56 protein-coding genes and 5 tRNA genes (2 of these 61 cut by a window edge) are annotated in these 57382 nt (G+C 53.0%); 49 read left to right on the top strand and 12 right to left on the bottom strand.

Annotation, left to right across the window (positions count from 1 at the left end; all coding sequences use genetic code 11):
- From KE531_06785 to KE531_06695, 19 genes are all read left to right on the top strand, one after another.
- Window positions 1-1208, top strand: the 3' portion of a protein-coding gene (locus KE531_06785) for a hydantoinase/carbamoylase family amidase (protein MBR9953328.1). The gene continues 16 nt to the left of window position 1, outside the view; the window shows 1208 of its 1224 coding nt (coding positions 17-1224); its start codon lies off the left edge, out of view; it ends in the stop codon at window positions 1206-1208.
- On the top strand, window positions 1202-2485 hold the full coding sequence (locus tag KE531_06780; protein MBR9953327.1) for a dihydroorotase: 1284 nt from the start codon (window positions 1202-1204) through the stop codon (window positions 2483-2485). Before KE531_06785 ends, KE531_06780 begins: the two co-directional genes overlap by 7 nt.
- Window positions 2475-2690, top strand: a complete 216-nt coding sequence (locus KE531_06775; protein MBR9953326.1) for a hypothetical protein — start codon at window positions 2475-2477, stop codon at window positions 2688-2690. The genes KE531_06780 and KE531_06775 overlap by 11 nt, the downstream gene beginning before the upstream one ends.
- Complete coding sequence (locus KE531_06770; GenBank protein MBR9953325.1) at window positions 2690-4132, top strand: sodium:solute symporter family protein; 1443 nt, start codon at window positions 2690-2692, stop codon at window positions 4130-4132. Before KE531_06775 ends, KE531_06770 begins: the two co-directional genes overlap by 1 nt.
- Before the next feature lie 11 nt (window positions 4133-4143).
- A complete protein-coding gene (locus tag KE531_06765; GenBank protein ID MBR9953324.1) occupies window positions 4144-4857 on the top strand; it encodes a dihydroorotate dehydrogenase electron transfer subunit in 714 nt (237 codons plus the stop codon).
- On the top strand, window positions 4850-5755 hold the full coding sequence (locus KE531_06760; GenBank protein ID MBR9953323.1) for a dihydroorotate dehydrogenase: 906 nt from the start codon (window positions 4850-4852) through the stop codon (window positions 5753-5755). Before KE531_06765 ends, KE531_06760 begins: the two co-directional genes overlap by 8 nt.
- 356 nt (window positions 5756-6111) lie before the next feature.
- Window positions 6112-7746: an ABC transporter substrate-binding protein gene (locus tag KE531_06755; GenBank protein ID MBR9953322.1), complete on the top strand. Its 1635-nt coding sequence runs from the start codon at window positions 6112-6114 to the stop codon at window positions 7744-7746.
- A 136-nt stretch (window positions 7747-7882) separates the two neighbouring features.
- Window positions 7883-8833, top strand: coding sequence for an ABC transporter permease (locus tag KE531_06750; protein MBR9953321.1), 951 nt, complete (start codon window positions 7883-7885; stop codon window positions 8831-8833).
- A gap of 14 nt (window positions 8834-8847) precedes the next feature.
- Complete coding sequence (locus KE531_06745) at window positions 8848-9741, top strand: ABC transporter permease (GenBank protein MBR9953320.1); 894 nt, start codon at window positions 8848-8850, stop codon at window positions 9739-9741.
- On the top strand, window positions 9734-10738 hold the full coding sequence (locus KE531_06740; GenBank protein ID MBR9953319.1) for an ABC transporter ATP-binding protein: 1005 nt from the start codon (window positions 9734-9736) through the stop codon (window positions 10736-10738). The genes KE531_06745 and KE531_06740 overlap by 8 nt, the downstream gene beginning before the upstream one ends.
- Window positions 10739-11722 (top strand): ABC transporter ATP-binding protein, encoded by a 984-nt coding sequence (locus tag KE531_06735; protein ID MBR9953318.1) that lies wholly within the window; start codon window positions 10739-10741, stop codon window positions 11720-11722. It abuts the gene before it with no gap.
- Between the two features lie 316 nt (window positions 11723-12038).
- Window positions 12039-12251, top strand: a complete 213-nt coding sequence (locus KE531_06730) for a cold-shock protein (GenBank protein MBR9953317.1) — start codon at window positions 12039-12041, stop codon at window positions 12249-12251.
- Between the two features lie 105 nt (window positions 12252-12356).
- The gene (locus KE531_06725) at window positions 12357-13301 is read left to right on the top strand and encodes a transcriptional regulator (GenBank protein ID MBR9953316.1); all 945 of its coding nucleotides are present in this window, start codon (window positions 12357-12359) and stop codon (window positions 13299-13301) included.
- A gap of 210 nt (window positions 13302-13511) precedes the next feature.
- Window positions 13512-14135 carry a DAK2 domain-containing protein gene (locus KE531_06720; protein ID MBR9953315.1) on the top strand — a complete coding sequence of 208 codons (624 nt, stop codon included), beginning with the start codon at window positions 13512-13514 and terminating at the stop codon, window positions 14133-14135.
- A gap of 58 nt (window positions 14136-14193) precedes the next feature.
- Window positions 14194-15192 (top strand): dihydroxyacetone kinase subunit DhaK, encoded by a 999-nt coding sequence (locus KE531_06715; GenBank protein MBR9953314.1) that lies wholly within the window; start codon window positions 14194-14196, stop codon window positions 15190-15192.
- Between the two features lie 59 nt (window positions 15193-15251).
- A complete protein-coding gene (gene lsrF, locus KE531_06710; protein ID MBR9953313.1) occupies window positions 15252-16130 on the top strand; it encodes a 3-hydroxy-5-phosphonooxypentane-2,4-dione thiolase in 879 nt (292 codons plus the stop codon).
- 16 nt (window positions 16131-16146) lie between these two features.
- Window positions 16147-16467 carry a hypothetical protein gene (locus tag KE531_06705; protein ID MBR9953312.1) on the top strand — a complete coding sequence of 107 codons (321 nt, stop codon included), beginning with the start codon at window positions 16147-16149 and terminating at the stop codon, window positions 16465-16467.
- Between the two features lie 459 nt (window positions 16468-16926).
- On the top strand, window positions 16927-18564 hold the full coding sequence (locus KE531_06700; protein MBR9953311.1) for an ATP-binding cassette domain-containing protein: 1638 nt from the start codon (window positions 16927-16929) through the stop codon (window positions 18562-18564).
- 345 nt (window positions 18565-18909) lie between these two features.
- Complete coding sequence (locus KE531_06695) at window positions 18910-19533, top strand: Fic family protein (protein ID MBR9953310.1); 624 nt, start codon at window positions 18910-18912, stop codon at window positions 19531-19533.
- A 95-nt stretch (window positions 19534-19628) separates the two neighbouring features.
- Here KE531_06695 and KE531_06690 read toward each other — a convergent pair whose 3' ends face one another.
- The 4 genes from KE531_06690 to aroQ form a co-directional block, all read right to left on the bottom strand.
- On the bottom strand, window positions 19629-20996 hold the full coding sequence (locus KE531_06690) for an MATE family efflux transporter (protein ID MBR9953309.1): 1368 nt from the start codon (window positions 20994-20996) through the stop codon (window positions 19629-19631).
- A 108-nt stretch (window positions 20997-21104) separates the two neighbouring features.
- The gene (locus KE531_06685) at window positions 21105-22247 is read right to left on the bottom strand and encodes a DUF4317 domain-containing protein (protein ID MBR9953308.1); all 1143 of its coding nucleotides are present in this window, start codon (window positions 22245-22247) and stop codon (window positions 21105-21107) included.
- A gap of 42 nt (window positions 22248-22289) precedes the next feature.
- Window positions 22290-22838, bottom strand: coding sequence for an NUDIX hydrolase (locus KE531_06680; GenBank protein MBR9953307.1), 549 nt, complete (start codon window positions 22836-22838; stop codon window positions 22290-22292).
- Window positions 22839-22855: 17 nt separating this feature from the next.
- Window positions 22856-23296 carry a type II 3-dehydroquinate dehydratase gene (gene aroQ, locus KE531_06675; GenBank protein ID MBR9953306.1) on the bottom strand — a complete coding sequence of 147 codons (441 nt, stop codon included), beginning with the start codon at window positions 23294-23296 and terminating at the stop codon, window positions 22856-22858.
- Between the two features lie 156 nt (window positions 23297-23452).
- On the opposite strand from aroQ, the gene KE531_06670 reads away from it, so the two are divergent.
- Window positions 23453-23827 carry a desulfoferrodoxin gene (locus tag KE531_06670; GenBank protein ID MBR9953305.1) on the top strand — a complete coding sequence of 125 codons (375 nt, stop codon included), beginning with the start codon at window positions 23453-23455 and terminating at the stop codon, window positions 23825-23827.
- A gap of 114 nt (window positions 23828-23941) precedes the next feature.
- Complete coding sequence (locus KE531_06665; protein ID MBR9953304.1) at window positions 23942-24853, top strand: EamA family transporter; 912 nt, start codon at window positions 23942-23944, stop codon at window positions 24851-24853.
- Between the two features lie 22 nt (window positions 24854-24875).
- Here KE531_06665 and KE531_06660 read toward each other — a convergent pair whose 3' ends face one another.
- Entirely contained in the window at window positions 24876-25685 is an 810-nt protein-coding gene (locus KE531_06660; GenBank protein ID MBR9953303.1) for an MBL fold metallo-hydrolase, read from the bottom strand.
- 150 nt (window positions 25686-25835) lie between these two features.
- Here KE531_06660 and KE531_06655 point away from each other — a divergent pair, with 150 nt between their 5' ends.
- The 3 genes from KE531_06655 (at window position 25836) to KE531_06645 (ending at window position 29545) form a co-directional block, all read left to right on the top strand.
- Window positions 25836-27773: a fructose-1,6-bisphosphatase gene (locus KE531_06655; GenBank protein ID MBR9953302.1), complete on the top strand. Its 1938-nt coding sequence runs from the start codon at window positions 25836-25838 to the stop codon at window positions 27771-27773.
- 19 nt (window positions 27774-27792) lie between these two features.
- The gene (locus KE531_06650; GenBank protein MBR9953301.1) at window positions 27793-28263 is read left to right on the top strand and encodes a hypothetical protein; all 471 of its coding nucleotides are present in this window, start codon (window positions 27793-27795) and stop codon (window positions 28261-28263) included.
- 715 nt (window positions 28264-28978) lie between these two features.
- Window positions 28979-29545 carry a C40 family peptidase gene (locus KE531_06645; GenBank protein MBR9953300.1) on the top strand — a complete coding sequence of 189 codons (567 nt, stop codon included), beginning with the start codon at window positions 28979-28981 and terminating at the stop codon, window positions 29543-29545.
- 78 nt (window positions 29546-29623) lie between these two features.
- Here KE531_06645 and KE531_06640 read toward each other — a convergent pair whose 3' ends face one another.
- Window positions 29624-30175 carry a folate family ECF transporter S component gene (locus tag KE531_06640; GenBank protein MBR9953299.1) on the bottom strand — a complete coding sequence of 184 codons (552 nt, stop codon included), beginning with the start codon at window positions 30173-30175 and terminating at the stop codon, window positions 29624-29626.
- Window positions 30176-30519: 344 nt separating this feature from the next.
- Here KE531_06640 and KE531_06635 point away from each other — a divergent pair, with 344 nt between their 5' ends.
- The 12 genes from KE531_06635 (at window position 30520) to KE531_06580 (ending at window position 37138) form a co-directional block, all read left to right on the top strand.
- The gene (locus tag KE531_06635) at window positions 30520-31872 is read left to right on the top strand and encodes an MATE family efflux transporter (protein ID MBR9953298.1); all 1353 of its coding nucleotides are present in this window, start codon (window positions 30520-30522) and stop codon (window positions 31870-31872) included.
- An 86-nt stretch (window positions 31873-31958) separates the two neighbouring features.
- Complete coding sequence (locus tag KE531_06630; GenBank protein ID MBR9953297.1) at window positions 31959-32156, top strand: hypothetical protein; 198 nt, start codon at window positions 31959-31961, stop codon at window positions 32154-32156.
- Between the two features lie 114 nt (window positions 32157-32270).
- Window positions 32271-32576, top strand: a complete 306-nt coding sequence (locus KE531_06625) for a rhodanese-like domain-containing protein (GenBank protein ID MBR9953296.1) — start codon at window positions 32271-32273, stop codon at window positions 32574-32576.
- Between the two features lie 108 nt (window positions 32577-32684).
- The gene (locus KE531_06620; protein ID MBR9953295.1) at window positions 32685-33857 is read left to right on the top strand and encodes a class I SAM-dependent RNA methyltransferase; all 1173 of its coding nucleotides are present in this window, start codon (window positions 32685-32687) and stop codon (window positions 33855-33857) included.
- On the top strand, window positions 33826-35253 hold the full coding sequence (locus KE531_06615; GenBank protein MBR9953294.1) for a peptidase C1: 1428 nt from the start codon (window positions 33826-33828) through the stop codon (window positions 35251-35253). Before KE531_06620 ends, KE531_06615 begins: the two co-directional genes overlap by 32 nt.
- The gene (locus KE531_06610; protein MBR9953293.1) at window positions 35219-35827 is read left to right on the top strand and encodes an XTP/dITP diphosphatase; all 609 of its coding nucleotides are present in this window, start codon (window positions 35219-35221) and stop codon (window positions 35825-35827) included. The genes KE531_06615 and KE531_06610 overlap by 35 nt, the downstream gene beginning before the upstream one ends.
- Window positions 35824-36333: a metallophosphoesterase gene (locus KE531_06605; protein ID MBR9953292.1), complete on the top strand. Its 510-nt coding sequence runs from the start codon at window positions 35824-35826 to the stop codon at window positions 36331-36333. The genes KE531_06610 and KE531_06605 overlap by 4 nt, the downstream gene beginning before the upstream one ends.
- A 78-nt stretch (window positions 36334-36411) precedes the next feature.
- A tRNA-Pro gene (locus KE531_06600) sits at window positions 36412-36486 on the top strand.
- 34 nt (window positions 36487-36520) lie between these two features.
- Window positions 36521-36591, top strand: a tRNA-Gly gene (locus KE531_06595).
- 34 nt (window positions 36592-36625) lie between these two features.
- Window positions 36626-36699, top strand: a tRNA-Arg gene (locus tag KE531_06590).
- A 28-nt stretch (window positions 36700-36727) separates the two neighbouring features.
- Window positions 36728-36801: transfer RNA gene (locus KE531_06585), tRNA-His, on the top strand.
- A gap of 136 nt (window positions 36802-36937) precedes the next feature.
- Complete coding sequence (locus tag KE531_06580) at window positions 36938-37138, top strand: DUF378 domain-containing protein (GenBank protein MBR9953291.1); 201 nt, start codon at window positions 36938-36940, stop codon at window positions 37136-37138.
- A 120-nt stretch (window positions 37139-37258) separates the two neighbouring features.
- Here the strand turns inward: KE531_06580 and KE531_06575 are convergent, their stop codons facing one another.
- Both KE531_06575 and KE531_06570 read right to left on the bottom strand, forming a co-directional pair.
- Window positions 37259-38188, bottom strand: coding sequence for an IS3 family transposase (locus KE531_06575; GenBank protein ID MBR9953290.1), 930 nt, complete (start codon window positions 38186-38188; stop codon window positions 37259-37261).
- Window positions 38158-38829: a transposase gene (locus KE531_06570; protein MBR9953289.1), complete on the bottom strand. Its 672-nt coding sequence runs from the start codon at window positions 38827-38829 to the stop codon at window positions 38158-38160. Before KE531_06570 ends, KE531_06575 begins: the two co-directional genes overlap by 31 nt.
- Window positions 38830-38966: 137 nt before the next feature.
- Here KE531_06570 and KE531_06565 point away from each other — a divergent pair.
- Together KE531_06565 and KE531_06560 are read left to right on the top strand one after the other, a co-directional pair.
- Window positions 38967-39038 (top strand) — tRNA-Gln (locus KE531_06565).
- Window positions 39039-39299: 261 nt separating this feature from the next.
- Window positions 39300-41573, top strand: a complete 2274-nt coding sequence (locus tag KE531_06560) for a hypothetical protein (GenBank protein ID MBR9953288.1) — start codon at window positions 39300-39302, stop codon at window positions 41571-41573.
- 67 nt (window positions 41574-41640) lie between these two features.
- Here the strand turns inward: KE531_06560 and KE531_06555 are convergent, their stop codons facing one another.
- Both KE531_06555 and KE531_06550 read right to left on the bottom strand, forming a co-directional pair.
- Window positions 41641-41793, bottom strand: a complete 153-nt coding sequence (locus KE531_06555; protein ID MBR9953287.1) for a hypothetical protein — start codon at window positions 41791-41793, stop codon at window positions 41641-41643.
- Between the two features lie 170 nt (window positions 41794-41963).
- Window positions 41964-43502: an AbgT family transporter gene (locus tag KE531_06550; GenBank protein MBR9953286.1), complete on the bottom strand. Its 1539-nt coding sequence runs from the start codon at window positions 43500-43502 to the stop codon at window positions 41964-41966.
- Between the two features lie 680 nt (window positions 43503-44182).
- On the opposite strand from KE531_06550, the gene KE531_06545 reads away from it, so the two are divergent.
- The 8 genes from KE531_06545 (at window position 44183) to KE531_06510 (ending at window position 52260) form a co-directional block, all read left to right on the top strand.
- A complete protein-coding gene (locus KE531_06545; GenBank protein MBR9953285.1) occupies window positions 44183-44821 on the top strand; it encodes an NERD domain-containing protein in 639 nt (212 codons plus the stop codon).
- A 71-nt stretch (window positions 44822-44892) separates the two neighbouring features.
- Window positions 44893-45999, top strand: a complete 1107-nt coding sequence (locus KE531_06540; protein MBR9953284.1) for a M20/M25/M40 family metallo-hydrolase — start codon at window positions 44893-44895, stop codon at window positions 45997-45999.
- A 122-nt stretch (window positions 46000-46121) separates the two neighbouring features.
- Window positions 46122-47447 (top strand): Trk family potassium uptake protein, encoded by a 1326-nt coding sequence (locus KE531_06535; protein ID MBR9953283.1) that lies wholly within the window; start codon window positions 46122-46124, stop codon window positions 47445-47447.
- Between the two features lie 41 nt (window positions 47448-47488).
- Entirely contained in the window at window positions 47489-48136 is a 648-nt protein-coding gene (locus KE531_06530) for a TrkA family potassium uptake protein (protein MBR9953282.1), read from the top strand.
- Between the two features lie 163 nt (window positions 48137-48299).
- Window positions 48300-49748: an NAD(P)/FAD-dependent oxidoreductase gene (locus KE531_06525; GenBank protein MBR9953281.1), complete on the top strand. Its 1449-nt coding sequence runs from the start codon at window positions 48300-48302 to the stop codon at window positions 49746-49748.
- Window positions 49745-51073 carry an FAD-dependent oxidoreductase gene (locus KE531_06520; protein ID MBR9953280.1) on the top strand — a complete coding sequence of 443 codons (1329 nt, stop codon included), beginning with the start codon at window positions 49745-49747 and terminating at the stop codon, window positions 51071-51073. Before KE531_06525 ends, KE531_06520 begins: the two co-directional genes overlap by 4 nt.
- A 2-nt stretch (window positions 51074-51075) precedes the next feature.
- Window positions 51076-51444, top strand: a complete 369-nt coding sequence (locus KE531_06515) for a DUF1667 domain-containing protein (protein ID MBR9953279.1) — start codon at window positions 51076-51078, stop codon at window positions 51442-51444.
- Window positions 51445-52260, top strand: a complete 816-nt coding sequence (locus KE531_06510; GenBank protein MBR9953278.1) for an HAD-IIA family hydrolase — start codon at window positions 51445-51447, stop codon at window positions 52258-52260.
- Window positions 52261-52316: 56 nt separating this feature from the next.
- On the opposite strand, the gene KE531_06505 is transcribed toward KE531_06510, so the two are convergent.
- Window positions 52317-53240 carry a carbon-nitrogen hydrolase family protein gene (locus KE531_06505; GenBank protein ID MBR9953277.1) on the bottom strand — a complete coding sequence of 308 codons (924 nt, stop codon included), beginning with the start codon at window positions 53238-53240 and terminating at the stop codon, window positions 52317-52319.
- A gap of 111 nt (window positions 53241-53351) precedes the next feature.
- Between KE531_06505 and KE531_06500 the strand changes: the two genes are divergently transcribed.
- The 3 genes from KE531_06500 (at window position 53352) to KE531_06490 (ending at window position 57015) form a co-directional block, all read left to right on the top strand.
- The gene (locus KE531_06500) at window positions 53352-54242 is read left to right on the top strand and encodes a LysR family transcriptional regulator (protein ID MBR9953276.1); all 891 of its coding nucleotides are present in this window, start codon (window positions 53352-53354) and stop codon (window positions 54240-54242) included.
- Window positions 54243-54380: 138 nt separating this feature from the next.
- Complete coding sequence (locus KE531_06495) at window positions 54381-55916, top strand: IS1182 family transposase (protein MBR9953275.1); 1536 nt, start codon at window positions 54381-54383, stop codon at window positions 55914-55916.
- Window positions 55917-56409: 493 nt separating this feature from the next.
- A complete protein-coding gene (locus KE531_06490) occupies window positions 56410-57015 on the top strand; it encodes a hypothetical protein (GenBank protein MBR9953274.1) in 606 nt (201 codons plus the stop codon).
- 42 nt (window positions 57016-57057) lie between these two features.
- On the opposite strand, the gene KE531_06485 is transcribed toward KE531_06490, so the two are convergent.
- Window positions 57058-57382, bottom strand: the 3' portion of a protein-coding gene (locus KE531_06485) for a LysR family transcriptional regulator (GenBank protein MBR9953273.1). It continues 656 nt past the right edge of the window; only the last 325 of its 981 coding nucleotides appear in the window; the start codon falls outside the window, past its right edge; its stop codon occupies window positions 57058-57060.

Below are 57382 nucleotides of genomic sequence, written 5' to 3'. Positions count from 1 at the left end.
AAGATATCCAGTATTGTGAAAAGCTCTTCGACGCTTTTTACGATATCGGAAGCACGGCCGAAGGCGGCGTTACGAGACTTGGCTACACAGAAGAGGAAGACCGGATGCATGAGGTTTTTGCGGCTCTCGGGGAAGAACTCGGGTGCACAGTAAAGACGGACGAGGCCGGGAACACCTACGTGATGAACAGCCGGACGGAAAACGGATACTATCTGATCGGATCTCACCTGGATTCCGTAATCGAAGGCGGGAGATATGACGGCGCTGCCGGGATCATTGCAGGGTTAATGGCTGTCCGGTGGGCAGCAGAGGAAGGCCTTTCCATTCCGATCCGTGTCGGCGCATTCCGCTGTGAGGAATCCAGCAATTTCGGCTGCTGCACCATCGGCAGCGGGCTGATTACGAACGAAATCTACAAACAGAATATCGGAGGCCTCATGTCCAAGAACGGGGACCGCCTGGAAGACATCTTTAAAAAACGCGGGTACAATCTGCGCCCTGATAAAATCCGCGGGGTGCAGAAATACCTGGAGGTACATATCGAGCAGGGCAAAATCCTCGAGGAAACCGGCACATCGGTGGGCATCGTCCAGACCATTGCCGGCCCGAGGCGGTTCAAGGTCTACCTGCGCGGCATGGCCGAGCATTCCGGCGCGACACCCATGTACATGCGAAGCGACGCCCTCTGCGCGGCGGCCGAGCTGATTCTGGAAATCGAGCGGATCGGGAAAAAGGAAGCCCTTTATCAGTCAGTGGCGACGGTGGGCGTTGTCACCAACCGTCCCAATGCCTTAAACGTCATTCCCGGCGAGGTAGAGCTGGGAATCGACATCCGCGGCATCGAGGCGGCAAGCCTTGACCGGATGGAACGGGAAATCCGGGAGACGGCCGGCCGGATCTGCGGAAAGCGCGGCATCGAGTACCTGGAGGAAAAAATCAGCGAAATCCCGCCCATCGATATGAGCGCCAATGTGCAGAACGGGCTGGAGGAAGCCGCCAGACGCGCCGGGATCAGCAGCAGGCGGATGATGAGCGGCGCCGGCCATGACGCCATGTCCTTTGCCTCCCTCTGTGAGACGGGAATGGTGTTCATCCCCTGCCTAAAGGGGCTTTCCCATAACCGCAAGGAGTTCACCTCCATTTCCCAGATATGCGACGGTGCGCGTGTGATCTATGAATATCTGAGAGAGGAGGGAGCAAAATGCTGATTAAAAACGGACATGTGATGGATCCGAAATCCGGGCTGGACGAGACGCTTGATATTCTGATCCGTGACGGAAAAATTGAGGGCATCGGAAAGTACCCGGAAAGCGGGGAATACGGCGAGGTCATCGACGCCAGGGGAAAAATCGTGGCTCCCGGCCTTGTGGATGTGCATGTACACTTCCGGGATCCAGGTTTCACGTATAAAGAGGACATGGAGACAGGCGCGGCCAGCGCGGCGGCCGGAGGATACACGACGGTGATCTGCATGGCGAACACAAACCCGGCCGTGGACAATGAGGAGACGCTTTCGGATCTCAGAAAACGCGCCGAGCGGCTGCCGATCCATGTTTTAAACACGGCAGCGGTGACGAAAGGCTTGCAGGGAAAAGAGCTGACAGACATGGAAGGCCTGAAAGCCCTGGGCGCCGTGGGCTTTACCGACGACGGGATTCCGATTAAGGACGTGCGCCTTGTGACGGAGGCCATGCGGCGGGCCGCGGCACTGCGTGTGCCCATCAGCTTCCATGAGGAAGACCCGGATCTCATCGGAAGCTCCGGCGTCAACCAGGGGGCTGTCTCAAAAGAGACCGGTGTTGCCGGGGCCCCGACCGTCTCGGAAGAAGTGCTGATTGCAAGGGACTGCCTGCTGGCGCTCCATGAAAAGGCCAGAATCAACATCCAGCATGTGAGCTCCGGTGTTTCCGTGGACATTTTAAGAACCATGAAAAAGCTTGGCGCCGATATCTACGCCGAGGTGACGCCGCAGCATTTCTCGTTAAATGAGACGGCTGTCCTTAAAAAAGGCGCACTGGCGAAGGTAAACCCGCCGCTTCGCACCGAGGAAGACCGCTACCGCCTGATTGAGGGGCTAAAGGACGATGTGATCGACATCATCGCCACCGACCATGCGCCCCACAGTGCGGAAGAAAAGGCGCGTCCCCTTGCGGAAGCGCCGAGCGGGATGATCGGGCTGGAAACGGCCCTGGCCCTGGGGATTACAAATCTTGTCCGCAGGGGCCATATGACGATGATGCATCTTCTTAAGAAAATGACGGAAAAGCCGGCGGAGCTTTACGGCCTGCCCTGCGGCACGCTGGCAGTTGGGAATGATGCGGATCTTGTGATTTTTGATGAACGGGAAAAATGGACGGTGGAAAATTTCCGCTCCAAATCGGCCAACTCCCCGTTTATCGGAATGGAACTTTATGGAAAAGTAAAATATACCGTCTGCCGCGGGCAGATCGTATATCGGGATGAGGAGGAAAAGCATGAAACATAAACTGATCGGTACGATTTTTGCCGTTCTGTTCCTTTTGGCGTTTCTGCCGCTTCCGTTTACGGAGGGGGAACAGACGATGCTGTTCGGGTGGCTTCCGGCCACGCTGGCATACTGGTGGGTCCTGATGGTGGTGAACCTGGTGTTCGTCTTATGGGTCTGCAAGAGCTTTGTCAAACATGCAAATGAGGAGGAGGAAAAAGAATGATAAACACAGGCGCATTAAGTCTCGGAATCATTTTGCTCTATCTTTTTGCGATGCTGGCCCTGACGCTCTGGAACGGCAAGAAAAAACAGCAGAAAACGGCGGAGGGATTTTTCCTGGCAAACCGCGGCGTCAGCTCGGTGCTTCTTCCGCTTACGATGATCGCAGCCATGCAGAGCACCTTCGCGTTTTTAGGCGCGCCGGGCATGTACTATACCCACGGAATTTCCTATATCTGCATCGTTTTAAGCCAGGTATGGGTGGCTCTGATGGTCATTTATTTCGGAAATAAGATCCGTCTTCTCGCAAAGAAGAAAGGCTATATGTCTCTGGGCGACTATCTGGAGGACAGGTACCAGAGCAAATACATGAAGATTTTCTCTTCCTGCGTTTCGGTTCTTATGACGATGGTATTCCTTTCCATGCAGTACGTGGGGAATGCCCGTGCCATGAACATTGTCGGCGGGGATGCCATCGGATATGAGGCCGCAATCCTCGTGTCCATCGTGTTCTCCCTGCTTTACGTCCTGATCGGCGGCGCCGGCGGCGTTGTCCTTCTGGATGCGGTGCAGGCCATTATCCTGCTGGTTGGTATCGTCGTGGCGGCGTGGATCGCCCTGGTTCCCTCCGGCGGCATTGTGGCCCTGTTTACACAGATCGCCGATACGGCGCCGGAGCTTCTTTCCAGGCCTGGCCCCCAGGGACTTTACACGGGGAAATACTGGATCATGCAGTTCATTGTGCTGCCCTTTGGCATCTGGCTCTGCCCCCATGTATGGATGAAGTCTCTGATGGCAAAAGATGAAAACGCCCTGGCGAAATCGGCTATCAGTATCCCGGTTTCCCAGATTCTGATTTACGGCTTTGCCACCCTGTTCATCGGCCTCGCAGGTCATCTTCTGGTGAGCCCGGATCAGGTGGGCGCGGCAGACAATGTCCTGCCGGTTTTAATGACGACGCGCTCCAAGTGGTACATTGCCGCCCTGGTTATGGCAGCCGCCATCGCCGCGGGAATTTCCACCATCAACGCGATGCTTCTGGTAACGTCCCAGATCGTGTCCCAGGATCTGATCCTGATTAACAGGAAAGGGAAGATTTCCGAAAAGCAGAACATGCTGTTATCGAGATTCATCGTACTTGTGATTGCGGCCGTCTGCGGCGTAATCGCCTTAAATCCGCCGGAAACCCTGGTTCAGATCGTACAGGATGTGGCTTACACGGGGCTTGCACAGCTTGCGCCGCCGTTCCTTCTCGGCCTGTACTGGAAGCGCTGCAATAAGTGGGGCGCAGCAGCCGGCATGACGGCCGGCATTATCATCCTGTTCGGAACGCGGATTCTCAATGTGCAGCCGCTTGGCTGGCCTGGCTTCATGTGGGGCTTCTTTACGAATATCATTCTGACCGTTGTGATTTCCCTGGCCTGCGGGAAGCGGGAACAGGCTTAAAGGAGGGCAATATGGCTAAAATTTTGAAAAATGAGCGGCTGTCCGAGGACTTTTACCTGATGGTCGCCGAGGAAGAAAATCAGGCTGAAATGGGTCAGTTTTATATGCTGAGGGCATGGGATGAGTTCCCGGTGCTCTCGCGCCCCATCAGCGTCTTTGATGCTGATGGAAAGACCGTAAGCTTCCTTTATAAGGCAGTCGGAAAGGGCACGGAAATTTTCTCCCGTCTTGAGGCAGGGGATGAGATTACCCTGGACGGCCCCCACGGAAACGGGTATCCCGACGAGGGGAAAAAGATCGCCCTGGTGGGCGGCGGCGTCGGCATTGCGCCCCTGTACCTGACGGCAAAGAAGCTTAAGGAAAGCGATCCGGAGAGAACCGTGGACATCTACTTAGGTTTCAGCGGCGAGCCGGTGATGATCGAACAGTATGAGGCCGTGGCTGACCGGGTGGTTGTTAATGTGGGCGGCTTCATCACCGATGAGATTGACCCGAGGGAGTATGACTGCATCATGACCTGCGGGCCGGAAATCATGATGAAGGTGCTGTGTGCAAAATGTAAAAAGCTTGCGGTATCGGCGCCGGTTTATGTATCCATGGAAAACCGGATGGCCTGCGGCATCGGCGCATGTCTCGTCTGTACCTGCCGCACATCCGGCGGCAATAAGCGTACCTGCAAGGACGGGCCGGTATTTTTAGGAAGCGAGGTGTTTGGGAATGAGTAAGCGTCTGGAGACAGTATTCGCAGGGGTAACATTTAAAAATCCGGTTGTGCTTGCTTCCGGAACCTGCGGCTTTGGAAAAGAAATGAACGAATATTTCGATATTGAAAAGCTTGGCGGTTTAAGCTCCAAGGGCCTGACACTTAACGCCAGAGGCGGAAACGACGGGATCCGTATCTGGGAGACGCCCAGCGGGATCATGAACAGCGTAGGCCTTGAGAACCCGGGCGTCCGTCATTTCGTGGAACATGAATCCCAGTGGCTGAACGAGAAAAATCTGGTTCACCTGGTAAACCTGGGCGGTCATTCCATGGAGGATTACATCGAGGGCGCCGAGCTCTTAAATGACTGTGACGTCGACATGGTGGAGCTCAACATTTCCTGCCCCAACGTGAAGGCCGGCGGCATGAACTTCGGCGTTAAGGCGGAGACGGCCGCAGAGGTGGTGCGGAAGGTACGTGAAGTGTGCCGTCACAAGATGGTGGTAAAGCTTTCGCCCAACGCCGAGAACATCACGGAGCTGGCGCTGGCCTGCGAGGCGGAAGGCGCCGACGGCCTCTCCCTTACGAATACATATCTTGCGATGGCCATTGACATCAATAAGAGAAAGCCGGTGTTTGACAACGTCTACGCAGGGCTTTCCGGCCCGGCCATCAAGCCGATCTCCCTGCGGATGGTGCACCAGGTTGCCCACGCAGTGAAGATCCCGGTCATGGGCCTCGGCGGCATCACCACATGGCAGGACGCCCTGGAATTTATCATGGCAGGCGCGGCGGTGATCCAGGTTGGAACGGCCTCCTTCATGAAACCGTCCATCGCCATGGACATTATCGACGGACTGGAAAAATATCTGGAAGAACAGAATATCGGCAATATCTCGGAGCTCAGAGGGATTGTATAATGAAGGCAGGCGGGGACGTGTTCCCCGCCTGTTTTTGGCTGTTTGTGGGAAATTCCATGCGGAAAAAGAAAAATAATTCTTATAGCGAAATAAATTTCGTCAAGATGAATACGGATTTTATATAGATTATTGTTTCTCTATCGAAAAAAACAGTGAATAAAATTTCGTAAGTCGGTTGACAGGAAAATCACTGTGTGATATTTTTGTCAGGGCATCGCCGGGGACAGAATTTCGATGGCCTTTCTCAGCCGGCGATACCCGTCAGACCCATATTTTATCCTTTATGGGAAACCATAAAGGATCCCCCTTTTTGGGGAAAATTTTTACATTATTTATACACAAGGAGAGGAACAGTTATGAGAAAACACGCATGGAAAGCCCTGGCGGCCATGTGCCTGGCTGCTTCGCTTCTCGGCGGCTGCGGCGGCGCCGTGGTAGAGGAAGCACCGGCCACGACAGCGGCAGCAGAGAGCACAGAAACCACGGCAGCCGGAACCACGGATACTGCTGCGTCCACAGAAGCTGCCGGAACATCCGCTTCCGCAGGCGGAACCTTCACCTACGCCATCGGCGGCGACACCGGAAACACCTTAAATCCGCTTACGGCAGACGACCGCTACGGCCTGATGGCAAGCAAAATGCTGTATGCACCGTTATATTTTATCAACTTGGACGGTTCCGTTGACTATATTCTTGCAGAGAGCATGGAATCCAACGAGGACGGCACCGTCTGGACCTGCAAGCTGAAACCCGACTTAAAATGGTCGGACGGCGAGCCGCTGACGGCAGACGACGTGGTCTTCACCATCAATGCACACCATGAGAACAGCCCGTCCCTCTATGTAAACGGAGAGCCGATTGTGGCTGAAGCGACGGATGAGACAACCGTTACCTTTACGCTTCCGGCGCCGTCTGCATCTGCCTTCGAGCTTCTTTCCGCGGAGTTATTCATTCTTCCGCAGCATTTCTTTGAGCCGAAGGGGACTTTTGACGTGAACATGCTGGAGGAGACCCCGGTGGGCGCCGGCCCGTATGTCCTGGACGAATACATGACAGGCCAGTACCTGTCCTTCTCCAAAAACCCCAACTACGTTCTTGGAGAAGCCAACATCGATAACATCGTTTACCGGGTCATCGAGAAGGACGACACGGCAACCCTGGCTCTTCAGAGCGGTGAAGTCGATGCATGGGTTGCATCCGCGGCAGAGCAGATGCTTCCGTACCAGAATAATGAAAACTTCAACATTTACAACTATTCCGAGGGCCGTGTGGCTTACATGATGCTGAATTCCGTATCCGAGAACATGAAGGATATGGATTACAGAAAGGGAATCATGCATGCCCTTGACAGAAACGAAATCATGATGGCTGCCTACTCCGATCCGGAGCTTTACCAGCTGGATTACACCTTCCTTCCGCCGATCAACGAATACTACACCGAAGACGTGGAAAAGTATGAGCAGGATCTGGAGCTGGCAAAAGAGCTGACGGCAGGCGGCCCGACCGAGCTGACGCTTCTTTACAACGTGGCTGACGGCGTTCAGGAGAGAATGGCCCTTGCCATCCAGGCTTCCTTAAAGGAAATCGGCATCAACGTGACCTTAAACGGCATGGAGTTTGCCGCATACTTCAATTCCTACATGGATACTACGGACGGAAGCTTTGACCTGTTCTTAAACGGATATGTCATGGGTATCGACCCCAATGCATACTCCTCCCTGTTCTCCACGGAGAAGGAAAACTACACGAGATGCAGCAATACGGAAATCGACGCACTCTGGACAGAGGCAGACATGGTTACGGACACCGAGGCAAGAAAGCCGCTGTACGCAGAGATCCAGAAAAAGATCCAGGACGAGGCGATTTTCTACCCCATCGGTTCCAACTATAAGACGCTGATCGTCAATTCCAGAATCGGAAACGTGGAAGAGGCCGGACTTGTTCCGATCTATTCCATCAAGGACGCTTCCAAGCTTACCATTAACGAGTAGGCAATCCATTCGGCACAAAAACAATGCGCCGCTCCCCGTTCTCATTCGGCGGAGCGGCGCCTTCAGAGAAAATACGGACGAATTACCATGGGCGCCAACCGGTGCGGCATGGTAATTCTGTTTGATAGGAGAAAGTATGCTGAAATATATCATCAAGCGTATTGCTCAGGCCATTCCGCTTCTGATCCTAATTACCGTGATCTGCTTTACGATGATAAATCTGGCGCCCTATGATGCCGTCGACGCGATCACGACGCCGGACATGAGTGCAGCGGAAATCGAGGCGAGAAGAGAGGCCTACGGCCTGAACGATCCGGTTTATGTCCAGTATCTTCGCTGGTTCAACAACATTCTGCACGGCAATTTCGGATATTCCCTGCTTTCCCATACCAGCATCAAATACGATCTGCTGATCCGGATCCCCAACACGATTAAGCTGGTTCTCCCGTCCTATGCGACGGCTTACCTGCTTTCCATCGTCCTGGGACTCCTTTCCGGAAGCAGCAAAAACAAATGGGCGGACAAGATCATTGACGGTCTCTGTTCCATCGGGATTTCCATGCCGACCTTCTGGTTTTCCATGATTTTAATCTATACCTTCGGCTTTGTCTTAAACTGGCTGCCGATCATGGGAATGCACACGGTCGGAGACAATTCCCTCGGGGATTTCTTACGCCACCTGGTTCTTCCGTATGTGACCCTGACGGTCGGCTTCCTTCCGGATCTGACTCGTTTCGTTCGCGGTTCGGCCATTGGGCAGCTCAAAGAGGACTATGTCATTGTCCAGAAGGCCTTCGGTGCGAAAAAGGCGGAAATCCTGTTCCACCATGTCGCCAGGAATGTCATGATCCCGCTGATTACCAAGCTTGGCATGGCACTTCCGCAGCTTGTGACAGGCGCCGTCATCACAGAGACGGTCTTTTCCTGGCCGGGAATCGGAAACTACTTTGTAAAGGCTGTGCAGGGAATGGATTACCCGATTGTCATGGCAATCCTGGTGCTCTCCAGCAGCCTTGTGATTCTCGGAAACCTTCTCTCGGATATCCTTTACTGCATTGTGGATCCGAGAATTAAATCCATGCAGTAGGGAGGTCTGGGAATATGAGCAGTCAAACAGAAAAGAACAAAAAGAAAAAAAGAAACCGAAGAGTTGAGAACGTCATTTACGAGTTTCAGCACAACAGGCAGGCCATGTTTGCCGCTGTTTACCTGATCGCGGTGATTCTCATAAGTATTTTTGTCGTCTTTGTTCCCGGGCTGGATCCGGACGGCATCGACGTTGCAAATAAGCTTCAGGGGCCGAGCATGGCTCACTGGTTCGGCACGGACAACATGGGCCGCGACTACTTTGCCCGCGTCCTCTACGGCGGCCGCGTCTCCCTCGTGGTAGGCGTCCTCGCCATGCTGACCTGCATTGTCCTGGGGGTCTTTGTGGGAACGGTGGCCGGATATTTCGGCGGGGTCGTGGACAGCCTTCTGATGCGTATCGTGGACGTGTTCCAGTCAATCCCGTGGATCGTTATGGTGACGGTTGTCAGCATTTTCTTTAAGAAAGGCCTTTTTTCCATCATCTTCGTCATCGGTATTTTTTCCTGGATGCCTATTGCGCGTCTGGTGCGGTCGGAGGTGTTAAGCTCGAAGGAGCGGGAGTATGTACAGTATGCAAAATTCATTGGCGTCAGCTCCATGACGGTCATGTTAAAGCATGTGCTGCCGTCCGTGTTCCCGACGATCATCACGGCGGCGACGGCGGCCATTGCCAGTGCCATCATGACGGAGTCGTCCCTTTCCTTCCTGGGACTTGGAATCCAGCAGCCCATGTCTTCCTGGGGCTCTCTTCTCCAGCAGGCACAGCAGTATCTCCAGATGGCGCCTTACATGGCGGTTCTTCCCGGTGTGCTGATTATTTTAACCGTATATTCCTTTAATAAACTTGGAGACGTTCTGCGTGTATTCGTAGAACCAAGAGTACAGGCAGGTGAGAAAGATGGCTGATAGCAGAGAAAAGGTACTGGAGGTCCGGGATTTAAACGTGACCTTCCATGCAAGAGGACAGGAAATCCGGGCCGTGCGCGGTGTGAACCTTGATGTTTACCCGGGAGAGATCCTCGGGATTGTAGGCGAATCCGGCTCCGGAAAATCCGTTACCATGAAGGCGGTTCTCGGCATCCTGCCGGAAAACGCTTCCATAAAGGCCGGCAGCCTGAAGCTCCTCAGTACGGAAATGACGTCTCTTTCCGAAGATGAATACCGCAGGCTGCGGGGGAAAGACATGACGATGATTTTCCAGGATCCGATGACGGCACTTGATCCCGTGATGACCGTCGGAAAGCACATGGAAGAGGTGCTGAAACGGAACCTGGGACTGAAAAACAAAGAAGAAATCCGTCAGAAATCCATAGAAATGCTGGACAAGGTGGGGATTCCCGACCCGCCCTCCAGATTAAAACAGTATCCGCACGAATTTTCCGGCGGTATGCGCCAGAGGGTTCTGATTGCCATGGCCCTCGCGTGCGGCCCAAAACTTCTGATCGCCGACGAGCCGACGACGGCTCTGGACGTGACGATCCAGGCCCAGATCCTTGATCTCCTTCAGGAGCTGGAAGAACAGTACCACACGTCCATCGTGCTGATTACTCATGACATGGGCGTTGTGGCGACGGTCTGCCAGAGGATTGCCATCATGTACGGCGGCCTGATTATGGAAACAGGAACGGCAGACGAAATCTTTTATGATCCGAAGCACCCCTATACGAGGGCGCTTTTAAGGGCAATCCCGTCCACGGAATTAAAGGAAGGGGAGAGGCTCCAGGCTATCGAAGGCCTCCCGCCTTCTCTCATAAACCCGCCGGCCGGCTGCCCGTTTGCGGAACGCTGCGAGTATGCCGAAGAGAAGTGCCGCAGAGAGCTTCCGGCTTACCATACGTTTTCGCAGACCCATCAGGCCATGTGCCATATGTGCGCGCCGGAAAAAACGGAAGGAGGAAACTAAATGGATACGGAAAAACTCTTTGAAGTCAGGGACTTGAAAAAATATTTTCCCGTGAAGCGTTTCCTCGGAGGAAAGCCCCAGTATGTCAAGGCGGTTGACGGGATCACCATGGATATCATGAAGGGCGAGACCTTCGGCCTTGTGGGGGAATCCGGCTGTGGAAAGTCCACCCTCGGCCGCACTATGATCCGCATGTACGACGTGACCGGCGGCACGGTTTCCTATAAAGGAACTGATATCACGAAGGCCACGCCGAAGGACATGAGAAAATTCCAGAATAAGATCCAGATCATTTTCCAGGATCCCTATTCTTCTCTGAATCCATTCTGGAACGTGGAAGAGATTTTGCAGGAACCCTTAAAACAGATCGGGATGCCGGAGGGCGAGCGCCGCGACCGCATCGAGTACCTGCTAAACAAGGTGGGGATGAAAAAGGACGACATGGCGAAGTTCCCATACGAATTTTCCGGCGGCCAGCGCCAGAGAATCGGAATTGCAAGAGCCCTGACCGTGAACCCGGAATTCATCATGTGCGACGAGCCAATCGCGGCTCTGGACTGTTCGATCCAGGCCCAGGTTGTCAATATGCTGGAAGATCTCCAGCATGAGATGGGGCTCACGTATTTGTTTGTCTCCCACGATCTCAGCATGATGCGCTACATCAGCACGCGCATCGGCGTTATGTATCTTGGAAATCTGGTGGAGCTGACAGAGAGCGACACTCTTTATGAGCACCCGATCCACCCGTACACGAAGGCACTTCTTTCGGCCCGTCCCGTTGCCGATCCGAAACGGGCGAGAGCCAACCGCAGGATCCGTCTGGTCGGGGAGCTTCCGAGCCCTTTAAAAGTACCGGCCGGCTGCCCGTTTGCGCCGAGATGTCCCTATGCGTCGGATGTCTGCCGAGAGACGCGCCCGGCTTTCCGCGAGGTGGCGCCAGGACATTTTGCTGCCTGCCACCGGGCGGAAGAAATCGGAGACTAAAGCAGGAACAAAAAAGCGTGCCGGTATATTTCTGCATGGATGCGGGACTTTACCGGCCGCCCTTTTCCGGCTTCATACCCGTGTGCGGCAGGCCCGGAAAAACACCGCAGAAAGCCGCCAAATGGGGATTGACACCTGCCGGAAAGTGTGATACATTAAGCTTAATTCCGATGCACTATTGAACTCACATGTTTTTGTAAGTCATTAGCTTGTTATGATGAATTGCAAAAGCATGTGAGTTTCTTAATAAACGCCCAAAATGCAGTTTTATTAGAAAGTAGTCCGGAAAATAAATTTTTATTATGGAGGTACCAAAATGAACAACGGTACAGTTAAGTGGTTCAATCCTGAGAAGGGCTACGGCTTTATTTCCAACGACAACGGCGGAGATGACGTATTCGTACATTTCTCTGCAATCGTAGGCGAGGGCTTCAAGACTCTGGAAGAGGGTCAGAAGGTTACGTTCGATACCGAGCAGGATCCGAAGAACAGCCAGAAGCTCCGTGCAGTAAACGTCTGCAAGCTCTAATCTGACAGAAAACAAATAGGCAATGAGGCCGCCAGTTCCGGGGAAACCTGAGACTGGCGGCATATTTTTAATGTCGTTACAGAAAATTTTACAGGAAAACTCCGCATGAACACAGACAAAAACAAATTACAGAAACTGACCGACATTGCCCGTATGTACTACGAGCAGGACATGACACAAAATGAAATAGCGAAGAAATATAAGGTTTCCCGCCCGCTCATCAGCCGGATGTTAAAGGAGGCCAAGACGGCCGGGATCGTGAAAATAGAAATTTTTCCGCCGTTTCCGGAGGAAAGCCTGATTATGGAACAGGCATGCAGCGTGTTTGGAATTCAGGGCGGGGCTGCCGTGGCCGGCCGCGGCAACGACAACGAAACCAACGATGCCGTATCGGAAGCGGCCGTCGGGTACCTGAAAGGGCTCAGCATGTCCAATTACGGAATCGGATGGGGCCACATTATCGGAAATCTCGTATCCTACATGGAAAAGCAGGAGCCTGTTTCGAGCCTTGCAAAAAAGGTGTGTCCCCTCATCGGAAACAGCGGCGTCGGGAACAGGAACTACCATTCCAATGAGCTGGTGCGGGTCTTCGCGCTCCAGTGCGGCGGTGCGCCGGAGTATTTTTATGCGCCCTTTGTCGTTACCTCAGAGCAGGAACGGGAGATTTTTGAGGAGCTGGAAAGCTACCAGATGATGAAGCGCACCTGGGAGAATCTGGAGGTGGCCCTCGTCAACATCGGAAACTACCCGTCGGTGCCGGATTTTGCTACGGAGGCCAGGTACGGAAGTATTCTCCGGGAACAGAAGGCTGTGGGAAAGATTTTAAACTATTACATGGATATCCAGGGCCGGATTTTCCACTCCGATACGGATTACGCGCTCCAGATTCCGCTGGAGCTTCTGCGGCAGGTGCCCCATGTGGTCGGGATCTGTTCTGCCAACACGAGCCCCAAGGCCCTGACCGGCGCCCTGCGGACGGGGCTGATCCGCCATCTGATTGCACCGGCGGACATTTTAAAGGCGGCGGCCGAAATGGCGGAGAACGGATGATATGCCCGATAGAAAAGAAAATAGAAGTTACAAATGTAACACTCGAAAATGCTAAAATATTTTTGAGTGTTATTTTTTTGTGCATTAAGCACAAATATTGTGGAGGAATATACGGAGATATTACAAAAATAGCCTTCGGACATTGACATGTGTGATAGAGAATGATACGATAGGGTTACTAATGAAACATGCTCGGAAGGGGTGACGAAAATGACAATCACAAAGGAAGGGCTCAAGGGAATGCTTTCCCGCGCAGCCGAGCTGTGGATAGAGAACCGCGACTATTTAAGTGAGATAGATTCCCGGTTCGGGGACGGCGACCACGGCGTTACCATCGGAAAAATTGCCGGTATCATAAAAAAGGATCTGGAGGAATGGGACGACGCCTCCATGTACGATTTTCTCGATGATCTGGGAATGGATATCATGGCAGTGAGCGGCGGAAGCGCAGGCCCGCTTTACGGAACCATGATCGGCGGCCTGGCAGGCCCGTTGGAGGATGCGGACGAAATTGACGGGGAACTGTTAAAGGCCATGTTTGCGGCGTCTTTGGAGTCTATGGAGGACATCACGAAGGCCAAGGTCGGGGACAAGACCATGATGGACGCCCTGATTCCGGCTGTCGAGGCGGCAAAGGCTGTGGGAGACGATGTCCATGAAATCCTTGAGGCGGCCAAGGAAGCGGCGAAAAAGGGCGCAAAGGAAAGCGAGCAGTACGTCTCAAAATTCGGGCGAGCCAGAAGCTATAAAGAGGAGACTATTGGGACTCCCGACGCCGGCGCCGTCAGCACCTCGCTGTTTTTTGAGGGGATTTGCGGCGGGCTCTCGGCTTAATCGGAGCGGAAACGAAACGGCCGCAAGGCCGGGAACATAAATGAAGGAGGAAACGACCATGAAAATGAAGAAATTCATCAATTCCCAGGATAACCTGACCCCGGAGCTTTTAGAGGGCTTTGCGGCAGCCAATAAGGATCTTGTGACCCTTGGGGATGAGCGGATGATTATCAACAATCAGTTAAAGGACGCAGACCGCGTCACCATCGTGACCCAGGGAGGTTCCGGCCATGAACCGGCCATCAGCGGCTTTGTCGGCGAGGGCATGGTAGACATTTCCGTTGTCGGCGACGTGTTTGCGGCTCCCGGCCCGCAGGCCTGCTTTGACGCCATCAAGATGGCTGACAAGGGAAAAGGCGTGCTTTACATCGTTTTGAACCATGCAGGCGACATGCTGACGGGAAACCTCACCATGAAGATGTGCAAGAAGGAAAAGCTAAACGTCATGAAGGTTGTGACCCAGGAGGACATCGCCAACGCGCCGAGAGAGAACAGCGACGACAGGCGCGGCCTCGTGGGCTGTATCCCGACTTATAAGATTGCAGGCGCAGCCGCAGCGGAAGGAAAGAGCCTGGAAGAGGTGGCGAGAGTCACCCAGAAATTTGCCGACAACATGGCGACGCTTGCCGTTGCCGTCCGCGGCGCAACCCATCCGTCCACCGGCAGCATGCTGGCTGACCTTGGTGAAGACGAGATGGAAATCGGCATGGGACAGCACGGCGAGGGCGGCGGCGGACGCCAGCCGATGAAGTCCGCAGACGAGACGGCCGAGATCATGATTAACGCCCTGTTAAAGGACTTGAGCATCAAAGAGGGCGAGAAGGTCATGTTAATCTTAAACGGCACCGGCGCGACGACGCTCATGGAGTTATTCATCATTTACAGAAAATGCGAGCAGCTCCTTAAGGAAAAGAACATCGAGATCGTGGCAAATTACGTGGGCGAGCTTTTAACGGTTCAGGAGCAGGCCGGCTTCCAGATGTTCATGGCAAGAATGGACGATGAGCTTCTCCACTACTGGAACGCTCCGTGCAATACGCCGTATCTGAAGAAATAAGGATTACACAGCGCGCTGGCGGGGGGCTTCTCCGGCAGCGCGGGGAAGGGAGCAAAGAAGTGGCAGATAAAGACGGAAACAAGCTGGCGAAGGATTATCATGTGGACGTGAAACAGGAAAACCAGCTTTTTTATGTGAAGGGGAACGATCATGCCGACTGGGGCATGAAAGACCGCCTTTCCAGGATTTTTAACCCGAAGAGCGGGCGCACCGTGATGCTGGCCTTTGACCACGGCTACATCATGGGTTCCACGGCCGGGCTGGAGCGGCTGGATCTTGTGGTTCCGAAGCTGGCGCCGGCCATCGACGTGTACATGGCGACGCGCGGCGCCATCCGCACCTGCGTTCCGCCGACCTTCAACAAGGCGCTGGCTCTGCGTGTGACGGCAGGAAGCAGCGTCCTTGACGACGACATGAGCCATGAGGTCATCGGTGTGGACGTGGAAGACGCGATCCGCATGAACGCTGCCTGCATGGCTGTCCAGACGTTCATCGGGGCGCCTGGTGAAAAGGCATCCATCGACAACCTCTGCAAGACCATCGATGCGGGAAACCGCTACGGGATCCCGACGCTCGGCGTTGTGGCAGTCGGAAAGCAGATGGAGCGGACGACGAAATTTTTCCTGCTGGCAACGAGAATGTTAGCAGAATTTGGAGCGAACATGGTGAAGACCTACTACTGCGAGGACTTTGAAAAGGTCGTCGCGGCCTGCCCGGTGCCGATTGTCATGGCCGGCGGGAAGAAGGTGCCGGAGAATGAGGCGCTTGAAATGGTTTACCGTGCGGTTTCCGAGGGGGCAGCAGGCGTGGACATGGGAAGAAATATCTTCCAGGCAGAAGACCCGCTTGCGATGGCGGAGGCCGTTGCCAAGGTAGTCCATGAGGACTTCAAGGCGGCCGAGGCCTATGAGTATTATTTAGATAGAAAAGAAAAATAAGAGAGGGGCAGAAGCTATGGCAGCAGAATATATGCACATCGGGATCCCGATCACAAACAAAAAGCCCGGCATGACCTACAACGAAGGCATGAAGTTCTGGGTCAGCAATGTGGACGATTATGATTTTAAGATCGAATACCTGAAGTTTGAGGAAGGGACGCCGTTCCCGGAAATCCTTCACCATCATCCCCATGTGGCTTACAAGGTGGACAACCTGGAGCACTACGTCGAGGATGCGGATCAGGTGATCTGCGGCCCCATGGAGGCCGGCCCCGGCGCAAGACTTGCCTTTGTTATCAAGGACGGCGCCATCATTGAGTTGTACGAGCAGAAATAATCGTTTTCGGAGTGAAACGCCGCCGCGGCCTTCCGTTTTGGGAGGTTTCGGCGGCGTTTGCTGGCCGGAAGGGCTTTTTGGCAGCAGGAAAAGAGGAAAAAACAAACAAAACCCTTGCAAAATCAGGGATTTCCTAATAGAATAAGAGCGTAACTTCAGAGGGGAATGAAAAGCCCCTCTTTTTGACGGAGAAATTCCGAAGGCATGCGGGTGTGAGGACGGCGGCAGTGCGTCCGGGGAGATGGCGCGCCGGTGCGTCTGGCCTGAGCGTTTTGCGGCCTGAGAGCTGGTGCGGCGGTGTGGCGGCCTGGGCCGCGAGGATGCCGCTGGCCGGGGAGTCAGCGCGCCGCGGGTTCCCGGCGCCCGGGATGTTGCTTTCGGCCGGTGCGTCCGGCATTGCGCTCGTGGGATGCCCCGCTTCCCACCTTGCCTTCGTGGAATAAAAAAGGAGAAGAAAGAATGATAAGTGCCAATAATGTGACACTGCGTGTAGGAAAAAAAGCATTGTTTGAAGATGTCAACATCAAGTTCACCGAAGGGAACTGCTACGGCCTGATCGGTGCCAACGGCGCCGGAAAGTCCACCTTCCTAAAAATCCTGTCCGGCCAGCTTGAGCCGACAAACGGTGAAATCGCCATGACGCCGGGCCAGCGCCTTTCCTTCCTCCAGCAGGATCATTTCAAATACGACGAATTCCCGGTCATTGACACGGTCATCATGGGAAATAAGCGTCTCTACGATATCATGAAGGAAAAGGACGCCATCTACATGAAGGAAGACTTCACCGACGAGGACGGCATCAAGGCCGCCGAGTTAGAGGGCGAGTTTGCCTCCATGAACGGATGGGAGGCCGAGTCCGACGCAGAAAACCTGTTAAACGGCCTTGGCGTAGAGACAGAATTCCACTATAAACTGGTAAAAGAATTGACAAGCCCCCAGAAGGTAAAGGTGCTCTTGGCCCAGGCGCTGTTCGGAAACCCGGACATCCTGCTTCTTGACGAGCCGACGAACCACTTGGATCTCGACGCTATCGCATGGCTCGAGGAGTTCTTAATCAACTTTGAAAACACGGTCATCGTGGTTTCCCACGACCGCTATTTCTTAAACAAGGTCTGCACCCAGATTGCCGACATCGACTACGGGAAAATCCAGCTCTATGCCGGAAACTATGATTTCTGGTACGAGTCCAGCCAGCTCATGATCCGCCAGATGAAAGAGGCAAATAGAAAGAAAGAGGAGAAGATCAAAGAGCTCCAGGAGTTCATCCAGCGGTTCTCTGCGAACGCCTCCAAATCCAAGCAGGCGACGTCGAGAAAGCGCGCCCTGGAAAAGATTGAGTTAGACGAAATCAAGCCGTCCAGCAGAAAGTACCCGTACATCGACTTCCGCCCGTTCCGTGAGATCGGAAACGAGGTTCTCTCCGTGGAAAACCTCACGAAGACCATCGACGGCGTAAAGGTGTTAGACAATATTTCCTTTACTCTGGGACGCGAGGACAAGGTGGCTCTTGTGGGCCCCAATGAGCTGGCAAAGACAACACTCTTTAAGATTCTCATGGGCGAGATGGAGCCGGATTCCGGAAGCTACAAGTGGGGCTTAACCACGAGCCAGTCCTACTTCCCCAAGGACAACAGCGCCGAGTTTGCCAACGATGACACGATTGTAGACTGGCTGACCCAGTATTCGCCGGAAAAAGACGTGACGTATGTCCGTGGTTTCCTGGGAAGAATGCTGTTTGCCGGTGAGGACGGCGTGAAGAAGGTGCGCGTCCTTTCCGGAGGCGAGAAAGTGCGCTGCATGCTGTCGAAAATGATGATTTCCGGCGCCAACGTGCTGCTGCTCGACGAGCCGACCGACCATCTGGACATGGAGGCCATCACGGCGTTAAACAACGGCATGAAGAAATTCCCCGGCGTCATGATTTTCTCCTCCCGTGACCACCAGATCGTCCAGACCACGGCCAACCGGATCATGGAGATCATCGGCGGCAAGCTGATCGACAAGATCACTACCTACGATGAGTATCTGGAAAGCGACGAAATGGCAAGGAAGAGATTTACGTTCACCGTTACGGAGAGCGAAGAGAACGACGATTGATTTGCTGTATAGAAGAAATAGAAAAGGCAGTCCTTTTTCCGGCGTGTGCCGGGAGGGGGACTGCCTTTTTGTCATGTCTGCGTCCTGAAAAATAAGTATTATTTATGTGAATCCTGTGATATAATACTTATACAGACAGCATTCCTGATCATATAGGAAGGAGAGCGGATACAAGTATGACAGTTGATAGAAAAGTGAGCAGTATCGAGTCCAGTTTTCGGATGGAAAATATGAAGTTTGATAACGAATGCCGAAATAGAGTTGCTGGAATCCTTTCCGGAAGAATTTCATCGGCCGAGGCCATATCGGAGTTAAATAAAAAGTACGGTGTATCCAAAGCAAAACGTGAAAGATCAAGAATATAATTATTTTTATGATGACTGCTGCGATAGAAAGTATTGTTATCCGGGTACGAATGTTTTAAGAAATAAATTAAATATTCGAGATCTTGAAACATTACGTGATGCTGAAAGAGATTATTCAGCAGTCCGCCAGGCAGAGCTTGATAATAAAGGCGTTACTGGTGATTTTTCAATCAAACATCTTTGCTCGATTCATAGACATCTTTTCCAGGATGTTTATTCGTGGGCCGGAAAAATAAGAACTGTCGATATATCGAAAGGGACAATGTTTTGCTTGGTACCGTTTATAGAAACACAATTTGATGAGTTATATCGAAAATTAGTGAGAGAAAATTACTTAGCAGATATAACCGATAAAAAAGAGATGTCAATTCGTTTGGCATATTATTTAGGTGAGTTAAACATGATCCATCCATTTCGTGAGGGAAATGGACGAACGCAAAGAATTTATATTGAGCAATTATGCAAAAATAATGGTAGATTTGAGCTTGATTTTTCGGAAATAACAGGCGATGAAATGCTTCACGCAAGCATTCAGTCGGCGAGATCAGATAATGATTTGTTAGAAAAAATTATTTTCAAGTGCCTGACAGAAATAGGAATCTGAGAAAGAACGGAGGAGCAAAGCTTCCTGTTCAACAGCAAAAAACGCTGCCCCTTTTTACGGTGACAGCGTTTTTTATATTCAGGCATTGATCCTTTTTACACCACAGGAATCGCCGGCTTTTTCAAAATCCGCTTCATGGCCAGCAGATAGACGATGATGGACGCCAGCGGCCCGAACACGTCGGAAAGCGGCTCGGCGTAAAAGGCCGCTTTTGCGCCGAACATGGCCGGCAGGATGAAAAGAGCCGAGAAATAGACGAGCTTTCGGAAAAACGAAAGCGGCAGGGACAGCCGTACCTGCCCGATGCCTGTGAAGCCGTCCACAATCTCATACTGGATGCCCAGCGGGATGACGGACAAAGTACAGACGCGGATGGCCCACATGGCTTCCTCAGCCAGGGACGCGTCGGAAGTAAACAGGCGCACAAACAGCGGCCCGGCGGCTGTCCGCGCCAGGACGAATAGGAGTGCCGTGTAGCCGGCTGCCAGGATAAAAATGTATTTCTGCGCTTCTTTCACTCGGTTCGGCTGGTTCGCGCCATAATTGAAGGCCAGGATTGTCTGCGTCCCGCCGGTGATGCCGCCGAGAGGCATGGTGATGATTAACATAAAGCTTTGGACAATGGTGGCGCAGGTGACGAGCAGATCGCCCTCTGCTGGCCCGCCGTAATTCTGGAGAACGGCATTCATGGCGATAATCATCACGTTGTCGATGGCGATGATGATGAACGGCGTAAAGCCGATGGAAAGGATTTTCCGCATGATTTTTAAATCATATCCGCCGAAGGTGATTTTTACAGGCACCTGCTTCCCGAACAGGAAGGCAAGGACGAAAACACAGCTTGCCACCTGGGAAAGAACCGTCGCAATGGCGGCGCCGGCGACACCCATGTCAAAAAGGAAGATGAACACGGGATCCAGGATGATGTTTAACACCGCGCCGATCAGCACGGAAAACATGCCGGTCTTTGCAAAGCCCTGGCAGATGATAAACTGGTTCATGCCGGTGGACATGAGGGCGAAGAACGTCCCTGCCAGGTAGATGGAAAAATATGTATTGGAATAGGGGTACGTGGTGTCGCTGGCCCCGAACATCCGCAGCATGGGCTCGCGGATCGGGAAAATGGCCGCAACCATCAGCACGGAAAACAGGATCAGAAGCAGGAAGGAATTGGCGAGGATTTTCTTCGCCTGCGCCAGGTTCCCCTCACCCATTTTCATGCTCATAAGCGGCGAGCCGCCGACGCCGACTAAAAAGGCGGCCGAGCCCACCATGGTGACAACGGGCCCGCAGACGCCGACGCCTGCCAGGGCCACGCTGCCGACTTCCGGGATATTCCCGATGTACATCCTGTCCACAATGCTGTAAAAAACGCTGACAAACTGCGCCAGCATGCTCGGAACCGCGATTCGGAACACAAGCTTTTTGATATCGTCGCGCCCGAGATCATTTTCTAAGGCCATCTTTCGTTTCCCCCTGTTGTTCTGATAGTCGTGCGGACAAGGAAAATGTCCATGGATAATCTTACACGGAATCCGGAGAAAGTCAAGCAAGAAAGCAGGGGATTTGGGTTATTCCTCATCCCCGCCGGCCCACATCTTCACCGGCATTCCATTGACCTCCACATTGTCTTCCACGGCGATTAAAAGGAATCTCCGCCCCTCAATCGTGCGCGTCTCGATGAGATCCAGACGGTCGGGGCTTACCTTTACCTCCACGTCAGGCGTCTTCACGGCAAATTTCCCGGAACCTGTAATGGCCGGCACGAGAATCGTGGTGTTTTCGCCTGCCGTCTCCTCATAAACCTTGTCGAATCGTTCCAGCTTCTCCGTCTCCACGCCGCTGCGCTCCAAAAGCCCGCGAACCTCATAGGAGCCAAGCCGGAGCGGCTCCATGTCTTCCTTGTGTTCCTCGGCAAGCTCCGCGAGATTTTCATGGAGCTGTTTTGCTAGCTCGTAGCCGCATTCCTCGCCCAGCGTGTCGCTTAAAATCTCCTGGAACACTTCTTTCTGTGCCTTAAAGGAGATCGGCGGCCGGCAGCCTAAGCAGGTGTCGATAAACTCCAGATGCAGCTCCTCTGGGTTCTTGGAATAGTAGAGAAGCCCGTGGATATCGGTGCTGCGGTCGTTGAAGGCCGGGAACAAAAAGCCGGTCATCGGCGCCTGCACCCACCAGTCACGGACGCGCTCCTCGATGCTGTTGGTGGTTTCGTTGTAGGAAAGGCCCGGCTCGGAAAGCTTGACCGGGCAGATGCAGCAGAGGATATGGCTGTACACCTCGTCGGAGGCGTCGAACATCTCGTCGCCGTCAGAGGCCTTTCCGGGAATGTCGTAGGCGCTGTGAATCAGGATAATGTAATAATTCTCTCCGTAATCATAATTTTCAATAACCTTCTGGTAGAACGCGTCCACATCGCCGTCGTCGGAAAGCTTGTCGGCCCGCAGCTTCATGAGCAGGCTGTGGGCGCTGTCCTCGCCTTCGTCATGGATGGAATACTCCAGGTTGTGAAGGTTTTTCCCGAGGGAGCCGGACATGGACTTTTTAAAAATTTCGTAGTATTTATAGATTTCCTCTTCTGAGAGGGCAAAAAACGCCTCTTTTAACGTCGTTCGGATCTGTTTTTCCGCATCCACATAGCAGCCGCAGATCCGCGTGATGGCGTTGTTGTCTTTTTTGAACTGTTTCTTAATTTCGGAAATTTCACGTTTATTCATGATACTTATACTCCTTATGGGCCGGCGGGCAGCCAGCCTCTTTTAAAGCTTCAAAAGCCGTTCGGCATAATACATGGCAGCCACATGGACGGCCTGGACGAGCCCGCCCTCTTCCATGAGCTTTTTCGTTTCCGCGGCGGAGAGCACAACAACCTCGATGTCCTCGGTGGCGTCAAGCTCCTGCTCTTTTACGCGGCGGCAGCCGGTAACAAGATAGCAGTGGGCAAAGTTGCTGAGGCTCGAGGCATTGGGCGCCACCTTGCAGAGAAACACCGGTTCATTGCCGGCATATCCGGTTTCTTCCAGAAGCTCCCTCTTTACGGCCGCCGCCGCATCCTGGTCGGATTCCTCGATGCAGCCGGCCGGGAATTCCAGAAGAATCTGCTTTGTGCCATGGCGGTACTGCCGGATAAAGATAAAATCCCCGTCCTCGGTGACGGCCACCGCCACAACGAAATCCGGGATTGAGTTGACATAAAACGGAGAAACCTTCGTTCCGTCGGGAAGTTCACAGTCGTCGGCATGAAGATTGATCCAGCGGTTTTTGATGACCGTGGTGGAACCGTTTAAAATCCAGGGCCTGATAGCCATAGGATCCCTCCCTCGCGTTAATTTTTTGTGCGGTCAGCCAGGGCTCTGAGGCCCAGGGTGTAGACGTCGGCGCCGAGCCCGATGATGATGCCGGAGGCAATGGGCGAAATGACGGAATGGTGCCGGAACTCCTCCCGCTTATGGACGTTGGACATGTGAAGCTCGATGATCGGGCATTCCAACATCTCAAGCGCGTCGGAAATTGCATAGCTGTAATGGGTCCATGCGCCGGCATTGATTAAAACGCCGTCATATTTTTCCAAATATGCCTCATGGATCTTGTCGACCATGGCGCCCTCGCTGTTCGTCTGAAAGCATGTGACCGACACGTTTAATTCATCGGCCAGAGCCATCACGCGGCCGTTGATCTCGTCTAAGGTGATGGTTCCGTATTGTTCCGGGTTCCGTTTTCCGAACATATTGTGATTGACTCCGTGGAGCAGCATAAATTTCTTCATAATAAAAATTAACCTCCTCATGTCCTGATAGGAAATATTTTACCTTCGCACGGCGCCGTTTGCAAGCACGAATAAAATCCGGGGACATGCAGACAATAAGGAAAGCTCTGCGAAAACAAAAATCCGGCATGGAAGCCGGGAAAGGAGAACATTGCCATGAGCCGTTTTTTACAGTGCAAGGAATGCCATGGAATCTGCCTCGTCCTCTTTGGAAAGGAAGATGCAGGCTGCGGGACGTATGAAAAGCTTCATGCCAACACCTCCGATGGGGCTGTGGAAAAGCATCTGCCGGTGGTGAAGGCGTGGAAAAATGTTGTGGAGGTGCGCGTCGGGGAAAACGATCATCCAATGGCCGATGACCATTTCATCACATGGGTCTACCTGGAGACGACCCGCGGCGGCCATCTTCGCGTCTTAAAGCCGGGCGACGAACCGGCCGCAGTCTTTTCCTTAAGCGATGAGGAAAAGCCGCTTGCCGTTTACGAATACTGCAATCTCCACGGCCTCTGGAAAAAGGAGCTGGACGCCTGACGGAAAAGCCATTGACAGACGGAAGCAGGCCGATTATGATGGGAGAGGCGAACGTTTTGGCCGGCGAAAAGCCGGCCGAAACCGCCTGAAAAACACAGCAGGAGAAACACCAATATGAATAAAGAAGAAACGAATGTTTTCGGCGTGCTGATTACCATCCTCGGAGGCTGTCTCTGGGGCTTTTCCGGCGCCTGCGGGCAATACCTGTTTGAGTACCACGGAGTCACGGCAAAGTGGCTCGTCCCGGTTCGGCTCGTGACGGCCGGCAGCCTGATGCTTGTCTATTTCATCATCAAAGACAGGAAAAAGGCCTTCCGGATCTGGAAAAAGGGGCGGAATGCCGTGGATATCCTGGTTTACGGGATCGCCGGCATGATGCTCTGCCAATATACATATTTTGCGACCATCGAAATGTCGAATGCGGGAACGGCCACGGTACTCCAGTACCTTGCGCCCGTCATCATCATGGTGCTTGTCTGTGCCATGGAAAAGCGTGCGCCGAAAAAGACGGAGCTTTCAGCGCTCCTTCTGGCTGTGGCCGGCATTTTCCTGATCGCTACCCACGGAAACCCCGGCGAGCTTGCGGTGTCCCCCGGCGCCCTTACCATGGGGCTCGTCTCGGCCTGTACGGTTGTGATCTATAATCTCCAGCCCAAGAACCTTCTGGTGCAGTTCCCGGCGGCCTATCTTCTGGCATGGGCCATGTTCATCGGCGGCATCGTATTAAGCCTGATTTTCAAGCCGTGGCAGTACGCGGTCAGCGTCGATGCCGGGCTGTTTCTTGCCATGGCAGCCATCATCGTCCTCGGCACCATGACGGCCTTCAGCCTTTACATGACAGGCGTCCGCCTCATCGGCCCGTCGAAAGCCAGCCTCTACGCCTGCGTCGAGCCCATCGCGGCGACGCTTCTCTCGGCCGTCTGGCTCAAAGTCCCGTTTCAGGCCATTGACCTGGCCGGTTTTGGCCTGATTATTGCGACAATCTTAATCCTTGCGGCAGAGGATGTCAAAAAGCAGAAAGCGTAGGCGGCCCGAAAGCCCTGCGCTCTTACAGCGCAATCAGGCTCTCATCCTCCGGCACATAGAGGTTTCCGCTGTAATACCGCTTTCCCTCGTTTAAGTACAGGCGCCTGCGGCCGGCGATGTTGGAGTCCTCGGTATGCCATAGTACCAAATTTGGTATGCCCATGGATTCCGCCAGCTCGCAGGCCTCTTTTACGGTGCTGTGGTGCTTTTCATATGGCTTAAAAAGATCCCGGTCGGCATAGAGGCAGAAGGCCTCATGGAGCAGCCACCCCGTCCCGCGCACATACGCCTCGCAGGCCGGATTGTAGGGCTCGTCCCCGAGGAACGTCAGCTTCTGGCCGTTGTTTAAAAGAAGCGTGAAGCCGAACTGCTTTGCCTTCGTGGAATGAATGTCAAAAAATGTCACCTCGTAATCGAGGATCTGCTTTTTCTCCCCGTCCTTTAAGGGAACGAGATGGATGCGGCTTTCCAGCATGTCAAAAAACTTCTTCTGGATCGTCAGGCGGCAGAGGGTGGTGATAGTCTCCACCAATTCTTCATGGCAGTAAATATAGGCGTCGCCCTCATAGGCTTCCTGCCGCATTTTTGAGGCGATCATCCGCACCATCCAGACGATGCCGAGGATGTGATCCGTGTGTTCGTGGCTCACAAAAATATGGTGGATTCTGGAGAGGGGGATCTCCATATTTTCCAGTATCCGGAGGATCCCGTTCCCGCCGCCGGCGTCCACCATGAAATATTCGTCCTGGTTTCTCAGGGCGAAGCATGTATTATAAAGCTTTGTCACGGCGGCATTGCCGGTTCCAAAGACATAAATCAGCTCTCTGTCCATAAAAATCTCCTCTCTGATCCTTTCCCAGGTTGTCTTTTAAATATGAATATGTTACTATAAATTCAAAAGAAAAGCAATTCCCGGCAGAAGAAAACAGGGGCTTTTGGGGGAAAGACGGATCTGCCGGCATATGCAAGGGGAGGTAGCAAAATGAGAGATTTGGCGTATCTGCGCCTTTTGTCGAAGGAATATCCGACTGTGAAGGCGGCATCCAGTGAGATCATCAACCTGACGGCCATCCAGGGTCTTCCGAAGGGAACCGAGTATTTCTTCAGCGACCTGCACGGGGAGTACGAGGCATTCATCCATCTGTTAAAGAGTGCGTCGGGAATCATCCGGGAAAAAATTGCAGAGACCTTCGGCTATGTGATCTCGGAGGCAGAGGAAATCGCCCTGGCAAACCTGATCTATTATCCGGAAAAAGCGCTGCACAGCGTGAAGCGGGAAAAGAAATTCACGGAGGACTGGCAGAAGATTACGATTTACCGCCTGGTTCGGATCTGCAAGGAGGTTTCCTCCAAATACACACGTTCCAAGGTGAGAAAGAAAATGCCGCCGGCATTCGCCTACATCATTGACGAATTGCTGCACGTCGATTATAATGACGACAACAAAAAAGTCTATTACGACGAGATTATCCGCTCCATCATCGACATCGAGATGGGGGCTGAGTTTATTGTGGCCCTCTGCGAACTGATCCAGAATTTAACCATCGACAATCTCCATATCATCGGAGATATTTTTGACCGCGGCCCCCGCGCCGATATCATCATGGACGAGCTGATGCAGTTTCACGACGTGGATATCCAGTGGGGGAACCATGACATCTCATGGATGGGCGCCGCCACAGGAAACCTGGCCTGCATATGCAGCGTGCTGCGGATTGCAATCCGCTATAACTGCTTTGACCTGTTAGAGGACGGCTACGGCATCAACCTGCGCCCGCTGTCCATGTTTGCAGCCAGGGTTTACAAGGACGATCCCTGCGAGCGCTTCATGCCGAAGATTCTGGACGAAAACATTTACGACGCGGTGGATCCCGGCCTGGCGGCCAAGATGCACAAGGCCATTGCCGTTATCCAGTTCAAGGTGGAGGGGCAGACCATCGCCCGCCATCCCGAATTTGGCATGGATGACCGGGTTCTGATTAAGAATATCAACTTTGAAAAAGGAACCGTGAAGGTTCGCGGCAAGGAATACAAGATGCTGGATATGCAGCTTCCGACGGTGGATCCCAAGGATCCGTTAAAGCTTACGAAGGAGGAAGAAGAGCTGCTTCACACCCTCTGGCTCTCCTTCAAGCACAACAGCACGCTGCACCGCCACATCAAATTCATTTACTCCCACGGCGCCATGTACAAGTGCTGCAATTCCAACCTGCTTTATCATGGCTGCATCCCGATGAAGGCCAACGGGGAGTTTGACGAGATGAGCATCAACGGAATCGTCTACTCCGGAAAGCGGCTCCTGGATTTCATTGACGACGCCGTAAAAATGGCATATTTCCTTCCGGAGGAAGACTCGGCGAAGGAATGGTACCGCGATTTCATGTGGTACTTGTGGTGCGGGCCGAAATCCCCGCTTTACGGAAAGGATAACATGACGACCTTCGAGAGCTATTTTATTGCCGACAAGGCCGCTACAAAGGAAAACATGAACCCTTACTACCAGTTAAGCGCGAAGGAAGAGTTCTGTGATAAAATACTGAAGGAATTTGGGCTCCCGGAGGAGGGCTCCCATATCATCAACGGCCATGTGCCGGTGAAATTAAAGGATGGGGAAAGCCCTGTAAAGGCCGGAGGAAAGCTGTTCATCATCGACGGCGGCCTGTCGAAGTCTTACCAGCCGAAGACCGGTATTGCCGGCTACACGCTGATTTTCAACTCCAGGCACCTGGCCCTCGCCGAGCACAAGCCCTTTGAGCCCAACAAGGAGAACACGCCGAAGGTCACAATCGTGGAAAAGATGAAGAACCGCATCATGGTGGCCGATACGGACACGGGAAAAGAGCTGGCGGCCAAGATTGCAGACTTAAAGGAGCTGGTGGCGGCCTACCGCGGCGGAATTCTCAAGGAGAAAATGGAATAGGAGATAACAGGAGAGCTGCATGAGCAAAGAAGAGTTTTTGAGGCGCCTCGAGGAGGCGCTCTCAGGAGAGGTACCGGCATCGGTGATCCAGGAGAACCTGAATTACTACAACACCTACATTACCCAGGAAATGGCAAAGGGCCGCACGATGGATGAGATTACGGCGGAGATCGGAGACGCCAGAATCGTCGCCAGAACCATCATCGACTCCTGCGAAGCCGCCGGTGAGGCCACAGGGCCGGAGGTACGCATGGAGAGGGGCGGCGAGAATCCCTATGAGGAACGGCGGGAACGTGATCCCTTTTCCCATATCCATTACATCGACCTGAATAAATGGTACTGGAAGCTTCTGCTGCTGGTTCTGTTTTTCCTGGTGCTGTCGGTTGTCATGGGAATCGTAGGCGGGATTTTCTCCCTTCTCATGCGGTTCGCCGGGCCGATTCTTGTGATTGCGTTCATTTACTGGTTCATAAAAGGGATGCGGCAGTAGAGGCCGCATGATGACGATACATCGGCTGTGCTTTTCGGAAAAGACCCTGCGGTTTTTTCCGGGGAGTGCAGCCGATGGGCGTTTTATGGGGGATGAGGAATGGGAGGTTTATCATTTGACTGATACTCGCTGCGGTGATTATTTCCCCCCTAAATATATATAAAAGTGTGATTATGAAACCGAAAACTCCAATAAAAATGTGAGGAGTGACTGGATGGAACGATTGATTTTAAAAAAGCTGCTGGATTGGAAGAATTCTCCCTACCGCAAGCCTTTAATCTTGAAGGGGGTACGCCAGGTAGGTAAGACCTGGCTCCTGAAAGAGTCCGGCAGACGCTGATTCCTCAATTTGAAGTCATGCCCCGCTATTGGAGCCAAAATAACCCGCCTTACGAAGTGGATTTCCTTATCCAGCGGGAGAACGATAAAGCGCAGAACAAATCATTAAAAAAATATTAAATCCCTTAATTTCCTTGACAAAAACTCTATTTAAAAATATAATCATAACCGTAACATATTTAACAAATTCGTAATAATTAAAAATGATTTGTAATAAATAGGAGATTATATGAAAAGAGGACTTTTGAAGACCATGGGACTGATCTGTTTCTGTGCCGCGGCAATCGCCGTTGGACGCGGGCCTTCTGTGACGGCGGAAGCCAGCCAGGGCCCGGGATATCAGACAAGCTCCTCCCTTCTTGTAAAGGTAGACGGAATGAACCCGGAGCTTTTCGCTGAACCGGATACAGAAGCAGAAGTGGTCGGAGAGGCCTCCACTGGAAATACATACCAGGTAATTGAGCTTGTAAACGATAGCTGGGTAAAAATTGCTGTCGGTGAGACGGAGGGCTACTTAAACACGGTGCAGGCGGCGACGGTGGCTGAGACGGCCGAAGAGGTGAAGGACACCTCGGCGATCCGCAGGCAGGAGCTTGTAAACTACGCCAAGCAGTTTGTGGGCGGCCGCTATGTGTATGGCGGAACAAACCCCAACAGCGGCGTTGACTGTTCCGGCTTTACGGCCTACGTGATGAAGCACTCCGCAGGCGTGAGCCTTCCCCATTCTTCTGCCGGACAGGCTGGATGCGGCCGCGTCATCAGTGCCGCAGAGATCCGCCCCGGCGACCTTGTCTTTTACAGCAGCGGCAGCAGGATCAACCACGTTGCCATGTACATCGGCGACGGACAGGTGGTGCATGCCTCCAACGAGCGGATCGGCATCACGATTTCCAACTGGACATACCGCTCACCTTATAAAATCGTAAACGTACTTGGAGATTAACTCCCATCCGAAAAAGGATATAAGGATACAGAAACAGCCCGCAGGAATCAAAACCCTGCGGGCTGTTCGCATACATTCTTATTTATGAATCAGCCGGAAGGCGCCGGCCCGTTCCAACGCACGGGCAACCAGGATGAACAGGAGGGAATCCACCGGCCACTGAACCAGGTTTTTGATAATCCGCTGCGGCATCATGGCGAGGTACCCGTTTCCCGTTATGAGCGACAGGAAATACGTGTTCAAAAGGATGTTGCAGACGATGATGACAACAAATTTTGCTGCCAGCATCCGCGGGAGGCTCAATGGGCGCTTATAAAGGAACACGCCGTAGATAAATGGCGCCAGCATGGCCGTGAAGGTGAAGCCGGGGTTGAAGCCGTCGGTGGGGTTTAACATGAACTTGATTAAATCCATGCCGCCGCCGAACAGGGCGCCGACCACAGGGCCGAACAGGTAGTCCACCAGTTCGTTTGGCAGGGCGCTGAAGCCGATTTTCAGGTAGGGAGTTACCCGGATGGAATAGTAGCCGAGAAGAACGGACATGGCGCCGAAGACGGCGCAGGTGGTGATGGTGTTTACGTGCCTGAATTCACGGTAGGAATCCGTAAACAAAGAGAGAAATTTTCGCATAAAAAAACCTCCTTTGCAGATTCTGACCACAGCAGGAGATAAGAAAAGAATATCTTCTGAAGCAGCGGGATGCGGCACATGCACCGCAGGGGCCAAAGCCCACTTTCGTTCCGCCAGCAACTCCCTGTCTGACCGACACTTAACGCGCACATGCCTACTCTGCATGTTTTGATGTTGGGGACAAAACGTGTTTTGCCCCTATCCGTATGATATCACACCTTTACACGAAAGAAAAGGGCGAAAGCCGTATTTTTTCTGCGTTTTGCCGTATGTACATTTGGAAGCAGCCGCCTTATAATAAACAGTCGATTACAAATTTGCGTTTTACAGGGGGAAAGACAACAATGGAAAGAAGCGAAATGAAGGATCTGACAACAGGTTCCCCGATGCGGCTGATACTGGGCTTTGCGGTGCCGATGTTACTCGGCCTTTTGTTTCAGCAGTTTTACAATATGGTGGACACCATTGTCGTCGGGAAGTTTCTCGGCGTCTCAGCACTGGCGTCGGTGGGCTCCACCGGCTCCATCAATTTCATGATAAACGGCTTCTGCATCGGCGTGTGCAGCGGCTTTGCAATTCCCATCGCGCAGCGGTTCGGCGCCGGGGATTACCACGGGCTCAGGAAATTCACGGCCAACGCCGGCTGGCTTTCTGCGGCCTTTGCCGTGGTGATGACGGCCGTTGTCGGCGTGCTCTGTATGGACATTCTCCGGTGGATGCAGACGCCGGAGGACATCATCCAGGGGGCCTATGACTACATATTTATCATTTTCCTCGGCATCCCTGTCACCTACCTTTACAACATGCTCTCGGGAATCATCCGGAGCCTCGGGGACAGCAGGACGCCGGTCTATTTCCTTTTGCTTTCGTCGGTCATGAATATCTTTCTGGACGTTTTCACCATCCTTGTGATGGGCATGGGCGTCGACGGGCCGGCCTACGCGACGGTGGTTTCCCAGGGAATCTCCGGCCTGCTCTGCCTGGTGTACATGATTAAGCATTATCCGGTGCTCAAAATGACGGAAGAAGAGAAAAAGCCGGATCCGAATATGATGAAAATCCTCTGTTCCATGGGCATTCCCATGGGGCTCCAGTATTCCATCACGGCCATCGGAAGCGTCGTTCTCCAGGCGGCCGTCAATTCCCTGGGCTCCATGGCCGTGGCAGCCGTCTCGGCGGGAAATAAGGTCAGCATGTTCTTCTGCTGCCCCTTTGATGCCCTCGGCGGCACCATGGCGACGTTTGCAGGTCAGAACGTGGGCGCGGGAAAGCTGGACCGTGTGCGGGAAGGCGTAAAAATGGCTTCCATCATCGGCATCGTCTATTCCGTCATCGCCTTTGCAGTGCTGGCGCTCGGCGGAAAATACATTGCACTTTTGTTCCTGGATGCGGGGGAGACTGAGATCATCGATCAGGTGTCCATCTTCTTAATCGGAAACAGCATGTTCTATATCCCGCTGGTGTTCGTCAACGTGGTACGGTTTGCCATTCAGGGCATGGGATTCAGCACCTTCGCCATTCTGGCCGGTGTCTGCGAGATGGCGGCGAGGACGTTTGTCGGCTTCTTCCTCGTCCCGATCTTCGGCTATCTGCCGATCTGCATCGCAAGCCCGTTAGCGTGGATCTGCGCCGATCTCTTCCTGATTCCGGCGTTTTACCACTGCTTAAAAAAGCTGAAAAAATTGATGCATCAATAACCTGCGTCACGGACGCATGCATATTTTGGCCGGTTTCAGCCATACTAACGGTGTAGTCAAGAAAACCCAGTTAGGAGGAATTTGAAATGGCGAATAAGAACAGCTACGATATGGACAACAGCATGAGAAACGGAAGCAACAGTTCCAACAGCAAGAACAGCTCCAACAGCAGCAACAGCTCCAGAAACATGAACAGCGACAACTGCGGCAGAAACGGAAGCTCCAACTCTTCCAGAAACAGCAGCAGAAACAGCAGCGAGAACTGCGGCAGAGAGGATCGCTAAAACGGAAATCAGACGGACGGCAGGGACATGTTCCCTGCCGTCTTTCCGTACAGGCCGGGAACATGTCCGGGGCAACCCGAATACAATAAGGAAAGAAGACATGCGGAGGAACCTATGTTTCAGAACATTTCCATGAAACAGCTGGAGGCCATGTTGAACGGCCCGCGGGATTTCGTCCTTTTGGACGTCCGCGGCCGGGACGAGTTTGCCAGAGGCCATCTGGAGGGCGCCGTCAACATCCCTGTCGATGAGCTGGAATGGAGCCTGCATTTGCTCCCGGCCGGCCGCCGGATCATCGTCTACTGCGCTTACGGGGGCCACAGCATGATGGCGGCCAGATATCTGGACAGCCGCGGCTATCCCGTCACCAACGCAAACGGCGGCCTTTCCTACTACCGCGGGACGCATCTTGTGCGGTAAAGCCCCGAAAACGGCCAAAAGAACGCGCAAACCATTTGACACGGACTGCGCCAGCATATAAAATGATACGAGATACAGACGGAAAGAACAAAGAAAGCAGAGAACCGTATGGAAAGATTTGAATTGATTGTGCCATGCCATTTCGGCCTTGAGGCAGTAATGAAACGGGAAATCACGGATTTGGGCTACGAGGTGAGCCAGGCGGAGGACGGCCGCGTCACCTTTCTCGGCGACGCGGAGGCCATCTGCCGCGCCAATGTATTTTTGCGGACGACGGAGCGGGTGCTTTTAAAAGTCGGAAGCTTCCGGGCGGAGACTTTTGAAGAACTGTTCCAGGGAACGAAGGCCCTCCCCTGGGAGCAGTACATCCCGAAGGATGGGAAATTCTGGGTGGCGAAGGCCTCGTCCATCAAGAGCCGGCTTTTCAGCCCCTCAGACATCCAGTCCATCATGAAAAAAGCCATGGTGGAGCGGTTAAAGGGCGCTTACGGCCTCACCTGGTTCCCCGAGGACGGAGCCAGCTACCCGCTTCGTGTGTTTATCCACAAGGACATCGTGACCGTCGCCATCGACACCAGCGGCGAGTCGCTTCATAAAAGAGGCTACCGGACGCTCACCAGCAAGGCGCCGATTACGGAGACGCTGGCGGCGGCCCTTATCATGCTGACGCCGTGGAAAAAAGACAGGATTCTGGTGGATCCGTTCTGCGGCAGCGGCACCTTCCCGATAGAGGCAGCCATGATGGCCGCCAACATGGCGCCGGGCATGAACCGGGAATTTCTCTCGGAAAGCTGGAAGAACCTGATTCCGAGGAAGTGCTGGTACGAAGCCATGGACGAGGCGAATGATCTCGTGGACACGTCCGTGGAGACGGATATCCAGGGCTATGATATCGACGGAGACGTGATCCGGGCCGCAAGAGCCAATGCGAAGGCAGCCGGCGTCGATCACCTGATCCATTTCCAGCAGAGGCCTGTGAGCGAACTGAGCCATCCGAAAAAATACGGCTTCCTGATTACGAACCCGCCCTACGGCGAGCGGATCGAGGATAAGAAAAACCTGCCGGAGCTTTATAAGGTCATCGGGGAGCGGTTCGCGGCCCTGGATTCCTGGTCGGCCTATCTGATTACCGCCTACGAGGACGCGGAGCGGTACATAGGCCGGAAGGCGGACAAAAACCGGAAGATTTATAACGGAATGATGAAAACGTATTTTTATCAGTATCTTGGGCCGAAGCCGCCGAGGAGAAATGCAGGAGAAGCTGTTGGAAACAAGGCGTAAATATTACAGGAGAAAGAGAAAACGGCCGGGGAGAAAGCTCTTTCTGGCAGGAATCCTCATCTTTTTGGCAGTCCTGCTGGCATTTCGGGGATGGCGGAAGCCGGAAGATGAGAGAGCGCCGGAGCCGACCGTCGTCGCGGCGCGGGAGGAGCTGGTTTCCGGCACCCCGGCGGAGACACTGCCGGAACGCTTTGACCTGCGGGAACATCTTTCCATTTCCCGTGTGCCGGATCAGGGCGGCTTTGGCACCTGCTGGGCCTTTGCGTCGCTTCTGGCGCTGGAGACCACCATGCCGGCTAAGCTTCGGACGGGGCTCTCGGCAGACCACATGTCCTTAAGGAACAGCTTTGGACTTGGGCAGGAGGACGGCGGCGACTATGCCATGGCGATGGCGTACCTGCTTTCCTGGCAGGGGCCGGTATCTGAGGCGGAGGATCCCTACGGGGACGGCGTCTCGCTGGAGGGCTTAAGCCCTGTCTGCCATGTGCAGGAAATCCGAATCCTGCCGGAAAAGGACTATGAGCGGATCAAGCAGGCCGTATATACCTCCGGCGGCGTCCAGAGCTCTCTGTATTTTCCCATGGAGCAGGGGCGCGAGCGGGAGCTGTGCTACCGGGACGACACCTGTGCCATGTATTATGACGGGGAGAACGGGCCGAATCACGATGCAGTGATCCTGGGATGGGACGATGGCTTTCCGAGGGAGAACTTTTCTTCCATGCCGGAAAAAGACGGCGCGTTCCTCTGCATGAACAGCTGGGGCAGCAGCTTCGGGGAGGACGGCTGTTTCTGGGTCTCCTATGAAGACGCCAATATCGGGACGTACAACGTCCTCTATTCCGGTATCGAACCGCCGGATAACTACGGAACGATCTATCAGGCTGACCTCTGCGGCTGGACGGGGCAGCTCGGATACGGAAACAGGACGGCGTGGTTTGCCAATGTGTACGAGGCGGCCGGGGAGGAAGTGCTCTGTGCGGCCGGGCTTTATGCGGTGGAAGCAGGCGTTTCCTGCCGCATCTATGCGGTAGCCAATGTTCCGGAGACGGGCGGTGTGTCCCAGGCGTTTTCCGAACGGCGCCTTGTGTTCGAGGGGACATTCGCCGAGGCCGGTTTTTATACGGTGCCCTTTGAGGAGGCCGTGCAGGTGAGCGCCGGCGAGCGGTTTGCCGTCCTGGCGGAAGTCACGGCGCAGGAGACAAAACAGCCTGTCGCCATTGAATATGCGGCAGGTTCCCGCACAGAGAACATTGACATAACCGACGGAGAGGGGTATATTAGTCCTGACGGCCGTCTCTGGGAACGGGCCGAGGAGAAAGAGGGCTGCAACCTCTGTCTGAAAGTGTACAGTGAGGATGAATATGGAGAACAGAATCGTATTTGCAACGTCGAATGAAGGAAAGATGCGGGAAATCCGCGAGATTTTAAAGGATCTGGGGGCGGAAGTCCTGTCCATGAAGGAGGCGGGGGCATCGCCGGATATCGTGGAGGACGGGGACAGCTTCGAGGCCAACGCCATGATTAAGGCAAAGGCAGTCTGGGCAGAAACCGGCGGCATCGTGCTGGCCGATGATTCCGGCCTGGAAATAGATTATTTAAACGGGGAGCCGGGCGTCTATTCCGCAAGGTACCTGGGGGAAAAAACCTCCTATGAAATCAAAAACTGGAACCTGATTCACCGTCTGGATGGCGTGGAACAGGAAAAACGGACGGCGCGGTTCGTCTGCGTCATTGCGGCAGTCCTGCCGGACGGCCGTACCTTGAGCGCAAGGGAGACCATGGAAGGCTATATCGCCTATGCGCCGGCCGGGGAGGGCGGTTTCGGCTATGATCCGATCCTGATGCTTCCGGAATATGGGAAGACATCGGCAGAGATCACCATGGAGGAGAAAAACAAGATCAGCCACAGGGGAAAAGCTCTGGAGGCCATGAAAAAGCTGTTGGAAAAGGAAATTGGGGAACGTGTATGAAAATTTTAATCGTCAGCGACACGCACCGCAGGGATGGGAACCTGCGTGAGGTCATAAAGAAGGTTTCGCCCATCGACATGCTGATCCATCTCGGCGACACGGAGGGGAGCGAATGCTATTTCAGGGAATGGATTGGGAATGATGCATGCGCGGTCTATGCTGTCCGGGGGAACAATGACTTCTTTTCGTCGCTGGAGCGGGAAAAGGAAATTAAGATCGGGAAGTACCGCGCTTTCCTCACCCACGGCCATCTCTACGGCGTGACCCTGGGCACCGAGGGAATCAAGGAAGAGGGCAAGTCCAGGAATGCGGACATTGTCATGTTCGGGCATACTCACAAGCCCTGCCTGGAATACTGGGAGGACATGGTGATTTTAAATCCCGGCAGCCTTTCTTACCCGCGGCAGGACGGGAGAAAGCCGTCGTACATGATTATGGAGCTGGATCGTGACGGAGAAGCGCACTTTACGGTGAATTATATCGAAAAAGACGACATCATTTTATAAAAAGTAGTTGACAAGTGGAAATGCTTAGGATATAATATCTCTTGCGTTGCGAGGCAAAACGGTTGTTTTGTCAGCAGACGGGGTGTGGCTCAGCTTGGCTAGAGCGCCTGGTTTGGGACCAGGAAGTCGCAGGTTCAAATCCTGTCACCCCGACGAGAGAGTTGAATGTATCTCTCATCGCTTACATGCGGGTGTAGTTCAATGGTAGAACACCAGCCTTCCAAGCTGGATACGTGGGTTCGATTCCCATCACCCGCTTGTCACAGAGAAAGTGATAAAGCGAGGATTCCATGAGTCTGTAGCTCAGCTGGATAGAGCAACGGCCTTCTAAGCCGTGGGTCGGGGGTTCGAATCCCTTCAGGCTCGCTTGAGATCAAAACAATCTCATATTATGGTGGGTATAGCGCAGTTGGTTAGCGCGCCAGATTGTGGCTCTGGAGGCCCAGGGTTCGAATCCCTGTATCCACCCGATTTGTCCGCAGGCAGTTTTGTCTGCGGATTTTTTGCGCAGTGAGAATTCCAGTCCATGAAGCGCCAAGCGTACATTTTTTCGTATAAGCCCTTTTTTTCTGGGAATACTGAAAAAGAAAAGGAGGGATTTCCAATGCTGAATAAAATTGCGCTTGTCCTTCTGATCGTAGGAGGCCTGAACTGGGGGCTGATCGGCCTGTTCAAATTCGACCTGGTCGCATGGCTCCTTGGCGGACAGGGCGCCCTGTTCAGCCGGATCGTGTACACGATTGTGGCGCTGGCGGCGCTCTGGTGCATATCCCTGTTGTTTCAGCCGGACGCCAAGGCGGCCTGACAGGCGACTGGCACCCGAAAAATCCCGGGAACCCGCACGAAATGAACTGCTTCCCGTCAAGTAGACAATCAAAAAAATATAATTTTTTTCTGCCAGTAGGTATCACCTGCTGGCAGATTTTTACGCTGCCTGTAAATATTTTTCGTGTTTCTCCATTGGTGTTACTATACCAAGCTTCCTCTGCAAACGTCTGTTGTTATAGTAATTGATATATTTCTCTATCATGACCACCAGTGATTCTCTGTCCATAAATCGTTTACCATAATAACGCTCCCGTTTTAGAATTCCCCAGAATCCTTCCATTGGTCCATTATCGATACACTTTGCTACTCTGGACATGCTCTGCATCATCCCTGCTGCTTCAAGTTTTGCATGAAAGGCTCTATTGGTGTATTGAAAGCCTCTGTCACTGTGAAACATCGGATGTGCATCAGGATTATCTTTGACTGCATCATCAAAGGTATCAAACACTAATGCATTACTATTACTGTCTCCAATACGGTAGGATACGATTCTTCGGTCATACAGGTCAAGAATTGCACTTAAATATACCTTGTGCTTTTCATTTCCGATATAGTAATGAAATTCCGTTACATCGGTCAACCACTTTTCATTCGGAGCTTCTGCCGTAAATTCACGATTCAGGATATTTTCGGCTATGTACTGTGGATTTGCAGCCTGTCTTGTACAGCTATCGTTTGCATATTTAATGGTGGATTTGATACCAAGTTTCCGGCAGATGCGCAAAACACGTTTATCATTTACATCAATGTCATGGTAACGCTCCAACTCATCACGGATTCTGCGATAACCCTTATCAGGTGATTCTATGTGGATTTTTTCTATCAGTTCCGCAATTTTTCGGTTTTCCTGTTCATTCTCTGACATTTCATGGTTCAGCCATTTGTAATAAGCCGCCCTTGAAACACCGCCAATCTTACAAAGCGCCTGTATCGGATAATCGTGTTCTTTCTGTTCTTCTTTGACAGCCTGATAGATATGCTCGTGGCGGATCAGGCTCAGCCCCGCCTCCTTTCGATTTCCTCTAATTTTTTTAAGAATGATAACTCCATTTCTGCACGTTGCCGTTTGGCTTTTTCCAGTTTCAACTCCGCTTGAAGCTTTTCCACCTCTGTAAGAGAATCTTCCGATTTTCTTTTGCCGCGGTTATCCTGTAATGCAGGAACTCCGCCTGTTTCGTATTTGATAGTGTAATTTCGTGCCTGCTGATAGGACACCTTAAAGTTTTCTGATGTTTCAGCATAGTTATGGCCATGGGAAATGCAGTAGGATGCAATTTCCACTCTTTCTTCAAACGTTGTTTTTCTTCCTTTGGTCATAAGACTACATCCTCCTGTTCTGGAAGCCTTCAGTTCCTTATGACCATTATACAGCGCAATCCATTGCCTGAGTGTACGAGTACTGGAAATTTTATATTTTTTACAAATATCACGTAGTGAACCAAGACCAGAAAGATACTCTTGTACGGCAATCTCTTTCTCGGCAGAAGTTCTTTTGGTCCATCCTTTGTTGTAAAAGGTTTCTGAACCCATAGACTGATAATTACGAATCCATTCTTCTAAAGTAGTAGGATGAATTCCTTCGCCTGTTGATACAGATGTAATACTATGTTTAGCTTCCAAAATAAGCTTTACCATTCGTAATTTATCTTCAGCAGAATATTTACGCATAAGAAATGCTCCCTCCTTGATAAACAGTTTTATTATTTCAACTGTCTACCTAGAAGGGAGCATATCAAAATGCGGGAGCTCCCGGGATTTTTTTCTTGAATTTTTCGGCGTCCTGTGATAGACTAGAAAAAGACTGTTGGGCCATCGCCAAGCGGTAAGGCACAGGACTTTGACTCCTGCATCCGTTGGTTCGAATCCAACTGGCCCAGTCGGAGAAAGTGGCTGAAATCCTTTATTTTAAAGGGTTTTGGCCATTTTTTATTTCTGCCGCGGCAGTAATAAGCAGCAGTAATTTCCCGGAGAAATGGGCACCAAAACGGACACCAAAAACGACGCCGGCGCAAAAGCTCTATAAAAGCAGTTGAATTCTTCCCTATTCTGTTTTACTATATAAATACAAAACAGTAATTTTGTATTTATTATAAAAGACGCCGGGAGGACATGGCAGGCAAACAGAAAGGAGCTGCTGTATGAATTTACTGGAACAGTGTCAGAAATGGAATGAAACCGACGAATTTCAGAAGACCATCGACGCATTGGAGGCGCTTCCGGCCGGGGAGCGCACGCCTGAAATGGACAGCGAGCTGGCCAGGGCATACAACGGCCTGGCCCTGCCGCTGTTTGAGAAGAACTTCCGAAAACGGACGGAAGAAGCCTGGACGGCCTTTGCTGAGATTGAGGAAGAGCTGCGTCAGATTATGGATACGGACAGACTGCGGGAGCGGGGCGGGGAGCTGATCGAAAAATGCAGCAGCGCCCTGGAACTGGCCTTTCATTCTCCTGCCTTCGAGCTGGGAGTTCATGGCGGTCAATACGAGCTGATCCTCAGCGCCGAGGGGAACCGGGCGAAGCTGTTCCCTCTGGTGTATTTCCAGCGCCATGCGCCGGAGTCTGTGCTGGCTCACTGGAACATCCTGGCAGGGCGCCAGATCTCAGAGGGTTTTTCTCTCAGGGCAGGGGAAATCCAGGTGCAGGCAGACGATGTGCAGGTCTGGGCAGAACGAACGGAGGAAGGGATTTCGCTGACTATGTTCTGCGGAAAGCTTCTGCCTCTGCTGAAAGACGAGGAAGACAAACTCTGGTGGCTGTTTTACACGCTCACCGTTCAGGTACTGGGGGAGGTGCCCGTCATCGCATATGTAAGCAGGCTGGAGCTTGCAGAGCAGCCGAAAGAGGGAGCACCGCTCATGCTGTCGGATCTTCCGAAAGCACTGCGGGAGATGGGGTATGAGCTGTGGGACGATGCCGGGAGCTATCTGGACAACAGCTATATGAACTATGAGCTGGAGCCGGAAGAAGATCCGGAGGCCGACTGGCGGATGGATGTTTTCACCGGTTCTGCACGGCTTCCCGTCCTCATCAACGAGTACATGTGCGGCGAGAGAGGAACTATGGATGATTACCATAAGGACGGCATTGCGGCTGGCTTCCTGTGCTATCCGCTGGATGGTTTTGAGGGAGAAGAACAGGCAGCCGGGATTCTTAAGTTCCGGGACGATCTCCGGGAGGCGATCCGGGAACATGCCGGGGATGATGCCGCCGTCTTCCTTGGCGGAGCCACCGGCCTCTATTATGGGTATCTGGACTTCATCGCCTGGGATCTGCCGGCCGTGCTGGATGCGGCCAGGGACTTTTTTGCCGGCACCGATATATCCTGGGGCGGCTTCCGCGTGTTCCGCCGGAACGTGGGCGTAGTCCGTTTATGGGAACAGGAGAGCGAACCGCAGGTGGATCCGGAGACAGGCTCTCTGCTCTCGAAAAAGGATATGGAAACGCTGGCATCCTTTGAGGACGGCGTATCCGGCTATTTCGGGAAAATGCTTACATGGCTGGAAAATTTCATAGATCAGGGCATAAAGGAGAGGCGGTTTACCGAACGGCAGGCAAGACGGGATCTTGAAATCGCCCTGTGGTATGCCTATGCATGCAATAATCTGGATGCGTACCGCTATTATTACAAAGCGGTTCAGTGGATGAAGGATTCGGAACAAAACGCAAAAGGCTGCGCCACATGGTACTACCGTTACTCGGCGGCCCTGATGTACTGCGGCCGCCTGGAGGAAGCCAGGGATTATGCTGAGCAGGGAATCCTGGAAGAGCCGGACTATCCGTGGATCTGGCTCCAGGCAGGCAAGCTGCGGAGCCATTTTGGAGACAAAGAAGGCGCCCTGGAGGCGGCGGCCCGCGGCCTTGCGCTGGTACCGGGGGATTATGAATTCCTGACCTTAAAAAAGGAAATCGAAGCCGGAGAGCCCCTGGAACGGATGGAGTATCACTGGATCAATCCCGATGCCGACCGGACGCTCCAGCAGGGGTTAGATGAGGACTCCGACGACAAACAGAGAGCCATCTCCTGCATCTCCATAAACGCAGAAGGCCTTAAGACGTTCTGGGACATCTTCGGCTCAAAGCCGGAAAACTATATTGCCAATGCGCCCTTTACCCAGTTCCCTTGTACCGTGAACGGGCGTACCTTTGAGCTGGCGTTCCTGATGAATGAGGCCGGCATGTCCAAGCTGCATGCGGACTGGCTGGTACGGCTAAAGGAGTGGATCAAGGACGGCCGCTGGCTGGAACGGAATCATCCGGACGGCAGAGAGGCGAGCCTGGACACGGTGTTGGTAGGGCTTGACTACCGCATCGGCCTCCTCTACAAGCTGGCAGAGGAGGAACAATACTTCCAGATTTTCCTGAAGCCGGACGGGACGGAGGAGGACGGCGCTTTCTGGTCTTCGAAGGCGTAGAGCCATTCCGGAAGAAGAATAAAGCCCGAAGCTTCTGTTGGAAGGAAGTCTTCGGGCTTTATCTGGCTTATTTCGGCGTTCCGCCCGGTTCCCCGCCAGGCCCGTCGCGCCGCGGCACCTCATCGGGGATCACATTCGTTGCGCGGTCGCTTCCCGGAAGGACGATTTCCGGGGAGGGGCCGTTTTTGGACGGCGTCAAGATTTCAGGCTGCTGTTTCATGACAATACCTCTCTTTCCTGTTTTTCCTCTAGTATGCAGGAAAAGCAGAAAAACTATGCGGCGCAGACAGCAAACCGGCCGGCTCCCGATGAAAAGCGGAAGCCGGCCGGCCATTTTAAATAAGTTCATTTATGTTGGGCATAGCTTTATTCTGGCATGAAAAGTGCAGATTAAAGGACGCCTGCGGGCAGGGCAGTACCGACGCCAGGTCCAATCGGGATACCGATCATGACCCAAATGATCATGAAAAGAATCCAGAAGATCTGAAGGATGATGGCAATCGGGATCATGTTGGAGATCAGGGTACCGATCTTCAGGTCCTTCATGTACTTTGTCTGTGCCACACTCAAAACCATCCAGATGTATGCGGACATAGGAGTGAAGCAGTTTCCCGGAGAATCGCCGATTCTGTAAAGAAGCTGTGTGAAGCCCGGATGATAGCCAAGCAGCATGAACATCGGAACGAAAATCGGAGCGAAGATCGCCCATTTTGCCGAACCAGAGGATACGAAAATATTTACAAACGCGCAGATGATGATGAAGGCTACGCACATCGGAAGACCAGTAAAGCCAACATTCTGAAGGAAATCAGCACCTGCGATTGCAAGCAGAGTACCAAGGTTGGTCCAGTTGAAAAGGCCCTGGAACTGTCCGCAGAAGAAACAGAAGCAGACATAGGAACCCATGCCGGACATCTGTTTTACCATAGCCTTGCTGACGTCTGAGGAGTTCTTAAACGCACCGGAGGCAACACCGAACATGATACCGCAGATGGAGAAGAACACGAACAGGATCGGAACAAGACCGTTCAGGAGCGGAGATCCAACCAGGCCGCCGTCTTCTGCGGCCAGGATACCGGTAACGAAACCAACTACGATAATGAGAACGTAAATAATCGCGGTGATACCGGCGGCTCTTAAGCCTTTTCTCTGTGCAGGAGTAACTTCCTCAAGTTTTTCGGAAGAATCTCCCTGGTATTTTCCGAAACGCGGTTCTACGATCTTTGTACAAACAGTTCCGATGACAACAGAGCAAAGGAACGTGGACGCGATCATGAAGAACCAGTTACAGGTAACATCAACCTGGAAGGTAGATTCCGGAAGGAATGCCTTGATGGCATCGTTCGTGAGACCCTGAAGCAGGGAGTCCGTTCCGGCAATCATAAGGTTTGCGGAGAATCCGGCCTGAGCACCGGCATAACCGCAGATCATTCCGACAACAGGATGTTTGCCGACACTCATGTAGATGATGGCAGCCATCGGCGGAACGACGATCATAGCAGTATCGGAAGCGATGTTTCCTACGGTACCTACGAAAGCGATTATGTAGGGAACGAGAACAGCGGGAACATCCTTAAGGCCGCTCTTTAACATGGAAAGAATCAGCCCGGACTCCTCGCAGAGACCGATACCAAGTGTCATTGTAATAACGAGGCCCAGAGGTGCGAAACCGGTGAAGTTTTTCACCATGTTTCCGAGAAACCAGTTAAGGCCATCCCGTGAGAACAGGTTTGCGGACTGAACCTCAACCTGTGTTGCGGGGTTCACAAGAGTAAGTCCTATTATGCTGAAAACCATACCGATAATTGCGGTAATTAAAAACAGCCAGCAGAATAGGATTGCTGGCGGCGGCAGCTTATTGCAGACACGCTCAATGCCGTCAAGAAATTTGTCAACCCACGACTTTTTTGCAGTTGCGTTATCTTTCATACGCAGATCCCTCCTGTAAGATTTTGAATGACAGAAACTATGCCCCCATATCTGTCTTCTCCTACATAATACAATATTTGTTGGTAAAAATCCACAGTTTTTTTATAAAATATTTATGGTTTTATATTTATGTTAATAAATGGGGGAAAAATGTGGCAAAAAATGCTGATAAAATAACGAAAAAAGCCCTGCGGGGGCGCAGGACTTTTCCGTTTCAGGAGGGATCTGTCCAAAAGCGGGTTGACGATGCCTTCGGATGTTCCATTCTGCCTGGGCGAGCAGAAGGATCCCTGTATTTTGCCAGTCTTAAAGGAGTTGAATGTGATACAAATGAACCTCTTAGAAAGGGACTTCCTGGAGGGCTGCCCTTTCTTAAGAAAGAACCTGAAGCCAGTATAGCGTTGATATCTGCCGTTGTCCATAGCCAGCGGGGAAAATGAACACGAAATTAACCGGGAACAGAAGTTTTTTTGCGGAATTTATAGGGATTCTGCGGAACTTGTAAAAATATACAACAAAGCGGCGCCACACCAGGAGAAAATTTGTAAAAAATCACTTCGGCGGCGTGCAGTGCTTGCACTCCTTTTGGATTCATGTTACAATGAAACATACGGATGTACCTGCGCCGGCAGCGTGGTCTGCAAACGTGAACTTAAGAAAGCGAGAGGGGTTTTTTACAGATGAATTTTTTCGGCAATGATTTTCAGGCCTGGAAGCTGCATTCGTTAGCAGATTATGTCAACATTCTCGTGTTTATCCTGGCGGGGCTTTTGGTTCTTAAATTTGCGATCCGCCATATGAACAAGCAGAGGAACCACGAGGCGGCGGTTAAAAAGGTTGTGAAAAAGTTAAAGCGGCTGGCCAAGCGCCCCTCTAAACTATATGAAAATGCCGAGTTCCATTTTCCGGACGGAAAAAAATCCTACGACGCCGTGGTTGCGGACAGGAGCGGGATCTATATTGTGAAGGCCTACGGATGGGGAACGAAAATTTACGGTGCGCCTGAGGGGGAAGTCTGGAGACGCGAAGATCCAAGGCGGAAAGAGGAATTCCCGAACCCCTTAATCGAGCTGAAGGACGGTGCGGAGCGGATCCGTGCGGTTTTAAGGGAAAACGGCATCGACCGCATCAAGATCATGCCGCTTGTGGTCTTTGCGGACAACTACCAGACGCCGGAGCTTTATCTCGGCTACGGTTCTTTTTCCACCACGTACCAGGAATTAAAGGGCTGGTATAAAATGCAGTCAGGGACAAAGGAAGTCCAGTATGATTTTGAACGCGTTGTTTCTATATTAGAGAAACTCCAGGGCATGTCCTAAAATGGAATATGTAATGAATTTTACATAGATGGAAGGAAGCAAAAACACTACGGAATCAGGAGGGAAAACCAATGGTGAATGAAAAGAGACTTCTGGATACTTTTTTAGAGTATATCCAGATCGACAGTGAGACAAAAAATGAAAAAGCTATGGCTGAGAAGATGGTGTCCGAGTTAAAGGGGCTTGGCCTTGAGGTAAAGACTGACAAGGCAGGCGAGGGCTTCGGTTCCAACGGCTTTAACGTATATGCATATCTTCCCGGAACCATCCCCAGCGAACCGACGATCATGTGCGCCCATATGGACACGGTCGTTCCCGGAAACGGTGTAAAGCCGACGATTGAGGACGGCGTGATCCGCACAGACGGAACGACAGTTTTAGGCGGCGACGACAAATCCGGAATCGCAGCCATCATCGAGGCTGTGCGCGTCATCAAGGAACAGAACCTTCCGTGCCGCAATACGGAAATCCTGTTTACCATCGGAGAGGAAGGCGGAATGCACGGCGCCAAGAACATGGATTACTCCATGATCCAGGGCAAGGAAGCCATGGTTTTCGATGCCAGCGGCAATATCGGAAAGGTTTTGACCTGCGGCCCGGGCCAGATTAAGATTTTTGCGACGGTGATCGGCCGTTCTTCCCATGCGGGACTTGCTCCCGAAGAGGGAATCAGCGCCATCCAGGTTGCTGCAAAGGGAATCGCAAAGATGAACCTTTTAAGAATCGACGAGGAGACAACCTGCAACATCGGTACGCTGAAGGCAGAATATGCCACCAACATCGTGCCGGAGAAGGCGACCTTCGTAGCTGAGGTGAGAAGCCGCAATCTCGACAAGCTGAATGCCCAGGCAGAGCACATTAAGAGCTGCCTCCAGGAGGCCTGCGACGAGATGGGCGCAAAGCTGGAGATCGAGCTTGCAACCAACTATGTGAGCTTCAATGTGGCGAACGATGATCCGCTGGTACAGAGAGTCTTTGATTCCTGCGCGCGCCTTGGATATGAGCCGGAGACGGCAAAGGGCGGCGGCGGAAGCGATGCCAACGTCATGGCTCTCCATGGAATTAAGCCGATTGTCCTCTCCACAGGCATGACAAAAGTTCATACGACAAGCGAAACCTTAAAGGTGGAAGACCTCAACAAGTGCGCCGAACTGGTTCTTGACTTAATGACGCATTGATATTATAGTAGGATGTGAGGTCTGAATGAAAATGAGACAGGCTGTTCCTTCGGGAATGGCCTGTTTTAATAAACGGAAGAATCGAGGAAAAAGAAGTGAACCTGAATCTGAACCGGCGCTTAATGAAGCTGTCGCCGACACGCGTTCTGCTTGGCGGCTACTGCCTGATTATCCTGATCGGGGCAGTCCTGCTGACGCTTCCCGCCGCATCCAAAAGCGGGGAGTTTACCTCTTTTACGGATGCATTCTTTACGGCGGCTTCGGCCACCTGTGTGACAGGACTTGTGAGATTTGATACTTTCAGCTACTGGTCGCTGTTTGGACAGATCGTGATCCTTTTGCTGATCCAGATAGGCGGCATGGGATTTATGACGATCACGATTTTCCTGGCCTGCTTTACGGGGAAGAAGATCGGGCTTACGCCGCGGTTCCTTATGCAGGAATCGGTTTCGGCGCCCCAGGTGGGCGGCATCGTCCGCATGACGCGGTTTATTCTCCTCGGCACCCTGGCCGTCGAGCTTGGAGGCGCCGTCCTTCTGGCGTTCCGGTTCTGCCCGGAGCTGGGGCTGGGCCGCGGCCTCTACTATGCGGTTTTTCACTCCGTTTCGGCCTTCTGCAATGCCGGTTTTGACTTGTTTGGGTTTCAGGGGGAGTTTTCTTCCCTGACGGGGATGTACGACGACTGGTACGTGAACCTGGTGATTATGGCACTGATTGTCCTTGGCGGCCTTGGCTTTTTCGTGTGGAAAGACGTGATCGACTGCCGCGGGCGGTTTTTAAAGCTGCGGCTCCATTCGCGGATCGTGCTCGTGACGACGGCCTGCCTGATTTTCGGCGGGGCGGCCGCGATTTTCCTTTTGGAGCTTCCGGCCGGTTTTGAGGAGATGACGGCGGGCGATAAGGTGCTCGCGTCCCTGTTCCAGTCGGTGACGTCCAGGACGGCCGGATTTAATACGGTGGATCTTACGAAGCTTTCGGAGGGCAGCATTTTTGTCATGATCTGCCTGATGCTTGCAGGCGGCTCCACGGGTTCCACGGCCGGCGGCATCAAGACAACGACCCTTGCTGTCCTGCTTCTCAGCATTTTTTCTACGTTTCGCAGGAAGCGGAATGTGGAGGTCATGGGGCGGCGGCTTGAGGACGGCATCACCAGGACTGCTTCCTGTATTTTCATGATGTATCTGATTCTTTCGGTGACAGCCACCCTGATCGTATCGAGCCTGGAGGGAATCCCCGTGCTGACTGCCATGTTTGAGACGGTGTCAGCCATCGCTACGGTGGGGCTGACCCTGGGGATTACGCCGGAGGTCGGCATGATCTCGAAACTGATCCTGGCATTTCTTATGATTTTTGGGCGGGCGGGATCGCTTACGATGCTGCTTGCACTCTCTTCCGACCGGGCACCGGTGGCCTCGAAAAAGCCGCTGGAAAAGATCCAGGTCGGCTAGAGCCTTCCTGACAGAATATATGACGCAAAAGGAGTATGGACATGAAATCAATTTTGATGATCGGCCTTGGACGCTTCGGACGCCATATGGCGCTTAAGCTGATTGAAGAGGGGAACGAGGTTCTCGCCATAGAAAGGGATGAGGAGAGAGCCGATGAGCTGGCGCCGGTGATCCGGAATATTGAGATCGGCGACGCGACCCAGGAGGACTTCCTCCGTTCCCTTGGAGTGAGCAATTTTGATATCTGTGTGGTGGGCATGGCCGACAGCTTCCAGACAGCCCTGGAGATTACCGTGCTTTTAAAGGACCTCGGCGCCAGGTATGTTGTGGCCAGGGCCACAAGGGATATCTATAAAAAGCTGCTTTTGAGAAACGGAGCCGACCATGTGGTTTACGCGGAGCGCGAGGTGGCGGAGCGGCTGGCAGTCCGGTACGGTGTCAGCAGCAGTGTCTTCGATTATATCGAGCTGACGCCGGAGTACGGCATCTATGAGGTGGCGATTCCTGCGCGGTGGATCGGCCACAGCATTCTCGAGGAGCGGGTCAGGACGCGCTACAACATCAGCATCCTGGCGATCAAGCGCGACAGGAAGCTGTACCCGATGCCGCACCCGGACTATGTGTTCGGCGAGGGCGAAACGATGATGGTGATGGGGACGCATGAGGATTTGAAGGCGCTTACTAAGTAGGGGAGGAGACCGCGGGGCACGCCCCATCTTGACACCCCGCCCGGACAGTGCTAGAATACCTTCATAAGTAAAGAATATGACCCGGAGATTTGGAGCAAGGGAAAGAACGGAGAAACAGCCGTTTTTTTCGCTTGCTCTTTTTATTTTAGCAGGAGGCGGCAGTATGGGAAATAATGACTGGGATGTGATCGTGATCGGCGGCGGCGTCATCGGCTGCGCCATAGCGAGAGAGCTGGCACGGTACGATTTAAAAATCTGCGTTTTGGAAAAAGAGGAGGATGTCTGCGCCGGGACGTCGAAGGCCAACAGCGCCATCATTCATGCGGGCTATGACGCGGAGCCGGGGAGTTTGAAGGCGCGGATGAACGTGGAGGGGAACAGCAGGATGGAGGAGCTCTCAAAGGAACTGGACTTTGAGTTCAAACGGAACGGCTCCCTCGTGGTCTGCTTTTCGGAGGCGGAATTGCCGGCGCTCTGGGCGTTATATGGGCGCGGACAGGAAAACGGCGTTCCCGGCCTCAGGATTCTTTCCGGCGAGGAAGCGCGGGCCATGGAGCCGAACCTCTCCGAACATACGGCGGCGGCCCTCTATGCGCCGACCGGGGGCATCGTCTGCCCCTTTGGGCTCACGATAGCGTTGGCGGAGAATGCCTGTGACAACGGCGTGGACTTCCGGTTCCTCACGGAGGTTCTGGACATAGAAACCTTTGCCGGGGGCTACCTCATAAAGACGAACCGCGGGGCCTTCCATTCCAGGTATGTGGTGAACGCCGCCGGGGTTTACGCCGATGCCATTCACAACATGGTGAGCGAAAAGAAGCTTCACATCACGCCTCGGAAGGGCGAATACTGCCTGCTCGATAAGGAGGCCGGCGGCCATGTGTCCCACACGGTGTTCCAGCTTCCGGGGAAGCTCGGAAAAGGCGTCCTTGTGACGCCGACGGTTCACGGAAATCTTCTTCTGGGGCCGACGGCGTCGGATCTGGAGGACAAAGAGGCCGTAAACACGACGGCCGGGGGGCTTTCGGAGGTCATGAAAAAGTCGGCCCTGAGCGTGAACAATATCCCCTACGGCCAGGTTATCACGAGCTTTTCCGGCCTGCGTGCCCATGAGGACAGCGATGATTTCATCCTGGGCGAGGCAGAAGGCGCAGACGGATTTTTCGATGCGGCCGGAATTGAGTCGCCGGGGCTCACATCAGCGCCGGCCATCGGGATATATCTGGCAGAACTCGTGGCAAAAAAGGCAGGCGCAGGGCGAAATCCGCACTTTGACGGCCGCCGCCGCGGCATTATAAGGCCATCGGAGCTTTCCGCCAGCGAACGGGCCAGTCTTATAAAGAAGAATCCCTTATACGGCTCCATTGTCTGCCGCTGTGAGGGCATCAGCGAAGGCGAGATTGTAGACGCGGTGACGCGGACGCTGGGGGCCGTCTCCATGGACGGGATCAAACGGCGGGTGCGGGCCGGTATGGGACGCTGCCAGGCGGGGTTCTGCACGCCGCGTGTCATGGAAATTTTGGCGCGGGAGACGGGAAGGCCCCTGGAGGAAATCTGTAAAAACCGGCCGGGATCGGAGCTTGCGCCGGGAGAAAGGAGGAAGCCGGAATGAAATATTATGAGATTGTTGTCATAGGTGGCGGCCCGGCCGGGCTTTCGGCCGCAGCGGCCGCGAAAAAAGCCGGCTGCCAGGACGTGCTGGTTTTAGAGCGGGACTCGTCCCTAGGCGGGATTTTAAACCAGTGCATCCACAACGGCTTCGGCCTTCATACCTTCGGCGAGGAGCTCACAGGGCCGGAGTATGCGGCGCGGTATGAAAAAGAAGTGAGGGAGGCCGGGATCCCGTGTCTTTTGAATACCATGGTGATTGACATCAACCGGGACAAGGAGATTACTTATGTAAACCGAGAAGATGGGCTCTGTACCATAAAGGCCGGCGCCGTCGTTCTCGCCATGGGCTGCCGGGAAAGGCCAAGAGGGGCGTTAAATATCCCGGGCTATCGCCCTGCCGGCATCTATTCGGCCGGGACGGCCCAGCGGCTTATGAACATTGAGGGGCTTTCTATCGGAAAAGAGGCCGTGATTTTAGGCTCCGGCGACATCGGGCTTATCATGGCGAGGCGGCTTACGTTGGAGGGTGCTAAGGTGAAGGCCGTGGCAGAGCTGATGCCGTATTCCGGCGGCCTGAAGCGGAATATTGTCCAGTGCCTTGATGATTATGGGATTCCGTTAAAGTTAAGCCATACGGTTGTGGATATCCACGGAAAGGAGCGGGTCACGGGCGTGACGCTTGCAAAGGTGGGGCCGGACAGGAAGCCCATACCCGGCACGGAGGAATTTTATTCCTGCGACACGCTGCTTTTATCCGTGGGGCTTCTGCCGGAAAATGAGCTGACGAAAAAGCTTTCTGTCCCCATGGACGCGGCCACGTCAGGGCCGGAGGTAAACGACCGGCTGGAGACGGGGCTTCCCGGCGTGTTCGCCTGCGGGAACGTGCTCCATGTTCATGACCTGGTGGATTTTGTGTCGGAAGAGGCGGCACTGGCCGGGGAGTATGCGGCGGAGTATGTGAAGGCAGGAAACATGGAGAAAGCCGGGAATCGTGCGGCCGGACAAAATCATGGCGGAGCCGGGCATGTGCCGGAAGACGGCTTTCCTGCGCCCGAACCGAAGCTTCGCATCCATGCCGGCGCCGGTGTGCGCTATACGGTTCCCCAGCGGCTCTGCCCGGATGCCATGCGGGATTCGGTGACAATCCGTTTCCGTGTGGATAATGTGTACAAAAACCGCAGTGTCTGCGTGTATGCGGGAGAGCGGCTGCTTCGGAAAATCCCGAAGCGGATTCTCACGCCCGGCGAAATGGAACAGGCTGTCCTTTTAAAAAGCCAGCTCGCAGGCGTATCGGAAGAAATCACCATCTGCACGGAGGAGGCGTAGGTATGGAAACGAGAGAACTGACCTGTATCGGCTGTCCCATGGGCTGTCAGCTTTCGGCCGTTTTGGACGGCGGCGAAATCCGCGTGACGGGAAACCAGTGCGTCCGCGGGGAGATCTATGCGAAAAAAGAGGTGACGGCGCCGGAGCGGATTGTGACTTCTGCTGTGCCGGTGAAAGGCGGCGCGGTTCCGATGGTGTCCGTGAAAACAAGGGAAAGCATCCCCAAGGCGAAAATTTTTGCCTGCATGGAGGAAATCCGGCGGGTTTCTGTGGTTGCGCCTGTGAAGATCGGTGATATAATAATAGAAAACTGCGCCGGGACGGGCGTGCCGGTCGTGGCGACAAAGGATGTTGGAAAGGCGGAACAGTAGATGGAAGTGACATGTCTGGCAGAAAAGCGCAGGCTTTTGGAGGAGACAGAGCTGTTTGTCCTCGATATGGACGGGACATTTTATCTGGGGGAACAGATTCTTCCAGGAGCGCTGGATTTTTTAAAAGAGGCAGAGAAAAAGGGGAAGCGGTACCTGTTTTTTACGAACAATTCGTCGAGATCGCCGAAGCTTTATATGGAAAAGCTGGCGCGGATGGACTGTGTGATTGAGCGGAACCAGATCATGACGTCGGGCGACGTGATGATCGAGTTTTTAAAGAGTGAGCGGCCGGGAAGGTCGGTCTATCTTGTGGGGACGCCGGCGCTAGAAGAGACGTTTCTCGAGGGTGGAATACGGCTCGTGAAAGAAACGCCGGACATCGTCGTCATTGGCTTCGATCTGACGCTCACTTATGAAAAGCTGGAGCGGGCATGTACGTTTATCCGGAACGGGGCCGAATTCCTTGCGACCCATCTGGACATCAACTGCCCCACCGAGGACGGCTTCATCCCGGACTGCGGCGCCATGTGCGCGGCCATTTCCCTGTCCACGGGAAAACAGCCGAGATATGTGGGAAAGCCGTTTGCCGAGACCGTGGACATGGTGCTTCAGGTCACGGGCGGAAAGCGGGAGACGACGGCCTTTGTGGGAGACCGGCTCTATACGGATGTGGCGACCGGCGTGAAAAACGGGGCGAAGGGCTTTCTCGTGCTGACCGGCGAGACAAAGCTTTCGGATCTGGAACAGTCGGAGGTAAAGCCGGACGCGGCCTTTTCCTCTCTTGGGGAGATGGGAGAGATTTTAAAAGAGCTGTAACTGGCGCGCCGTAAAAAAATTCCGGCGGACGCCTGCCCGCCGGAGAGAAAACAAGGTTATTTTTCTTCAAAGGTAAATTTCAGCACATCCGGCCTGGAATAATGGCCGCAGCCGTCGAATTCCATGCGGCTTGCCGGAACCAGGTTCATGTCCAGGTCGGCGAACAGGATGCCCTCCCGGTCCCAGATGGTTTCGGTAACGCAGTGGCCGAAGGGGTCGATGATATTGCTGCCGCCGCGGCAGACGATATCGGGAAGCTTGGCGATTTCCTCCGGGCAGTGAAGATCGGCCGGATACGACGCCTTTGTAAAGAACATGTCGCAGTTGATGAAATAGCAGTGGCCTTCGATGGCGATGTGCCGGATCGTGGACTGCCATTCCTCGTTGTCGTTGGTGTTGGGGGAGATGTACAGGGTGACGCCTTTTTCGTAGAGCGCCGCTCTTGCAAGGGGCATGTAGCTCTCCCAGCAGATCATGCTGCCCATGGGGCCCCAGGGGGTATCGGCTACGGGGAAATAGCCGCGGTCGGCGTCGCCCCAGACGATGCGCTCAGAGCCGGTGGGCTTTAATTTCCTGTGGACGCCGATCAGCTCGCCCTCCGGCGAGAAGAACAGGTTGGTGTTATAAAGGGTGGCAGAAACGGCGTCGCGCTCGGAAACGCCGATGCTTACATAGGCATGGGCGGCCTTTGCGGCTTTCCCGATTTCTTCGGTTTCCGGGCCGGGGACAACGATGGAATTGTCATAGTACCGCTTCCAGTCTTTGCGCCCGTCTTCGTTCCGGCTGCCGACGGTGAAGCCAAAGGTCATGCCGTAGGGGTAGCCGGGGATGAAAAGCTCCGGGAATACGATGAGCTCAGAGCCTTTTTCGGCGCAGGCGCCGATGAGGTCAAGGACTTTCTTCGTGCAGGCGGCCTTGTCGAATAGAATGGGCTCCGCCTGGACGACGGCGATTTTGCAGGTATCTTTTAAATCTTTCATATGCGTTCGCTCCTGTTTTTTGATGGATTCATTTTATCATGTCAGGCAGGCGGCGGACAAATGGAAAATACGCATAAAGGATATCGAAAAACATGATAATGGGAGACATACATGGAACTCAGGAATCTTAAGACATTCATCCGGGCGGCGGAGCTTGGGAGCTTTTCCGCGGCGGCCGAACGGCTAAACTATGCCCAGTCCACGGTTACGGCCCAGATCGAGTCCCTGGAGCGGGAGCTTAGTGTCAGTCTGTTTATCCGGACAGGGAAGCGGATCACCCTTTCGGCGGCCGGAAAGGAGCTTCTGGCATACGCCTGCGAGATGCGGGATCTGGAGGAAAAAATCAAAAGCCATTTTACGGAGGGCGGCGAGCCGGCCGGGGAGCTGCGCCTGGGATTTTTGGAGTCCATCTGTGCTTCGCCGTACATGGAGGGGATTTCGGAGTTCCTGGAAAAGTACCCGAAGGTGCGCCTGAAGGTGACGGTGGGGACGACGCTCCAGCTCATAGATATGTTAAAGCGCGGCGAGGTGGACGCGGCCGTGCTTTTGGATAAGCCGGTGACGGAGCCGGAAATCCGGATCCTTTATAAACGGCCGTCCCGGATTGTGTTTTTCGCGGCCGCCGGCGGAAAGTTTTCGGGACGCGGGCCGGTGCGCCTGGCAGAACTGACGGGGGAAAACTGGCTTCTTACGGAGCGGGGCTGCAATTACAGGAAGCTTCTTGAGGACGAGCTGGCTAAGAGGGGGCTTACGCTTTCCGACCGGCTGGAAATCGGCTCCACGGCGGCGCTTATCCGCCTTGCGGCCGGCGGGGCCGGGATTTCCCTCCTTCCGGAATTTGACCTGAAAGAGGAACTGGCGGCCGGGCGGGTTTCGGAGATTCCGGTTGAGGACTGCGCCATGGAGATGGACATCCAGATCCTTGTGTCGGCGGAGCGGTGGCTTTCGCCGGCCATGTCGCGGCTCTGCGGGGAAATTGCCGGAAAGTTTGACGGAGAATAGAAAGACAGGCATACAAAAAAAAAGAGGGTGTCCCAAAAGTCATGAAGTGACTTGAGGGGATACCCTCTTTTTCTGAAAAAATAGAGAACGGTTACCACGCCGTTCTCCATTTCCCCTTATTATGTGATATAATAAGGTATGCTCACATTTAAAGATTATACTACGGATCAATTACAATTACCACTATCTTTTGAAGATTTTATACCGGAAAATCATCTGGTGCGGGTCGTAAATACCATCGTGGACAGTTTGGACCTGTCTTCACTCTACGGCAGATACAAAGAGGGCGGATGCCCTGCTTATCACCCACGGATGATGCTGAAGGTTATGATCTATTCTTATTCTCAGAAAGTTTATTCCTCCCGCATGATCGCAAAAGCTCTTCGTGAAAATGTTAATTTCATGTGGATCGCTGGTGGAAATCAACCGGATTTTCGTACCGTCAATCGCTTTCGCCTTCACATGAAAGACATCATCGAGGATGTGTTCTTTGAAGTGGTCAAACTCCTGATCGAGAAAAACTATATCAAGCTTCAGAATTACTTTTTGGATGGCACAAAGATCGAGGCTAACGCCAATAAGTATTCTTTCGTATGGAACAAGTCCGTCCGTAATTATGACCGGAAACTAGATGAAAAGATCAAGAACCATCTCCGGGAGATCGACCGGATTGTGGCGGAAGAAAATCAGATTTATCTGGAAGAAGACCTGGAGGAAAAGGGGGAGCATACCCAGATCACCGCAGAACAGGTGGCAGCTGTTGTGGAGAGCATCGACAAAAAGTTGGAACAAGAGCCAGGAAATAAACAGCTGAAGAAAAAATCCAAAGAATTTAAAAAGGATATCCTTCCCAGGAAACAGAAATACGAAAAATCCCTGGAAACCTTTCGTGGAAGGAACAGCTATTCAAAAACAGACCAGGGTGCCACTTTTATGAGGATGAAAGAAGATGCCATGTTAAACGGCCAGCTAAAACCTGGCTATAACATCCAGATCGGGACAGAGAACCGATATATCGTGGGCTTTACCATACATCCCAACCCAACCGATACGAAAACAATGATCCCGCACCTAAGGCACCTGGAAGAAAAACTGGGGTGTTTACCGGAAAACGTGATCGCGGATGCAGGATATGGGAGCGAAGAGAATTATGAATATTTAGAAGAAAAGAAGGTAGGCTGTTATGTAAAATACAACAAATTTCACTGGGAGAAGAAAAAGAAAAACCGGGAGACCCCTTATCTGGCGGAGAATCTGCCCTATCTGCCGGAATCAGACAGCTTTGTCTGCAGAAATGGGAAACGGCTGGTGCATGTGGGAAACCGAAAATATGTAACAGAAGCCGGCTATGAAACTAGGCGGGATTATTACCGGTGTGAAGACTGCAGCGGCTGCCACTATGCATCAGAATGTAAGCATACGGAAAAGAACCGCACGGTCCGGGTATCCCACCGGTTGAATGAACTGAAAAGAAAAGCAAACGAGAACCTTTGTTCCGAAAAAGGACTGGTACTGCGTTCACAAAGGGTTGTGGAAGTGGAACAGGTCTTTGGGAGGATCAAAGGCTGTTGGTCGTTCCGTCGTTTTCACTTGCGCGGAGCGGATAAGGTAAAAATAGAGTGGGGACTGTTAGCAATCGCCCATAACATCACAAAGATGGCGCTGGAGAGATGAACATCCAGTGCTGTTTTTCATGTAAAAGCCCTTTTCAGCAATATAAGAAGAGGATGCCCCTCTCTATGATTTTTAATCAATCATAGTTTTGGGACACCCTCTTTTGTACGGTTAAAAAGGGTTGTAGAACTATAAAAGTGCGTATCTATGTTGAACTCCGGCCGTCCCCGGCCTGGAGATTGTTGTTTGGCGAGTCCGGCAAGACTTGCGCGCGCTTTTTTTTGCCGGCCTCATTTGTTTTTCGATGGTACCAGTATATCGGAGAATTGTGACAGAAGTATGGAGAAACTATAAAACTAAAATGAAAATGCCTGGGAAATTTCATACGAAAAATAAAAATAATTTTAATAATTTCTTCCTTGATATGTACGGTGCAGAATGGTATATTGTTCCCTGTTACCGCAGAGAATAACGGTGACGAGCGTTTACTCGATTGTGAAAAAACGGCGCGGAAACGGCGCCGCAGAAAAAGAAAAATGAGGAGATGACGATTATGAAAAAGAAACTGATGGTTTTGCTGGCGGTATGTGCGCTGGCGGCGGCCGTGACAGCATGCGGCTCCAAAAACAACAATGAGACGACGGCAGCGGCCACGACGGCTTCCGCAGAGGAGACAGAAAAGGAAACGGCAAAGGAAGAAAATGCCGGCAGCGAGGCAGCAACGGATGCAGAAGAAGAGACGAAGGAGACGATGGACGCTGAACTTGAGGCGCAGGGACCGGGCGCCGCAGAGGAACAGGAAGCTATCGAGCAGAATCAGAACTTTACTGATCTGGAAAACTCCGATTATACTGGTTTTGCAAACCAGATCGTCGAGGCCGTGAAGGCAAAGGACATGAATGCGCTGGCTGACCTGATGGCGTATCCGACATATATTTCCTGCGTCCAGGAAAATGACGGCGTCGTAGAGAGCAAAGAGGCGTTTTTAGCCCTGGATCCGGAGATGATTTTTAATGCAGAGCTGGTAGATGCGATTTCTGCGGCTGACCTTTCGGATCTGGTGCCGTTAATGGCAGGCGTTGTGATCGGTGACGATACGCCCAACATTATTTTTAATTCCGTGGACGGCGAGCTTGGGATCGTGGGGATCAACTACTAAATAGGAAAGGAAGCGAGGGACTGCCGGGGCAGTCCCTCATTTTTACGGTTCCGTTTCCATAGAAAAAACATCGGCTTCATTCAGCAGGCTTCGGTTTTCCATGAAGTCGATCAGGTTCTGCTGTACCGGACTGGTGTGACGCTTCAGATAGGAGAGGTAGATATTACGGGCAGCCAGAGGACTCTCCAGCTGATAAAATACGACCCGATCCGTCGGCGTTACATATTCGGGAATGGTAGAGCGCAGGAAAGAGATGCCCTGCCCTTCGCAGGTCAGATAATAGACAGTCATCATCTGTGAAAAATATGTAGGGACGTTGGGGACAAAGCCGGCCTGACGGCACATTTCCATTCCGCGGCGATAAATA

This window comes from Eubacteriaceae bacterium Marseille-Q4139 (assembly GCA_018223415.1).
In the GTDB taxonomy this organism is placed as follows: Bacteria; Bacillota; Clostridia; order Lachnospirales; family Lachnospiraceae; genus CABSIM01.
Note: the sequence above shows the minus strand (reverse complement) of the source record. Positions and strands in the feature narration are given on the sequence as shown.

Excerpts from the sequence above, each read along its gene's own strand:
- KE531_06780 (MBR9953327.1), top strand. The coding sequence starts at position 1,202 with ATGCTGATTAAAAACGGACATGTGATGGATCCGAAATCCGGGCTGGAC.
- KE531_06775 (MBR9953326.1), top strand. The coding sequence starts at position 2,475 with ATGAAACATAAACTGATCGGTACGATTTTTGCCGTTCTGTTCCTTTTG.
- KE531_06765 (MBR9953324.1), top strand. The coding sequence starts at position 4,144 with ATGGCTAAAATTTTGAAAAATGAGCGGCTGTCCGAGGACTTTTACCTG.
- KE531_06760 (MBR9953323.1), top strand. The coding sequence starts at position 4,850 with ATGAGTAAGCGTCTGGAGACAGTATTCGCAGGGGTAACATTTAAAAAT.
- KE531_06755 (MBR9953322.1), top strand. The coding sequence starts at position 6,112 with ATGAGAAAACACGCATGGAAAGCCCTGGCGGCCATGTGCCTGGCTGCT.
- KE531_06750 (MBR9953321.1), top strand. The coding sequence starts at position 7,883 with ATGCTGAAATATATCATCAAGCGTATTGCTCAGGCCATTCCGCTTCTG.
- KE531_06745 (MBR9953320.1), top strand. The coding sequence starts at position 8,848 with ATGAGCAGTCAAACAGAAAAGAACAAAAAGAAAAAAAGAAACCGAAGA.
- KE531_06740 (MBR9953319.1), top strand. The coding sequence starts at position 9,734 with ATGGCTGATAGCAGAGAAAAGGTACTGGAGGTCCGGGATTTAAACGTG.
- KE531_06735 (MBR9953318.1), top strand. The coding sequence starts at position 10,739 with ATGGATACGGAAAAACTCTTTGAAGTCAGGGACTTGAAAAAATATTTT.
- KE531_06730 (MBR9953317.1), top strand. The coding sequence starts at position 12,039 with ATGAACAACGGTACAGTTAAGTGGTTCAATCCTGAGAAGGGCTACGGC.
- KE531_06725 (MBR9953316.1), top strand. The coding sequence starts at position 12,357 with ATGAACACAGACAAAAACAAATTACAGAAACTGACCGACATTGCCCGT.
- KE531_06720 (MBR9953315.1), top strand. The coding sequence starts at position 13,512 with ATGACAATCACAAAGGAAGGGCTCAAGGGAATGCTTTCCCGCGCAGCC.
- KE531_06715 (MBR9953314.1), top strand. The coding sequence starts at position 14,194 with ATGAAAATGAAGAAATTCATCAATTCCCAGGATAACCTGACCCCGGAG.
- KE531_06705 (MBR9953312.1), top strand. The coding sequence starts at position 16,147 with ATGGCAGCAGAATATATGCACATCGGGATCCCGATCACAAACAAAAAG.
- KE531_06700 (MBR9953311.1), top strand. The coding sequence starts at position 16,927 with ATGATAAGTGCCAATAATGTGACACTGCGTGTAGGAAAAAAAGCATTG.
- KE531_06690 (MBR9953309.1), bottom strand. The coding sequence starts at position 20,996 with ATGGCCTTAGAAAATGATCTCGGGCGCGACGATATCAAAAAGCTTGTG.
- KE531_06685 (MBR9953308.1), bottom strand. The coding sequence starts at position 22,247 with ATGAATAAACGTGAAATTTCCGAAATTAAGAAACAGTTCAAAAAAGAC.
- KE531_06680 (MBR9953307.1), bottom strand. The coding sequence starts at position 22,838 with ATGGCTATCAGGCCCTGGATTTTAAACGGTTCCACCACGGTCATCAAA.
- aroQ (MBR9953306.1), bottom strand. The coding sequence starts at position 23,296 with ATGAAGAAATTTATGCTGCTCCACGGAGTCAATCACAATATGTTCGGA.
- KE531_06670 (MBR9953305.1), top strand. The coding sequence starts at position 23,453 with ATGAGCCGTTTTTTACAGTGCAAGGAATGCCATGGAATCTGCCTCGTC.
- KE531_06665 (MBR9953304.1), top strand. The coding sequence starts at position 23,942 with ATGAATAAAGAAGAAACGAATGTTTTCGGCGTGCTGATTACCATCCTC.
- KE531_06660 (MBR9953303.1), bottom strand. The coding sequence starts at position 25,685 with ATGGACAGAGAGCTGATTTATGTCTTTGGAACCGGCAATGCCGCCGTG.
- KE531_06655 (MBR9953302.1), top strand. The coding sequence starts at position 25,836 with ATGAGAGATTTGGCGTATCTGCGCCTTTTGTCGAAGGAATATCCGACT.
- KE531_06650 (MBR9953301.1), top strand. The coding sequence starts at position 27,793 with ATGAGCAAAGAAGAGTTTTTGAGGCGCCTCGAGGAGGCGCTCTCAGGA.
- KE531_06645 (MBR9953300.1), top strand. The coding sequence starts at position 28,979 with ATGAACCCGGAGCTTTTCGCTGAACCGGATACAGAAGCAGAAGTGGTC.
- KE531_06640 (MBR9953299.1), bottom strand. The coding sequence starts at position 30,175 with ATGCGAAAATTTCTCTCTTTGTTTACGGATTCCTACCGTGAATTCAGG.
- KE531_06635 (MBR9953298.1), top strand. The coding sequence starts at position 30,520 with ATGGAAAGAAGCGAAATGAAGGATCTGACAACAGGTTCCCCGATGCGG.
- KE531_06630 (MBR9953297.1), top strand. The coding sequence starts at position 31,959 with ATGGCGAATAAGAACAGCTACGATATGGACAACAGCATGAGAAACGGA.
- KE531_06625 (MBR9953296.1), top strand. The coding sequence starts at position 32,271 with ATGTTTCAGAACATTTCCATGAAACAGCTGGAGGCCATGTTGAACGGC.
- KE531_06620 (MBR9953295.1), top strand. The coding sequence starts at position 32,685 with ATGGAAAGATTTGAATTGATTGTGCCATGCCATTTCGGCCTTGAGGCA.
- KE531_06615 (MBR9953294.1), top strand. The coding sequence starts at position 33,826 with ATGCAGGAGAAGCTGTTGGAAACAAGGCGTAAATATTACAGGAGAAAG.
- KE531_06610 (MBR9953293.1), top strand. The coding sequence starts at position 35,219 with ATGGAGAACAGAATCGTATTTGCAACGTCGAATGAAGGAAAGATGCGG.
- KE531_06605 (MBR9953292.1), top strand. The coding sequence starts at position 35,824 with ATGAAAATTTTAATCGTCAGCGACACGCACCGCAGGGATGGGAACCTG.
- KE531_06580 (MBR9953291.1), top strand. The coding sequence starts at position 36,938 with ATGCTGAATAAAATTGCGCTTGTCCTTCTGATCGTAGGAGGCCTGAAC.
- KE531_06570 (MBR9953289.1), bottom strand. The coding sequence starts at position 38,829 with ATGCGTAAATATTCTGCTGAAGATAAATTACGAATGGTAAAGCTTATT.
- KE531_06560 (MBR9953288.1), top strand. The coding sequence starts at position 39,300 with ATGAATTTACTGGAACAGTGTCAGAAATGGAATGAAACCGACGAATTT.
- KE531_06555 (MBR9953287.1), bottom strand. The coding sequence starts at position 41,793 with ATGAAACAGCAGCCTGAAATCTTGACGCCGTCCAAAAACGGCCCCTCC.
- KE531_06550 (MBR9953286.1), bottom strand. The coding sequence starts at position 43,502 with ATGAAAGATAACGCAACTGCAAAAAAGTCGTGGGTTGACAAATTTCTT.
- KE531_06545 (MBR9953285.1), top strand. The coding sequence starts at position 44,183 with ATGAATTTTTTCGGCAATGATTTTCAGGCCTGGAAGCTGCATTCGTTA.
- KE531_06540 (MBR9953284.1), top strand. The coding sequence starts at position 44,893 with ATGGTGAATGAAAAGAGACTTCTGGATACTTTTTTAGAGTATATCCAG.
- KE531_06535 (MBR9953283.1), top strand. The coding sequence starts at position 46,122 with ATGAAGCTGTCGCCGACACGCGTTCTGCTTGGCGGCTACTGCCTGATT.
- KE531_06530 (MBR9953282.1), top strand. The coding sequence starts at position 47,489 with ATGAAATCAATTTTGATGATCGGCCTTGGACGCTTCGGACGCCATATG.
- KE531_06525 (MBR9953281.1), top strand. The coding sequence starts at position 48,300 with ATGGGAAATAATGACTGGGATGTGATCGTGATCGGCGGCGGCGTCATC.
- KE531_06520 (MBR9953280.1), top strand. The coding sequence starts at position 49,745 with ATGAAATATTATGAGATTGTTGTCATAGGTGGCGGCCCGGCCGGGCTT.
- KE531_06515 (MBR9953279.1), top strand. The coding sequence starts at position 51,076 with ATGGAAACGAGAGAACTGACCTGTATCGGCTGTCCCATGGGCTGTCAG.
- KE531_06510 (MBR9953278.1), top strand. The coding sequence starts at position 51,445 with ATGGAAGTGACATGTCTGGCAGAAAAGCGCAGGCTTTTGGAGGAGACA.
- KE531_06505 (MBR9953277.1), bottom strand. The coding sequence starts at position 53,240 with ATGAAAGATTTAAAAGATACCTGCAAAATCGCCGTCGTCCAGGCGGAG.
- KE531_06500 (MBR9953276.1), top strand. The coding sequence starts at position 53,352 with ATGGAACTCAGGAATCTTAAGACATTCATCCGGGCGGCGGAGCTTGGG.
- KE531_06495 (MBR9953275.1), top strand. The coding sequence starts at position 54,381 with ATGCTCACATTTAAAGATTATACTACGGATCAATTACAATTACCACTA.
- KE531_06490 (MBR9953274.1), top strand. The coding sequence starts at position 56,410 with ATGAAAAAGAAACTGATGGTTTTGCTGGCGGTATGTGCGCTGGCGGCG.